47 protein-coding genes and 2 tRNA genes (2 of these 49 running past the window's edge) are annotated in these 57,671 nt (G+C 56.7%); 38 read left to right on the top strand and 11 right to left on the bottom strand.

The features are described from left to right. The 14 genes from ACH6CX_RS02495 to ACH6CX_RS02430 all read left to right on the top strand — a co-directional run. Positions 1 to 36, top strand: the 3' portion of a protein-coding gene (locus tag ACH6CX_RS02495; protein WP_396674626.1) for a phage major capsid protein. Its footprint begins 1,140 nt before the window's first position; only the last 36 of its 1,176 coding nucleotides appear in the window; its start codon lies beyond the left edge, outside the window; its stop codon occupies positions 34 to 36. Positions 37 to 126: 90 nt separating this feature from the next. Beyond that, positions 127 to 744, top strand: a complete 618-nt coding sequence (locus ACH6CX_RS02490; protein ID WP_396674624.1) for a hypothetical protein — start codon at positions 127 to 129, stop codon at positions 742 to 744. After that, positions 741 to 1,043 (top strand): head-tail connector protein, encoded by a 303-nt coding sequence (locus ACH6CX_RS02485; RefSeq protein ID WP_396674622.1) that lies wholly within the window; start codon positions 741 to 743, stop codon positions 1,041 to 1,043. The genes ACH6CX_RS02490 and ACH6CX_RS02485 overlap by 4 nt, the downstream gene beginning before the upstream one ends. Next, the gene (locus ACH6CX_RS02480; protein ID WP_396674620.1) at positions 1,028 to 1,375 is read left to right on the top strand and encodes a phage head closure protein; all 348 of its coding nucleotides are present in this window, start codon (positions 1,028 to 1,030) and stop codon (positions 1,373 to 1,375) included. Before ACH6CX_RS02485 ends, ACH6CX_RS02480 begins: the two co-directional genes overlap by 16 nt. Positions 1,376 to 1,401: 26 nt before the next feature. Beyond that, the gene (locus ACH6CX_RS02475) at positions 1,402 to 1,848 is read left to right on the top strand and encodes an HK97-gp10 family putative phage morphogenesis protein (RefSeq protein WP_396674618.1); all 447 of its coding nucleotides are present in this window, start codon (positions 1,402 to 1,404) and stop codon (positions 1,846 to 1,848) included. Continuing rightward, entirely contained in the window at positions 1,845 to 2,204 is a 360-nt protein-coding gene (locus ACH6CX_RS02470) for a hypothetical protein (protein ID WP_396674616.1), read from the top strand. The genes ACH6CX_RS02475 and ACH6CX_RS02470 overlap by 4 nt, the downstream gene beginning before the upstream one ends. 15 nt (positions 2,205 to 2,219) lie before the next feature. After that, a complete protein-coding gene (locus ACH6CX_RS02465; protein ID WP_396674614.1) occupies positions 2,220 to 2,426 on the top strand; it encodes a hypothetical protein in 207 nt (68 codons plus the stop codon). Positions 2,427 to 2,483: 57 nt separating this feature from the next. Further along, positions 2,484 to 2,897 carry a phage tail tube protein gene (locus tag ACH6CX_RS02460; protein ID WP_396674612.1) on the top strand — a complete coding sequence of 138 codons (414 nt, stop codon included), beginning with the start codon at positions 2,484 to 2,486 and terminating at the stop codon, positions 2,895 to 2,897. A 2-nt stretch (positions 2,898 to 2,899) separates the two neighbouring features. Then, positions 2,900 to 3,337, top strand: a complete 438-nt coding sequence (locus ACH6CX_RS02455; RefSeq protein WP_396674610.1) for a hypothetical protein — start codon at positions 2,900 to 2,902, stop codon at positions 3,335 to 3,337. Continuing rightward, positions 3,337 to 3,603: a phage tail assembly protein T gene (locus ACH6CX_RS02450; protein WP_396674608.1), complete on the top strand. Its 267-nt coding sequence runs from the start codon at positions 3,337 to 3,339 to the stop codon at positions 3,601 to 3,603. The genes ACH6CX_RS02455 and ACH6CX_RS02450 overlap by 1 nt, the downstream gene beginning before the upstream one ends. Positions 3,604 to 3,615: 12 nt before the next feature. After that, the gene (locus ACH6CX_RS02445) at positions 3,616 to 5,703 is read left to right on the top strand and encodes a phage tail length tape measure family protein (protein ID WP_396674606.1); all 2,088 of its coding nucleotides are present in this window, start codon (positions 3,616 to 3,618) and stop codon (positions 5,701 to 5,703) included. Between the two features lie 11 nt (positions 5,704 to 5,714). Next, positions 5,715 to 6,113, top strand: a complete 399-nt coding sequence (locus ACH6CX_RS02440) for a hypothetical protein (RefSeq protein WP_396674604.1) — start codon at positions 5,715 to 5,717, stop codon at positions 6,111 to 6,113. Then, complete coding sequence (locus ACH6CX_RS02435; protein ID WP_396674602.1) at positions 6,113 to 11,782, top strand: carbohydrate binding domain-containing protein; 5,670 nt, start codon at positions 6,113 to 6,115, stop codon at positions 11,780 to 11,782. The genes ACH6CX_RS02440 and ACH6CX_RS02435 overlap by 1 nt, the downstream gene beginning before the upstream one ends. 66 nt (positions 11,783 to 11,848) lie before the next feature. Continuing rightward, positions 11,849 to 12,220, top strand: coding sequence for a hypothetical protein (locus tag ACH6CX_RS02430; protein WP_396674600.1), 372 nt, complete (start codon positions 11,849 to 11,851; stop codon positions 12,218 to 12,220). A 3-nt stretch (positions 12,221 to 12,223) separates the two neighbouring features. Here ACH6CX_RS02430 and ACH6CX_RS02425 read toward each other — a convergent pair whose 3' ends face one another. The 3 genes from ACH6CX_RS02425 to ACH6CX_RS02415 form a co-directional block, all read right to left on the bottom strand. Then, positions 12,224 to 12,352, bottom strand: a complete 129-nt coding sequence (locus tag ACH6CX_RS02425) for a hypothetical protein (RefSeq protein WP_396674598.1) — start codon at positions 12,350 to 12,352, stop codon at positions 12,224 to 12,226. A gap of 81 nt (positions 12,353 to 12,433) precedes the next feature. Beyond that, positions 12,434 to 12,664, bottom strand: a complete 231-nt coding sequence (locus ACH6CX_RS02420; protein ID WP_396674596.1) for a helix-turn-helix transcriptional regulator — start codon at positions 12,662 to 12,664, stop codon at positions 12,434 to 12,436. Between the two features lie 41 nt (positions 12,665 to 12,705). Continuing rightward, positions 12,706 to 13,065: a helix-turn-helix domain-containing protein gene (locus tag ACH6CX_RS02415; RefSeq protein WP_396674594.1), complete on the bottom strand. Its 360-nt coding sequence runs from the start codon at positions 13,063 to 13,065 to the stop codon at positions 12,706 to 12,708. 200 nt (positions 13,066 to 13,265) lie between these two features. Between ACH6CX_RS02415 and ACH6CX_RS02410 the strand changes: the two genes are divergently transcribed. The 5 genes from ACH6CX_RS02410 to ACH6CX_RS02390 all read left to right on the top strand — a co-directional run bounded on the left by ACH6CX_RS02410 (position 13,266) and on the right by ACH6CX_RS02390 (position 17,877). Beyond that, on the top strand, positions 13,266 to 13,490 hold the full coding sequence (locus ACH6CX_RS02410; protein WP_396674592.1) for a hypothetical protein: 225 nt from the start codon (positions 13,266 to 13,268) through the stop codon (positions 13,488 to 13,490). A 743-nt stretch (positions 13,491 to 14,233) separates the two neighbouring features. Further along, positions 14,234 to 14,857, top strand: coding sequence for an adenylyl-sulfate kinase (gene cysC, locus ACH6CX_RS02405; RefSeq protein ID WP_232942826.1), 624 nt, complete (start codon positions 14,234 to 14,236; stop codon positions 14,855 to 14,857). 317 nt (positions 14,858 to 15,174) lie between these two features. Next, a complete protein-coding gene (locus ACH6CX_RS02400; RefSeq protein ID WP_396674589.1) occupies positions 15,175 to 17,547 on the top strand; it encodes a DUF6351 family protein in 2,373 nt (790 codons plus the stop codon). A 132-nt stretch (positions 17,548 to 17,679) separates the two neighbouring features. Continuing rightward, positions 17,680 to 17,755: transfer RNA gene (locus ACH6CX_RS02395), tRNA-Val, on the top strand. Between the two features lie 45 nt (positions 17,756 to 17,800). Then, a tRNA-Asp gene (locus ACH6CX_RS02390) sits at positions 17,801 to 17,877 on the top strand. Positions 17,878 to 18,545: 668 nt separating this feature from the next. Here the strand turns inward: ACH6CX_RS02390 and ACH6CX_RS02385 are convergent. Then, positions 18,546 to 19,526: a zinc-dependent alcohol dehydrogenase family protein gene (locus ACH6CX_RS02385; protein ID WP_237061673.1), complete on the bottom strand. Its 981-nt coding sequence runs from the start codon at positions 19,524 to 19,526 to the stop codon at positions 18,546 to 18,548. Positions 19,527 to 19,750: 224 nt separating this feature from the next. Here ACH6CX_RS02385 and ACH6CX_RS02380 point away from each other — a divergent pair, with 224 nt between their 5' ends. The 16 genes from ACH6CX_RS02380 (at position 19,751) to ACH6CX_RS02305 (ending at position 42,375) form a co-directional block, all read left to right on the top strand. Beyond that, positions 19,751 to 20,116, top strand: coding sequence for an MbcA/ParS/Xre antitoxin family protein (locus tag ACH6CX_RS02380; protein ID WP_232942823.1), 366 nt, complete (start codon positions 19,751 to 19,753; stop codon positions 20,114 to 20,116). Next, entirely contained in the window at positions 20,113 to 20,898 is a 786-nt protein-coding gene (locus ACH6CX_RS02375; protein ID WP_232942822.1) for an RES family NAD+ phosphorylase, read from the top strand. The genes ACH6CX_RS02380 and ACH6CX_RS02375 overlap by 4 nt, the downstream gene beginning before the upstream one ends. Positions 20,899 to 20,925: 27 nt before the next feature. After that, positions 20,926 to 21,903 carry a 1-aminocyclopropane-1-carboxylate deaminase/D-cysteine desulfhydrase gene (locus tag ACH6CX_RS02370; protein WP_396674586.1) on the top strand — a complete coding sequence of 326 codons (978 nt, stop codon included), beginning with the start codon at positions 20,926 to 20,928 and terminating at the stop codon, positions 21,901 to 21,903. Between the two features lie 212 nt (positions 21,904 to 22,115). Next, positions 22,116 to 22,991 carry an NAD(+) kinase gene (locus tag ACH6CX_RS02365; RefSeq protein WP_396674584.1) on the top strand — a complete coding sequence of 292 codons (876 nt, stop codon included), beginning with the start codon at positions 22,116 to 22,118 and terminating at the stop codon, positions 22,989 to 22,991. A gap of 214 nt (positions 22,992 to 23,205) precedes the next feature. Continuing rightward, the gene (locus ACH6CX_RS02360) at positions 23,206 to 24,039 is read left to right on the top strand and encodes a hypothetical protein (protein ID WP_237061666.1); all 834 of its coding nucleotides are present in this window, start codon (positions 23,206 to 23,208) and stop codon (positions 24,037 to 24,039) included. A 72-nt stretch (positions 24,040 to 24,111) separates the two neighbouring features. After that, entirely contained in the window at positions 24,112 to 25,749 is a 1,638-nt protein-coding gene (locus ACH6CX_RS02355) for a class I SAM-dependent methyltransferase (RefSeq protein WP_396674582.1), read from the top strand. Between the two features lie 410 nt (positions 25,750 to 26,159). Next, positions 26,160 to 29,708, top strand: coding sequence for a glycosyltransferase (locus ACH6CX_RS02350; protein WP_396674580.1), 3,549 nt, complete (start codon positions 26,160 to 26,162; stop codon positions 29,706 to 29,708). Positions 29,709 to 29,938: 230 nt separating this feature from the next. Then, a complete protein-coding gene (locus ACH6CX_RS02345) occupies positions 29,939 to 30,712 on the top strand; it encodes a hypothetical protein (RefSeq protein ID WP_396674579.1) in 774 nt (257 codons plus the stop codon). A 328-nt stretch (positions 30,713 to 31,040) separates the two neighbouring features. Further along, positions 31,041 to 32,465: a glycosyltransferase gene (locus ACH6CX_RS02340; RefSeq protein WP_396674577.1), complete on the top strand. Its 1,425-nt coding sequence runs from the start codon at positions 31,041 to 31,043 to the stop codon at positions 32,463 to 32,465. 328 nt (positions 32,466 to 32,793) lie between these two features. Then, positions 32,794 to 33,135 carry a MarR family EPS-associated transcriptional regulator gene (locus ACH6CX_RS02335; protein ID WP_237061654.1) on the top strand — a complete coding sequence of 114 codons (342 nt, stop codon included), beginning with the start codon at positions 32,794 to 32,796 and terminating at the stop codon, positions 33,133 to 33,135. 104 nt (positions 33,136 to 33,239) lie between these two features. Then, positions 33,240 to 36,455, top strand: a complete 3,216-nt coding sequence (locus ACH6CX_RS02330) for a glycosyltransferase (protein WP_396674575.1) — start codon at positions 33,240 to 33,242, stop codon at positions 36,453 to 36,455. 49 nt (positions 36,456 to 36,504) lie between these two features. Beyond that, complete coding sequence (locus ACH6CX_RS02325; protein ID WP_396674573.1) at positions 36,505 to 37,332, top strand: hypothetical protein; 828 nt, start codon at positions 36,505 to 36,507, stop codon at positions 37,330 to 37,332. A 607-nt stretch (positions 37,333 to 37,939) separates the two neighbouring features. Continuing rightward, positions 37,940 to 39,694 (top strand): hypothetical protein, encoded by a 1,755-nt coding sequence (locus ACH6CX_RS02320; RefSeq protein WP_237061651.1) that lies wholly within the window; start codon positions 37,940 to 37,942, stop codon positions 39,692 to 39,694. A gap of 61 nt (positions 39,695 to 39,755) precedes the next feature. Next, positions 39,756 to 40,622: a glycosyltransferase gene (locus tag ACH6CX_RS02315; protein WP_237061648.1), complete on the top strand. Its 867-nt coding sequence runs from the start codon at positions 39,756 to 39,758 to the stop codon at positions 40,620 to 40,622. A gap of 62 nt (positions 40,623 to 40,684) precedes the next feature. Continuing rightward, positions 40,685 to 41,452 carry a glycosyltransferase family 2 protein gene (locus ACH6CX_RS02310; protein WP_396674570.1) on the top strand — a complete coding sequence of 256 codons (768 nt, stop codon included), beginning with the start codon at positions 40,685 to 40,687 and terminating at the stop codon, positions 41,450 to 41,452. Then, positions 41,449 to 42,375, top strand: a complete 927-nt coding sequence (locus tag ACH6CX_RS02305) for an NAD-dependent epimerase/dehydratase family protein (RefSeq protein WP_237061645.1) — start codon at positions 41,449 to 41,451, stop codon at positions 42,373 to 42,375. The genes ACH6CX_RS02310 and ACH6CX_RS02305 overlap by 4 nt, the downstream gene beginning before the upstream one ends. Before the next feature lie 89 nt (positions 42,376 to 42,464). Here the strand turns inward: ACH6CX_RS02305 and ACH6CX_RS02300 are convergent, their stop codons facing one another. From ACH6CX_RS02300 to ACH6CX_RS02275, 6 genes are all read right to left on the bottom strand, one after another. Beyond that, entirely contained in the window at positions 42,465 to 44,126 is a 1,662-nt protein-coding gene (locus tag ACH6CX_RS02300) for a BatD family protein (RefSeq protein WP_396674568.1), read from the bottom strand. A 68-nt stretch (positions 44,127 to 44,194) separates the two neighbouring features. Further along, the gene (locus ACH6CX_RS02295; RefSeq protein ID WP_396674566.1) at positions 44,195 to 46,165 is read right to left on the bottom strand and encodes a VWA domain-containing protein; all 1,971 of its coding nucleotides are present in this window, start codon (positions 46,163 to 46,165) and stop codon (positions 44,195 to 44,197) included. Then, positions 46,162 to 47,208 (bottom strand): VWA domain-containing protein, encoded by a 1,047-nt coding sequence (locus tag ACH6CX_RS02290; RefSeq protein WP_232942795.1) that lies wholly within the window; start codon positions 47,206 to 47,208, stop codon positions 46,162 to 46,164. The genes ACH6CX_RS02295 and ACH6CX_RS02290 overlap by 4 nt, the downstream gene beginning before the upstream one ends. After that, the gene (locus ACH6CX_RS02285; RefSeq protein ID WP_396674563.1) at positions 47,201 to 47,767 is read right to left on the bottom strand and encodes a DUF4381 domain-containing protein; all 567 of its coding nucleotides are present in this window, start codon (positions 47,765 to 47,767) and stop codon (positions 47,201 to 47,203) included. Before ACH6CX_RS02285 ends, ACH6CX_RS02290 begins: the two co-directional genes overlap by 8 nt. Next, entirely contained in the window at positions 47,764 to 48,753 is a 990-nt protein-coding gene (locus tag ACH6CX_RS02280; RefSeq protein WP_396674561.1) for a DUF58 domain-containing protein, read from the bottom strand. The genes ACH6CX_RS02285 and ACH6CX_RS02280 overlap by 4 nt, the downstream gene beginning before the upstream one ends. Further along, positions 48,753 to 49,727 carry a MoxR family ATPase gene (locus ACH6CX_RS02275; protein ID WP_232942792.1) on the bottom strand — a complete coding sequence of 325 codons (975 nt, stop codon included), beginning with the start codon at positions 49,725 to 49,727 and terminating at the stop codon, positions 48,753 to 48,755. The genes ACH6CX_RS02280 and ACH6CX_RS02275 overlap by 1 nt, the downstream gene beginning before the upstream one ends. Before the next feature lie 310 nt (positions 49,728 to 50,037). On the opposite strand from ACH6CX_RS02275, the gene ACH6CX_RS02270 reads away from it, so the two are divergent. Then, positions 50,038 to 54,936 (top strand): NAD-glutamate dehydrogenase, encoded by a 4,899-nt coding sequence (locus ACH6CX_RS02270; RefSeq protein ID WP_233006756.1) that lies wholly within the window; start codon positions 50,038 to 50,040, stop codon positions 54,934 to 54,936. A gap of 36 nt (positions 54,937 to 54,972) precedes the next feature. Continuing rightward, on the top strand, positions 54,973 to 56,052 hold the full coding sequence (locus ACH6CX_RS02265; RefSeq protein ID WP_232942791.1) for a quinone-dependent dihydroorotate dehydrogenase: 1,080 nt from the start codon (positions 54,973 to 54,975) through the stop codon (positions 56,050 to 56,052). 100 nt (positions 56,053 to 56,152) lie between these two features. Here ACH6CX_RS02265 and rmf read toward each other — a convergent pair whose 3' ends face one another. Beyond that, a complete protein-coding gene (gene rmf, locus ACH6CX_RS02260) occupies positions 56,153 to 56,404 on the bottom strand; it encodes a ribosome modulation factor (RefSeq protein ID WP_232942790.1) in 252 nt (83 codons plus the stop codon). Positions 56,405 to 57,048: 644 nt separating this feature from the next. Here rmf and rlmKL point away from each other — a divergent pair. Then, positions 57,049 to 57,671, top strand: the start of a protein-coding gene (rlmKL, locus tag ACH6CX_RS02255) for a bifunctional 23S rRNA (guanine(2069)-N(7))-methyltransferase RlmK/23S rRNA (guanine(2445)-N(2))-methyltransferase RlmL (RefSeq protein WP_396674871.1). It continues 1,555 nt past the right edge of the window; the window shows 623 of its 2,178 coding nt (coding positions 1-623); its start codon is at positions 57,049 to 57,051; its stop codon lies off the right edge, out of view.

Here is a 57,671-nt window from a genome sequence, read left to right as displayed (position 1 = left end):
GCCGAGGCGGTCAAGACCCTGCAGCAGGCGGTATAAGCCTGACCCGCTGGCGGAGCCCGGCCCCGGGCCGGGTTCCGCTTCTGCCCCTTCCCGGGGCTGGATATCGCGTAACGCGGAGAAAACCCGATGTCACAGAAGAAATTCAAGCTGGTGCTGCTCACCAGCATGGTCACCACCAGCACCAGCCTGGCCGCCGGCGACGAGATCGAGGTGGGCAACGACGAGGCCTGGGCCCTGATCAACGGCGACCTGGCCGCGCTGAAAAATGCCAAGGGCAAGAACAAGCAGGAGCCGCCGGAAAAGCCTGCGCATATTGTCGAGGCCGAAGAGAAGGCCGCAGAGGAGGCCCGGGCGCAGCTGCAGATGGAACTGCCCACCGTGCATCCCGAGGGCAAGGAGCTGAACGCGGCGCTGGAAAAGAACGCCGCGCTGCGGGCCGCCAGCACCCAGCAGGTGGGGCAGATCGCCTCCCTGGGTGAAACCGTCTCGGAGCAGGCCGGCACCATCACGGCGCTCGAGGAAGAGGTGGACAACCTCCAGGAGGCGGTGGAAAGCCTCAAGAAGGAGCGCGGCGAACTGCAAGCGGAGGTGGCCCGTCTTGAAGAAGAGAAAGTCGCCCTGGAACAGCAGCTCGCGGAAGCCACTAAACCGGTCGAAAAGACGGCCGAGGCGGAAGCGGGCGCAGCCGCTACCGAAACCGCTGACCAGGCCGACACCGACGCCGCCGGGGGCGAGCCCCAGTGATCCTCGACCTGGCGCTGGTAAAGAAGCACCTGATCGTCGAGCACGGCGATGACGATGTGTACCTCACATCGCTGTGCGAGGCGGCCGAGCAGCAGTTCAACGACTACACCGGCCGGGTGCTTTACGCCGAGGGCGCAGACCTGAGTGCCGCGCCCGAGAACGCGCTCGAGGTCACCGAGGCCATCCAGCTGGGCGCCGCCGTACTGGTGGCCGCCCTGTACGAAAACCGCGAAGGCCTGCAGGCCCTGCCCACGCCGACGCGCATGCTGTGGAATCCCTACCGATGGTTAAGGGTATAAAGATCGGTCGCCTGCGCGATTGGGTCTCGTTCGAGCAGTTCGCCGAGGTTGACAACGAATTCGGTGAGCCGGTGCGCAGCTGGACCGAATATCTCGGCTGCCGCGCGCAGGTGCTGCCGGCCGGTGCCGACGAGCGTATCGCCGAGGGGCAGGAGCTCAGCCGCGCGCAGTACACCATCCGCATCCGCAGCTCCAGCGCCAGCCGTGCCATCACCAGCCGGATGCGCGCGGTGTACGACGGCCAGGTGCTGGATATCTCGCCGCCGCGCAAGCTGGGTGGGCGCGACCGGTACCTGGAACTCACCGCCGTGGCGCGGTCCAGCGAACAATAGGCCGCAAAGCACAAGAGGGCGGAGCAATGGCGGACAGCTTCAAGTTCAACATCGATGGCCTGGCCAAGATGAACAGCGCCCTGCTGGGCCTGGAGGCCAAGACCGGTGCCGCGGTGCTGCGCCGTGCCGGGCGCAAGGCCATGAAACCGGTGGAGGAGGCCATGCGCGCGGGCGCCCGGGCCGATACCGGGCAGCTGAAAGACAGCATCGGCATGCAGGCCTCCACTGCCAAGGGCCGCTCCAGCGGCCGCGTGGCGCGCATCACCGTGGGCCCGCTGAAGAAATCCAGCGGCCGTGGCGCCAACAAAAAAGAATTTAGCAAAACCAACCAGAAAGCCATCGCGCAGGAATACGGCAACGCCAGGCAGAGCGCCGACCCGTTCATCCGCCCGGCGCTGGAGAACCGCGCTGAAAGCGTGATCGGCGACCTGGTGCGGGAGTTCTCCACCGAGCTGACGAAAGTAAAGAAATGATCGAAACCAACCTCACCAGCTGGCTGCAGTCGCTGCCGGCGGCCACGGTGCGCCCGCTGCTGCTGCGCAAGGGCGACGCGCTGCCGGCACTGGTATACACGCCGGTGTCGTCGCGCCGGCCGCTGGGTATCGATGGCAGCGGCTATGCGCGATTCGCCCGCATTCAGGTGGATAGCTGGGGTGAAACCTACGAGGCGGCCAAGACGCTGGCCCAATCCGTTGAGGCCATCCATGGCTTTGCGGGCGATTTCTATGGCCAGGCAGTGGGCCTGGTGGAGGCGGAAAAGAACTTCGACGAACTCGACGAGGAGACGCGGCGGTACCGCGTCAGCTACGACATCACCATTTATTACTGATCCGGAGCGTGAGCCATGGGCAAGAAAGCCACCAACAACAGGAAGCAGGTCGAGATCATCGCACCGTGCATGGCCGCCGGGCGACCGGCGAAGGTAGGCACACGGCCGACGCTGGATATCGGCGAGGCCAACCAGTTGATCGGCACGCTCAAGGCGCGCCCGGTTACCGCGAGCGCTGACACGCGGCAGGCACTGGCCGAGGCCGGCGCGAGCGACGACTGAGCGCCGCGCAGGCCAAAGAGTTCAACCGTTAACTAGCAACCAACAGAGAGCACGATCATGGGACAAGGTTACAAGACCCAGTTTCACCGCAGCGACGACGGCCTGGCCTACACCCAGGTGGCCGGCATGCTGGAAATCGAGCCGAACGAGGTCTCCCGGGGTTCTTCCGACGTGACCCCGATTGACGGCACCAGCGGCTACATGGATTACGACCCGGCCGGCTTGCGCGATGCCGGCGAGGTGTCCATCACCCTGATCTGGAACGAGGGTGATACCGGCCAGCAGGCGCTGGCGGCCGACCTGGAGAGCGACGCCAACGCCTATTACAAGGTGATTTACCCCGAGGGCACCGAGGTCGAGTTCATCGGCCACATCACCGGCTGGGGCCAGTCGGTGCCGCGGGACGACAAAATCACCCGTACCGTGAAATTCAAGATTTCCGGCAAGCCCACCGTTACCCCGGGACCCTGAACATGAGCCTGTTTGATAAACCGCTGCTTAAGCAGGAGCCCGTCGAGTTTTCGGGCTTCCACTTCGAGCTGTACGAGCTCAGCGCCTACGACCGCTGCGAGTTCCTGGAAAAGACCACCGGCCACATCGCCGCGCCGAAAGAGGGCGAGGTGGCCGAGGTTGAGTTCGACAACCTGGGGCAGATGTGGGCGCTGCACCGCGAGGATGTGAGCAGCAAGCTGCTGCTGGTGGCCTACGCGCTGAAGCCCGGCCGCGAGGAATCCCTCGAGGACCTGCACCGGGAGCTGCGCGAGTGCGTGCCGCCGGAGCAAATAGACGAGCTGTACGTGCCGGCCGCCAAGCTGTCGGGCCTGTACGTGGAGCCCCCGGCCGGGAATGACAAAGAGAAAGGCAACGGCGACGGGGCCGAAGGCAGCGAGGGCGCCGAAAAAAAAGGCTAGTGCCGGGCTTTATCTTCGCCCGGCAGCTGGCCCGTGACTTCAACCGCCCCGACTACTTCAACATGCTGCGCTCCATGAGCAGTACCGAGCTCGACCACTGGTACGACTACCACCACGAACGGCCCCTGCGCGGCGACGCCCAGCAGCTGCAGCTGGCCCAGATCGCGGCGGGTACCTGTGGCGGCAAGCTGTCGGACTTTATCCCGGGTTATAGAAAATCCCAATCCGTACAGCAGCAGATTGCCATCTGGAAATCGATAGCCTGACCGAGAGACCCCATGGCCAAGAAAGCGACTATTGCCACGCTCGTTGCGAACCTGGAGATGAACTCCGCCAGCTTCCGCAAGGAGATGGACCAGGCCCGTGTGCGCACGCGCAAGTTCAGCAAGGACCTGCGCACCGGCAAGGCCGCCAACGACGGTTTTGCGCGCAGCATGCGCGGTGCCGCGCAGGGTGTGGTGGCCATCGACGGCCCCCTGGGTGGCGTGGCGGGTCGCCTGGGTGCGGTCAACGGCCTGGTGACCGGTGGCAGCCTGGCCTGGGCCGGTCTCGGTGTGGCCATCGCCGGGGTGACGGCGGTGATGTACAAGGGCATCCGCGCTGGCGAGGAGATGGAGCGCCAGCAACTCAAGATCGAGGGGCTGCTGCGGGCCACCAACAACGCCAGCGGGCGCACCGCCGCGCAGCTGGACCAGCAGGCGCGCTCCGTGGCCCGCAATACCCTGGCCAGCGTTTCCGGTATCCGTGACGCGCAGGCGGTGCTGGTGACCTTCAAGAGCGTGCAGGAGGAGAGCTTCGACCAGGCCATCCGCCTGTCGCAGGACCTGGCCGCAGTGATGGGTGGCAGTGCCAAGAGCGCTGCGCTGCAGCTGGGCAAGGCGCTGGAGGAACCCAGCACCGGGCTCACCGCGCTGCGCCGCGCCGGTGTCAGCTTCACCGAGGCCGAGAAAGAGCAGATCAAGGTGATGGAGGACGCCGGTCGGGTGGCCGACGCGCAGCGCATGATCCTGGCCAAGCTGTCGGCACAGGTGGGCGGTGCCGGTACCGCAGAGGCCGGTGGCCTGTCGGGGCAGGTGGATACGCTGCGCCAGAACTGGCAGGAATTCCTGGAGCAGATCAGCAAGACCGACGAGGCCTCCCAGGGCGTGGGCCTGCTGGCCAAGTTTGTCGAGAACCTGCGCCGCGGTGTGGCGCCCACCGACCTGGAGCAGCAGGAGCGCCAGTACCGGGAGCTGCACCAGCAGTATGTGTACCACCAGCAGCAACTGGCCGAGGCCGAAGCGGATGGTGTGCAGGTACAGATCCAGATCCAGCGCAAGAAGGTGCAGGAATACCGCACCCAGCTGCAGGCACTGCAGGACGCGCGCATCGATGCGCAGAAGAAAGAGCACCAGGAGGTGGTGAAGGCAGAAGAGGCCGCTGCGGCAGCCCGTGCGCAGGCCCAGCGTGATCGCGCCGCAGCCGAGCTCACGCGCCAGCAGGAAGCCGGGGCCGCGCAGCTGGTGCAGCTGGACCAGTTCCTGGCCGACAAGAAAGGCAAGCTCAAGCTCGAGCACGAGGAGCGGCTGCGGCAGATCGAGAACCTGCAGCTGTCCGAGCAGGAGTTGCGCCGGCGCGGTTACGACGCCATCGAATTCCTGAAGGACGAGTACAAGGCGCGGGAGCACGAACGCTACCAGGCCGAGGTGGAGGAGCACCAGCGCCGGCTCGAGGAGCGCAACCAGCGCCAGCTGGAGGCGGAGCGGCGGCTGCAGGAAGAGATGACCAGTGTGCAGGTGCGAAACGCCGAGATGCGGGCGCGCACGCAGGTGCAGATGGACCGCTTCATGCTGGCCAACGCCCAGGGCGTGTTCGCGCAGCTGAGTGATGCCGCGGCGCAATATGCCGGCAAGCAGTCCGCGCTGTACAAGGTCATGTTCCTGGCCCAGAAGGCTTTCGCCGTGGCGCAGACCGTGGTGAACACCGAGATGGCGGCCATTGCCGCGCTGGCCCCGCCGCCCATCGGCCTGGGGCCGGTGGCGGGCCTGCCCTACTCGAAGGTGATCCGTGCGCTGGGCTACACCTCTGCCGGCCTGATTGGCGCGACCGCGCTGGCCAGTGCCTTCGGTGGTGGCGGTGGCGGCGGTGGCAGTGTGCCCAGCGTGGGCGACAGCGGCCTGAGTGGCAGCACCCCGTCGCCGTCCATCGGTCCCGACGAAGAGCGGGAGTACCAGCAGCCCGGCACCGTGGTGAACCTCACCATTGCCGGTGACATCAATGGCGATAACGCCGAGCGGGTCGTGCAGGAAATGCAGCGGCTGATGGAAGAACAGGACGTGGTGCTGTTTTCCAACAACTCCCGCCAGGCGCAAGAGCTGGCCGGCTAACAGGATCCCCCATGCATATCGAATTCACCCCGACCCGCCTGGTGGCGGATGCCGGCGACGGCGTGCTGGCCGGCAAACTGAAGAGTTACCAGGGCGGCGAGCCGCAGCCCGAGGGCCGGCAGCATATGGCGCTGGGCGGCAACACCGAGACCACGCTGTTCCGGCTGGTGCGCGAGTACAAGTGCCAGACCGTACCCATGCGGCTCGACGGGCCGACCCTGAAAAAGTGGCACGCCTTTGCCGCCAGCGTGGCCGCGGGCGAGTTCTTCACCTTCGATGGGCTGGGCACTGCCGCCAGCCCCGACGATCCCCGCCAGGTGCAGCTGAAATTTGGTTCCTTCAAGCAGCCGCAACGCAAGGCCGGGCGGATATTCGTGTTCAGCTTCACCATTGTTGAGTTCGTCACCTGATGCGCCAGAATTCCGACACCTTCGACCGCTACAACCAGGCGCCGGCCAAGGAGCTGCGGCTGGTAATCGAGGTGGGCTTTGACCTGCCGCTGTACCTGTCGAGCCATGCCGACATCCCCAGCCTGCCGGCCAACGCCGTGCTGGGGTGCCTGCAGCAGACCAGCAGCACCAGCCAGCGGCTGATCCCCGACCAGGGCCGCGCCGAGATCGGTTCGCTCAGTTTTGCCGCCATCGACCACCGGGGCCAGCTGTCCTATGTGCTGCGCGACGAGCTGGAAAACGGCAGCGGCTTCAAGGGCAAGACCGTGCGACTGTACCGGGGCTACAGGGGCATGGACTGGGCCGAGTTCCGGCTGGAGCAGACCCAGGTGGCCGAGGAGTCCATCAGCTACGATACCGGCCTGTACCGGGTGCGCTGCCGCGACGTGCAGCGGGAGATGCGCAAGGACCTGTTTGTACCCCGCGTCACCCGCCTGCGCGCCGACTTCCCCAAGGGCGCCGCCACCCTGCCGGTGTTCGATACCGGCGCGTTCCAGCCCAACCCCCACACCGCCGCCTATGGCGACGCGCCCGGGCAGTCGGTCTATTACCTGCGCATCAAGTACCAGGACGGCTACGAGATCGTGCGCGCCACCGGCAAGGACGGCACCAATTTTACCGGCGTCACCCGGGGGCTGTTCGGCACCCTGGAGCGCGACCACACCGTGCCCACCGAGAACAATGCCGAGCGCGGCATCGAGGTGGAGGAATATATCTACCTGGAGGGCCCGGGCCCGGCGCTGGCCTACAGCCTGCTGACCGGCTTTATTCCCGGCACCAGCGACATACTGCCGGACAACTGGCACCTGGGGATCGACCCGGCACTGGTACAGCTGGACCAGTTCGAGAACGTGGGCGCCGACTGGTTCCAGCCCGGCGACTACAGCAAGGGCAAGATCCTGCGCTTTGACGGCCTGGAAAAGACCGACGGCAAGAAATTCATCGAGCAAGAGATCAACCTGCTGCTGGGCGCGTTTATGCCGGTCAATGCCGCCGGCCAGCTGGGCTTCCGGCGCATGGCCGGCGTGCTGGCCAGCGCCGGCACCGTGGGCACCATCACCAGCAACGACGTGGTGCGCGCCGAGCCGCTGGACTTTGACCTGGCCGGGGTGCGCAACGTGTTCGGCATCCAGTGGAGCTGGTACGAACAGCCGGGATTTGACCCCAGGTTCCTGCGCACCACCAATTTTGTCGACGCCGACAGCATCGCCCTGCACGACCCGGCCAAGCCGCTGAACCTGAAATTTCGCGGCCTGCACAACAGCCGCCACACCTATACCACCCTCAAGCACACGTTCGACGCCCTGCGCGACCGCTACGCCGGCCCGCCGCTTAGGCTGCCGCTGGACCTGGTGCCCAGCATGAACGACCTGGAGGTGGGGGACGTGCTGCGGGTGGCGCTGCCCAGCATCCGCGACCACTCGATTACCGGCGACAAGCCGCTGCACTGGAATTTCCAGACCGCCGGCGACAGTGAGGGCTGGGCCGTCAAGGATGGCACCCTGTCCGTGGGCGGCGGCGTGCTGGCGGTGACCCATACCGCGCAAGACCCGCATATCCGGCGGACCCTGTCTGCCGCCGAACAGTTCACCGGTGCGGACCTGCCCTATATCAGGATTCGACTGCGCCGCACCAGCGCCGAGCCCATCCCGCCGGGCCGCACTTTTTACTGGCGCGACGCCGCCACCAGCACCTACCACAGTGTGAATCTTGACAGCGAGGTGGGCGCGCTGAATGCGCTGCCGGTCAATGCCTGGCATGAAATTGTTGTGGACCTGAGCGGAGAGATCGACTGGACCGGCGAGATTATCGAGTTTTTGCGCCTGGACGTCGGCAGTAACTGGGTGGCCGACTGGTCTTTCGACGTGGACTACATCCGCCTGCTGCCCGACCTGAACCTGGATGAATACAGCCTGGACCGCGCCATGGAAGTGCAGCGGGTGCGTATCAACCAGGTTTCCGGGCGGGTGTCGGTGGACCTGTTCGGCAGCTACCAGCCGGCGGGCTATATCCCCGACCAGGACGCCAGCGTCAGCAGCAGCGCGGAACTGCCGGACGGCTGGTACAGCGGCGCCGGCACCGAGCTGACCGCCGCCGGCCTGAGTGTCGACGCCAGCGGCTTCCTGACCGCCGACGGCAGCCTGGCGGGGGCCGCCGCTTCGCGCACCGTGTTCTATTACCTGGGCGACCTGACCATCCCGGCCGGGCGCACCCTGACCATCAGCGACAACGTGGAGCTGCGGGTGATGGGCGTACTGCAGGTGGACGGCGCCATTATCGGCACGCCCACCAATACCGCCGGCGGCTTTATCGGCAGCAGCTACGGCGGCGACGGGCGCGTGGTCGGCGGCAATACCAGCTACGGCGGCAGCCGGGGCGAGCGGGTGATCGGGCGCAACGCGGTGCTTCCGCCGCTGGCCATCGACAACGACGCCGGCGCGCTCACCGGAATGCCGGCCGACCTGCGCGGGTCCGGCGGCGCCGACGGCGGCGCGTCCTACTACTACCTGCAGGGCGACGCTAGCTACGAGATCGCCGGGCTGGGCGGTGCCGGCGGAGACGGCGGCGCGGGGCTGGTGGTGGTGGCGCGGGGCATCGCCTTCGGCACGTCGGGCTATATCGACAGCAGCGGCGCCGACGGCAGTCCCGGCACCCAGGTGGCCCCGCACAACATCGGCGGCGGCAGCGGCGGCGGCGGCGCGCCCGGCGGCGTGGTGCTGCTGGTGGATGGCACCCAGAACCCGCTGCCGGTGCTGAACAGCGGCCGCATCCGCGCCTGCTACGGCGCCAGCCCCGCCAGCCCCGGCCTGGCCGGCAAGGACGGCGGCTGCCTGGGCCCGGCAGCGGCCCGGGTGGCATTCGTGCCCAAGAGCCGCAGCCCCTACCCGGACGCCGAGGACCCGGCGCTGGACCCCGAGCTGCAGCAGGCGCTGGACGACATCGCCGCCGCCGAGGCGGAGCTGCAGGACATCGGCGCCGACGGCAAGCTGCACAGCGCCGAGAAAAAGCAGGTAATCCGCGAATTCAGCATCCTGCAGCTGCAGGAACCGGGGGTGGTGGCCGACGCCACCGCGCTGGGCATCACCACCGAAAAAACCGCCTTCCAGAACACACTGGCGGCGCTGGGCGTGTACCTGGATGCGCTGGGGCCCAACCCGTGGGACCTGGTGGGCACCACCACCAGCGTGGACCGCAACCAGTGGAACACCCAGTGGCAGGACGTGTACGACGCGCTGCGCACGCTGCTCAACCGGATCAACAGCGAGAACACCAGCCGCGCCGACGCCGCGCAGGCGGCCGCCGACGACGCCGCCGCCGATGCCATCGACGCGCTGGCGGACCTGCAGGACATCAGCGCCGACGGCGTGCTGCACCCCAGCGAGAAGCTGCAGGCCATCCGCGAGCGCGCGCAGCTGTCCCAGGAGCGCGCCGGCATCGTGGCGCAGGCCAACGACTACGGCATCACCGCCGAGCGCGACGCCTACACCAGTGCCGACGACGCGCTAACCAGTTACCTGGGCGGCCTGGCGCCGGTCTGGGACGACGCCACCCAGGCCACCCCGATCAACCGCACCACCTGGGATGACACCTGGCAGGCGGTGTACGATGCGCGCCAGGCGCTGCTTGGCGAGATCGCCGAGCGCGCCGCGCAGGGCATCAAGCAGGCGGGCAAGGGCGTGAACCTGATGCCGGGCAAGTATGCCGGCATTGGTGTGCATATGGGCGGCAGCATTACCGACCACTTCAACGTGACCACCAGCCGCGGCAGCGCGGTGATCGACAAGGTGACCAGCTACCAGGGCGGCGCCAGCCTCAAGCTGGCCGCCACCAGCGCGGACCATTACGCCTGGTTTGCCCCCACCGGCACCAGCTACAACATCCCGCTGGAGGCCGGGCGCAGTTATATCGTGTCCGGCTATGTGCGCTGTGACCAAGCCAGCCGCACCGGCAATCTGACCGTTAAAACCAACGACCCCGCCGCCACCGCGCACATCACCGGCTTCACCACCGGCGGCACCACCAACGTGTGGGAACGGGTGTGGTTCGTGTTCACCGCCCCGGCCGGCACCACGCGCGGCATCCTGCGCGCCGACTGCAACGACGCCGGCGCGACTATGTGGTTTGACGCGCTGATGGTGGAGGAGCAGGTGGGCAAGGTGGCCACGCCCAGCGCCTGGTCGCTGCAGGGGCCGTCGAGCCCCGAGGACATCGACTACACCGGCGACCTGGACGCCACCCGCGGCGCCGACGGCAGCAACCTGCTGGTGGGCGTGGGCAGCAACCAGCTGGAGAACTCCAGCTTCCGCATGGGCACCGAGCACTGGTACTACACCCAGAGCGGCAGCATGACCGACCCGGTCAACAAAGGCATCCGGGGGCAAAGCGAAAGCTGGGGCTGGGCGCCGGGCACCATCTACATCAACCAGCAGGGCAGCGTGGACACCTGGTCCCGCTGGTATGTGGACGAGCAGACCCCGGTGCTGGGCGGGCAGTATTACGAATTTAGCGCCTACATCAGCGCCCACCGCTGCACCTGCTTTGTCATCATTAACTGGTACGACGCCAACGGCGCCTTTATCAGCCAGCACACGGGCAGCCCGGTTACCGCCCAGGGCTCCAGCCTCACCCCGGACGAGGCGCAGCGCAGCGTGTACATGGGGCAGGCGCCATCCAATGCGTACTACGTGCGGTTCGGCCTGAACAAGAACGGCACCAACGCCGGGGAGGCCAATTCCTGGCTGTTTGCCACCCGCTGCTTTATGGGCCGCGCCCACCCGGGGCAGACCGAGCCCAGCGCCTGGGCCGATGGCCACGTGGGCACCACCCGGGTGCTGGGCACCATCGACGAAAACCAGCGCATTATTGATCAGCGCAATATTCCCATGGTGATGAGCGAGGTGGCGGCGGTGAACACCAGCTCGGTGTTGACGGCGTCGGACGTGGGCAGCACCTGCACCATCGACATCGCCGCGCACACCGTGCAGTTTGGCGGCTACACGGTGAACTACAACGCCGGCAGCCTGACCGGCTGGGGCTTCAACAAGAAGGTTTTTGTCTACTGCGATGACGAGGGCTTTAATGGCGGTTCAGTGATCTACGGCGGCAGCCAGGTCCTGAGCAACACCAAGGCCAACAAGGCGCGGCGGCTGGTGGGCATCATCACCACGCCCAGCGACGGCGGCGGCAGCACCAGCGAACCCAACCCCGACCTGTGCGTCGACTATGACACGCTGCTGCCGGACGGCCGCTACCTGCGCCACCTGCAGCCCGGCGACCTGGTGGAGTGCATCGACGTGGCCACCGGCGCGCGCGGCCTCTATCCGCTGCTGGCGATGGGCCAGGGGGTGGCAGAGTGCTATGCGCTGCAGACCACTGAGGGCGCAGAAGTGTGGCAATCAAAGTCGACCCCGATGGATCTGCCCGACGGCACCCAGGCGCGCACGCCGGACATGCTGGGCCAGCCGGTGTACACCCTGCGCGACGGGGTGGCCACCCTGTCCACGGTGTCGAGCCTGCAGCCCCTGGGCCGGCGCCGGGTGCTGAAGCCTGACCTGGGCGACCGAATGTTCTTCGCCGGCGTCGGCGCCGCCCACACCATCGCCACCCACAACGGCTACTACAAGCCATAACCCCGCCGCGGCCAGGGAGAGGTCGGCCGCGGTGCACTTTTATTTCAGGGAAAGCAGGACGAGACAATGAGCAACATGATCGAGTATATCGCGGCGACGGTGAACAACGCCGGGCCGGACGAGTTCTTTTACCAGCTCACTAGCGGTATTTTCAGCGGCGACATCGTGCGCATCACCCAGACCGAGCTGGAAATTGACCTGGACGATGACGGCACGGCCGACCAGCTCAATTTCAAGCACGTGGGCACCTTCGTGGATGTGGACAACAACGAGCGCACCAACGCCGCCGGGGTGGCCTGGCGCACCAAGGCGGAGATTCATTCGCTAATGATTGATGCCATCGCCGCGGGCACGGTCGACAAGGAGGTCAGCAAGGGCAACTGGCGCGCGGACTGGGTGCAACAGACCGCGCAGCGCCGGGTGGCCATCGGCGAATAATCCCTAGTTGAACAGCGCGGCGCCGCGGCGCTGCTGCTGGCGGGCGCGGGCCAGCCCCTGCTGCCAGTCGCCCAGCTGCGCCGCCAGCTGGTCCAGGCCGCTGCCGCCGACGGACAAATGGCTGTGGGACAAGGCCGAGGCGCTGCGCGGCTGGCTGTTTGGCGGCCTGGTGCTGGCGCTGGCAGGGGCTAGTTGAGCGGGTCTTCCTGTGTCTCAGGTTTTAGCGAGGTCGTCGAAATCGAAAAGCTCTCGAACATGTACGCCCAGAGTCCGGGCGATGTCCTCGAGGAGGTCGAAGCGGGGTCCATGAATGCCACGCTCTATGTGGCTCACGGTCTCGGTGCTGACGTCCAGCAGGAAGGCCAGGTCCTCTTGGCTCATGCCCTTTCCGCGGCGGAGCTCCGCCAGTCGCTGACCGAATTGTCGTTTTAATTTCCTTTCCATGCCGCGAGCCTATGGCCCGGGGTCGGAAAGCAACACGTAGTTTAACTGCGTGATTTGTCCTTCTTGTAAAGTTGGAAGAGGCTCTGAACGGCTCTCTGTATGTGTAGTTGCCATTGAGTCGGCAGTTGGGAATACAGGCGGGCCACATGGGGGGAGAAGGGTACCTGGGCAAAGTGGTGCCGCTGTTCGGCGCCGTAGACTTCCGCCAGAGTGGTACCCACAACCTCGCACCACGCAGGAAGCAGCTCGCAGGGTATGGTCTGCTTGCCGGTCTCCATCTTGGAAATTTGGGATGGCGTCAGGCCGCCAAGGCGACGCCCCACCTCCGCACCGCTCAACTCTCGTGCTGTTCTTGCTCTACGCAGCCTTTCGGCAATCTCACCAGCCAGTAATTTGCTCACAAAACAGCCTGTAATCGAGTGTCATAATTTCTAATTTAGAAAGTGACTAAAAATTCGTGTTGCGAAAATCGAAAATATTTGGCGTTAGATCTAACAAAATAGTACGAGAGGGGTAAATTAAGGACTGTTGAGTGTTTAGTTCGCTCTTGGGGCAGTAGTCGATACAAATTACTAAGGGTTGGTGAAATTGGAGAACAATAATGCTAAACGTGCAGATACAGCAGATGCGCACTGTTCTGGATCTCCAGCGAGGACTGGATGTGGTATCGCAATGGGAGGACGAACGAGCACGGAACGCCGTGACCGCCGCCATCCGTGAAGAGATCAACGCGATTGCAGATGGTCTGGTTTATATCCGGCAGCAGCAGTGCGTTGTGCCCGATTGTGCTCAAACGCATCATCTTGGCGGGGTGGCGAATTTCTGAAGCGCGGGCGCTCTGCGCTCGTGAGCGGGCAAGTTCATTCTTTGTCTCGCCCGTTCTCTTTCTTCCATTTATTACGCTGCTGGTCGTGCCACCTTTGATTGCTGTCCATGCCCCGGAATAAAGCCAGGCGCGTGGTAATTTCCCTGCGCAGATTGGCTGTGGCCGGCACCGAGTAGGCCCTGGTGTAGTGTTGATAATTGAGTAGTTGTATCTCATATGCCGGAGTGCCGTCCTGGTAGCGCCAGCGCCTCAGGTACACAGGCTCCCCGTCGATCAATATATTCCTGCCTTTCATTGCTGCCCGCCACGCCGTTTCAGGGCGACTATTCTAGCTCGCCAGATACTGTTTATCCATACAGCTACGCGGTGTGGTAAAAATCTAAAGGGCTAGAGCCCAAGCGGGCTAAAGAGGAGGCGTGAGAAGTCCATATTACCACACCAGATCAGCTAACCCATTGATATTAAAGGGTTGTCTGCCTGCTTGTGGCTCCTGAGGTCGCGGGTTCGATCCCCGTCGGCCACCCCATATTTTGCCCCCTCCCGGAGGCGCGAGAAAGCCCCGCTTATAAGCGGGGCTTTTTTGTATATGCCGAAATCGATGGCGGTAACTTTTGCGCCAGCCGGCGGGATACAGGATAATGATCATATTGGAAGGGCCGCAGTGACTGGTGGTCCGCGAACTCGAATCTAATACCCTCGCGCGTTTGCGGGGGTTTTGTTTAACGGGAACAGGGGACATTTTGGTGACGGTATCTGCAGAGCCTAAAGCAACCAACGTACACTGGCATCATGGCGAGGTGAATCGTCAGGACCGCGCAAGCATTCTTGGCCACAAGGGTGTGACCCTGTGGTTCACCGGACTGTCCGGTTCCGGCAAGAGTACCGTGGCAGTGGCGCTGGAGAAGGCCCTGGCCGCCCGCGGTGTCCTGAGCTATCGCCTGGACGGGGACAACATCCGCCTCGGGATCAACTCCAACCTGGGCTTTTCGGCGGAAGATCGCGCCGAGAACATTCGCCGGGTGGGTGAGATTTCCCGCCTGTTCGCCGACAGCGGTGTGGTTGTGCTCAGCAGCTTCATCAGCCCCTATCGCCAGGATCGGGATATGGTGCGCCGTATCCACGAGGAAAATGACCTGGAGTACCTGGAGGTATTCGTTGATTGCCCGCTGGAGGAAGCGGAATCCCGCGACCCCAAAGGCCTGTACAAAAAGGCCCGGGCGGGTGAGATCAAGGGCTTTACCGGCATCGACGATCCCTACGAGGCGCCTGAGGCCCCGGAGCTGCACCTGCGCACGGCCGAGATGACCCTGGAGCAGGAAGTTGACGCCATCATCAAGAACCTGCAGGAGCGCGGGATCATCGTCTGAAGATGATCGCGCGCCGGGCTGGCCTCCCATAAAGGACCAGCCCGGTTAATTCTTCGAAATCCCAGCTATCCGCCCCCAGCTGTTCCCAGAATATCCTTTCCCATTTCCTGCGTAGCCAGCAATAACCCTGTTGCCGGTTTCCCAGCCATGGTTCCAAACCGGGTGTCGGCTCTCTCGTCGTAGGTAATTGTTGTTGCGCCCCCCGTTCGTCTCTCTCCGCACTGTCGTTGATGGGAACGCCATCTGTCCGGATGGTCGGGTTTTCCCTTCTTATACTCATGCTGTACCAAAAGGAAGTTCGCTGAGCGGAGGCGATTATGCAGGGACGGAGAGCAAGGATTCTCTCTGGGGTAGGGCTCGCGCTGCTGGTTGCAGTGGCGGCTGGCGGATGGTTTTTTATCGATCGCCTCCCGCATATTCCCGATACACCCCCGGCCCCGGTCGTGGGAGTGCCGGATGGCGCACTCGAGCATGCCCCCACACCGGCATATTCCGGACCGCACCCCCGCACGACAGAGCGACCGCCCGAGTACTTTCCCTTCCCGATCAGCATTGGCGAGATAGGACCCGTTGAGACGCTGTTTTCCGGGCCTTCGACCTATCCCTTCTACTGCGGCATAAACAACGTGACCAACCGCCAGCCTTTAGTGGATAACCATGACCGGGAGGGGGTTCCTGTATTTGCCCTGGACGAGGAGGGCAAGCGGACAGATGAAGTGATCGGCTACAGCAGGGACTGCAGTCACCCCACACAGGTTACCTATTATTATCGGAGCACGGAAGACGGCGATTTCCACCCGCTTGAGGCGGCGAACGGAGACATCGACCAGGTGACGGTCAACGGGCGCTCGGTCGATTTTGTCGTGCGGCTCGAGACCGGGACCATCAATCGTTTTTTCTATGCCATCGCCGCATTGAGGGGGGAGGGTGAAACTGCCGGCAAGCCCAACCCTGCCAACTGGAATCGACGGCTGATCTACCAGTTTCGTGGTGGCGTTGGGGTTGGCCGGCGCCAGGGGGATATCAGCAAGGGGGACATTGTCAGTCGCCGGGCCGACCAGTTGGCGCGCGGCTACGCCATTGTCTATTCGTCCGGTAACCAGACCAGTAATCACTACAACATCTGGCTCGCAGAGGATGTGGCCCGCCGTCTCAAGCAGCAGTTTGTCGCGCTATATGGAAAGCCGCTGTATACGGTCGGTGTTGGTGGTTCTGGTGGTGCGATCCAGCAGTATCTCTTTGCCCAGAACGCCCCGGGGCTGATCGATGCGGCGCTGCCGCTTTACTCCTACCCGGATATGGTCAGCCAGACAATTTACGTATTCGATTGCGAGCCACTGGAGTACTTTTTTGATGTGGTGGATGCGGAGAATCCCCGCTGGAGACAGGTCACGGAGCGTTCACTGGTGCAGGGGCTGCCGGCCAGCCGGGAGGTCACCAGTCGTTTCCACGTACTGGAGACAGCGGCCGCATTGTTCGATGGGAGATACCGCACCGGGCGGGATGGCACCACCGAGTGCACCCAGGGCTGGCGGGGGCTGGTGCCGCTGGTTAACAACCCCAATTTCGTGCACTTCATCAAGAGCTATGCGGATGATGTCGCGGAGCAAACACACTGGTCCCACTGGGAGGACCTGCGGGCATTCTATGGTGCCGATGAAACCGGTTATGCCAACAGCGCCTGGGACAACGAGGGCGTCCAGTACGGATTGGAGGCATTGCGGTCTGGTGACCTGTCGATGGACACCTTCCTGCGGATGAACGCCACGGTGGGTGGCTGGAAGGCCCCTGAAAACCAGGGCGGGGAGAAGCTGTGGTTCCTGAATGGGCGCGTGTTCCCGATGGAGCTCTCCGTCTGGAGCGAACACAACATGAACCTGGGTAGCCTGGATAATCCTGCGCCGCGATCCCGCGCCAGCACGGCGGCAATCGAGGGTATTTACCGGTCCGGCCATGTTTTCCTGGGTGATGTGGAAATCCCTATTATCGACCTGCGTCACTACCTGGATGACGACCTGGACATGCATCACAGTGTGGCCTCCTTTTCTGCGCGGGAGCGCATCCGGCGGGCCCGCGGCCATGCGGATAACCAGCTGATCTGGACCAGCCACAAGGACTATACGCCGCTGGATGAAGCCCTGGATACCATAGACCGGTGGATGCAGAACATCATCGACAGCCCGCAACTCGGGGTTGCCGCAAACCGCCCGGTGGATGCCAGCGACCAGTGTTTCGATAGCCAGGGCAATGTGATTGCGGCGGGGGAGGGTGTCTGGGACGGGGAATGGAACGGCCGCCCGGCAGGTGCCTGCATGCGGAAATACCCGATTCATAGCACTCCGCGCCAGATGGCTGGTGGCCCGATGACGGATGATGTATTCAAGTGTCGCCTTCAGCCCGTTGCGGCAGCGGTTGAGCGGGGGGTATACGGTGGGGCAACCGAATCCGTCGCCGAGCGGTTGCAGGACCTGGAGCGGGTGTTCCCATCCGGGGTGTGTGACTACAGTGCGCCAGACCTGGCCCGCCCCGAAGAACAGCTGATACCCGGCCGGACCCCGGTGTCGATCGCGGGCCACATGATCCTGCCGGACTACCGGCAGCCAATCCAGCGCTTTGCCGGGGACAAAGAAGACGCCCCGGACCCTGTCACCCCCGAGCCGGTGGCCCTGCCGGCCAGTAACAGCGATTGAGGCCGGCACTGGTATACCCCAAGTGCCGGAAATGAAAGGAAAAAGATGCAAATTGTGGCGCGGAATTTGTTGACAGGGCAGCCCAATCGGGTATGATTCGCGTCGCTCGAGAGGCACAGCCCGGAGCAATACGGGTGGTTAGCTCAGTTGGGAGAGCGACGGCCTTACAAGCCGTAGGTCACAGGTTCGACCCCTGTACCACCCACCATCTCTCTGGCAGCAGCTTGCAAAAATTGAGAGATGCGCCTACCGCGGACCGGTAGTTCAGTTGGTTAGAATGCCGGCCTGTCACGCCGGAGGTCGCGGGTTCGAGTCCCGTCCGGTCCGCCATATACGAAAAAGGCCCACACGAAAGTGTGGGCCTTTTTCGTATATGGCTGATCGTCGTGACAGAGCCCCCGTTCGACAAAATTGCCAGGAGCAATTTTGGACGCCGAAGGCGCCCGCAGGGCGAGGGCCATGGATGGCCCGAGTCAGTCCCGCAACTGGAGTTTCAGTTGGCAGGGGCGTTCTTCGAAAGTGTGGGCCTTTTTCGTATATGGCTGATCGTCGTGACAGAGCCCCCGTTCGACAAAATCGCCAGGAGCAATTTTGGGCGCCGAAGGCGCCCGCAGGGCGAGGGCCATGAATAGCCCGAGTCACTAAATTGCCTGGAGCAATTTTGGACGCCGAAAGGCGCCCGCAGGGCGAGGGCCATGGATGGCCCGAGTCAGTCCCGCCACAGTTGTTCCAGTTGGCACGGAAAGATCAACCCAGGCGAGGTTTTTTTGTGTATCGCTGATCGCCATGGCAAAACTGTCTGGAACAGTCTGGGACGCCGGGGCGGAGAGGCGACGCCCGCCTCAGATGCAAGTCCGTGACCTTCTATCCCGTCGTTCCGGCGCAGGCCGGAACCCAGCTGCTACTGCCAAGGATGCCGACCTCCCTGGGTTGACGAGTACCTTTATCTAGAGTCAGCTGCCCCGCGAGCGAAGACAAGCGGGCCAGCATCCCTCTCGTCACGCGGTTACCAGCACCTTACCTTCTCGCCCACCTTGCGCCGCCATCGCAACAGCATCCTTGATATCTTTCACGCTGAATGTGCTGTCGATTGGCGCTTTCAGTTTTCCGCCAATAATCAGCTTTGTCAGTTCGCCGTAGACCCTCTGCTGGTCCTGGGTAGATGCCTCCTCGAACCACCGGGCCAGCCAGAAACCGCGCATGGAAACCCCCTTGAAGATCAGCGCGGTGGGGGAGATCTTGCACGGTTTGCCGCTCATCATGCCGTAATTGACCAGGGTTCCACCTTCAGCCAGGCAATCGGCGATACGGCCAGTGGCGGTATCGCCCACGGCATCGATCCCCAGTTTGATATCCGCCCCGCCAGTCGCTTCCTTGACCCGGGCAGGCAGGTCGTCACCGTCTACCAGCACCACATCGGCGCCCTGTGCCTTGAGAGGCTCCACCAGGGATTCCCGGCGGACAATGTTGACCGTCTTGAACCCGCGGATATGCGCCAGCTGGATCAGGTAGTTTCCCACACCGGAGTTGGCTGCGTTCTGGATTACCCAGTCACCTGGCTGCAAATCCACGAACTCGCTGAGCATCAGTGAGGCCGTCGGCGGATTGATGGAAATCATCGACAGCTGCAGCGGGTCTGCCTCATTGGGGAGGGGAAGCAACTTGTCTGCCGGAACCGTGAAATGGGTGCGCCAGGTACCGATGCCTACCGGGAGCAGTACTGTCTGCCCGATTTCTGGCGCGCTGACGCCTGGCCCGTGTTCGACCACCCGGGCGACCCCCTCGTTGCCGCCGACAGCGGGGAGGGGCGGCAGCATGCCGTAATCACCGGTGAGGGTCAGGACGTCGGAAGGGTTGATGGGAGAAGCCAGGAGCTCCAGGAGCACCTCGCCTTCCTTCAGTTCGGGTGTTTCACATTCGACTGCTTCGATGACTTCCTGCGGTACCGGGCCGCGGGACTGGTATTCTGCTTTGAGCATCTGTTGCTCCTCCTGTTTCGGGTCTCTGGCTTCCGTTAGAACCATGGACCGCAATTTAGTCGATCTGTTTTTGCCGTGACCACTTTTAATCATTGATGGCGCCTTATCACGCAGCTTGATAAGCGTCAGGTCAGGGCGGTGCCGTGGATCCTTGCCAGGGTTGCCAAATGGCCGAAAAGCGGATAAATTTGGTCATATGTCCAGACCAAAACGGAGGGGTGGATATGGCGTCAATGCCTTCCCTGGAGCCGCAGCCGGCAGAAGACGAGGTATTGCTGGAGGCCCTGCTGAATACCGCATCCTACCTGGGCCTGCGCAAGCGCGAGCTGGCCGACATCATCCATATGGATGAGCGTACCCTGAGGCGAAAATCCGGCCTGGCCCCGGACAGTGCCCCGGGCCAGCTGGCCCTGTTGCTGGTGCGGGCCTATCGAGCGGCCTTTGTATTAATGGGCGGCGCGGAAGGGGCCCGGCACTGGTTCGATACCCCCAACAAGTCACTCAATGGCACCCCGCGGGAAATGGTTGTCCAGATTGAGGGCCTGGTGCGGGTGGTCAATTACCTCGATGCCATGCGGGGCAAGGTATGAGCGACGGGCTGGGCCAGCTGATCGACAACAGCCGCCAGCGACTGATGGGCAGGCTTTTCCGGATGGTGGAGTCACAGGAGGATGTCGCTACCCGCAGCCTGGTGGACAGCCTGCAGAAGCAGGAGGCCCTGGAAAACCTGCTCGAGCGCAGTAAGCCCAAGCGCCTGCCCGGCACAGAACAACTCCATTACCTGCTGGCCACGCCTTTCCGCTATCCACCACTGCCCTGGGGATCCCGTTTCGGCAGCACTGCGGAGAACGGCATTTTTTATGGCAGCAAGACCATTCCCACCGTACTGGCGGAATCCGCCTATTATCGCCAGCTGTTCTTCAATGACATGGAAATCCCGCCAGCGGTGCCGATCACCAGTTACCATAGTATTTTCTCCGCCCGCTATGCCGCCGATCCCGGGGTGCGCCTGCAGGCACCGGACTGGGAGTCGCACTGGGACAGGATTGCCGACCCGGTGAATTACAGCTTCTGCCAGCAACTGGGGGCGCGTATGCGGGCATCGGGAATTGTCGGCATTGAAGCTCCCTCCGCCCGGGCCCGCCAGGCTGGCATCTCGCCATTTCCGCCCACTGACAGTGAGGGCGTCAATGTGGCGCTGTTCTCCCCGGAGGTCCTGCTGCGGCGGGCGCCGATGCAAGAGGCGGAGGTTACGGCGGAAACCGGTGCTGATGGGGTCGCCTTCCTACTCAAGCTGGGTGACGGCACCGTTACCCATCGCTTTCCCGCCACTGCTTTCCGGGTCGGCGGCCGCCTGCCACAGCCGGCCTGACCCGCGCCCGCCAGGCCTGGTGCGTTCTTGCTCCAGGCCGGCAAAGGAACTTTCTCTCGAGGCCCAGCCATGCTCCCGCGTTACCTGACCCGCTTTGACCCGGACTATATCCGCGGCGTCGCTCGCCAGATTCCATACCAGCGGCTGCAAGGGGGACTCTTCCCGGGTATAGAGGTGTGGATGCGGCGTGACGACCTGCTGGATCCCCTGGTTTCGGGTAACAAGGCCTACAAGCTGCTCTACAACATACAGCGGATGCGGGATCAGGGGCTGGATACCATCATTACTTGCGGTGGCGCCTGGTCAAATCATATACATGCGACCGCGGCAGCAGGGCAGCGCTTCGGCTTCAAGACCCTGGGAATTATCCGTGGGCACCGTCCAGCCCGATTCAGCGCAACGCTTCGGGATGCCGAGCGGTTTGGTATGGAGCTCTATTTCGTTTCCCGGGCTCATTACAAAAAGCGAGCTGCTGGCGATTTCTTGGCCAGCCTGGATCTCCAGACCCGCCGGGGACACTTCATCCCCGAAGGTGGAGCGAATATGGAAGGGCTGATGGGCCTCCGCATGTTGGGTGAGGTGATCAACGAGAGCTCTCCCGTAGATTTTGACCAGGTGTGGCTAGCGTGTGGGACGGGGGTGTCACTCGCGGGGCTGCAGGCAGGCCTCGGTACGGCAAAAGTAGTGGGCATTCCTGTACTCAAGGCTGAAAGTGGCATTCGGAAAGAGGTGTCCACCTGGCTGGCAGACGCCCGCTGCCGTCGGACCCCGGAGGTGCTTAACGGATACCACTGTGGCGGATATGCCCGACAGACTGACGAACTAACGGATTTCCAGCAGCACTTTGAAAGAGTAACCAGAATCCCGCTGGAACCTGTTTATACGGCCAAGCTGGCCTATGCGCTGAGCAAAGAAATTGACGCCGGTAACCTCGCTCCGCACTGTCGCATACTGCTGCTCCATACCGGCGGCCTGCAAGGTCGCCGGGGGCTTTGCATTGGCTAAAAAATGAGCGGCTATATGGTTTGTCGTTCTGGAAAATCCCGGCTCTCGCGCCCACCTGACTGCCGGGACTTGGTTCGACTCACACCCAAAGCTCAGGCATAATCGCCTATCGCTTTTCGGGGCGGAGTGGACGCCCTTTGATTAGAAAACAAACAGTTAACCTGGGAAAGAACCAAATCGCTGGGCCCGTCTCCGGGCACCATGGGGGAGCGGTGTCGGAATTCAAGAATATCGGGCTAATCGGCCGGACAGAGAGCGATAGTGCGGTTCTCTCGCTCAAGCGCCTGATGGCGTTCCTGCAGCGGGAGGGCTACGCAGTGGTACTCGAGCAGGAGACCGCCAAGGCGGTAGCTGCTAAAGGCACCCGCATTTCCTCCAAGGATAAACTTGGTGAACTCTGCGATCTTGTGATCGTTGTAGGTGGTGATGGTAGCCTACTCGCAGCCGCCCGTGCATTGGCCAAATTCAGTGTTCCCCTCCTGGGAATAAACCGTGGTCGCCTGGGTTTCCTAACAGACATCACCCCCGATGAAATCGAATCCAAGGTTGGCGAAGTCCTGTCTGGCAAATACATGGCGGAAAGCCGTTTCCTGCTGGATATGTCAGTGACACGCGATGGCAAGCCAGTGGGCAAGGGTTCTGCACTCAACGATGTGGTGATCCACCCGGGCGAATTTATCCGGATGATCGAATTTGACCTCTTTATCGATGGTCAATTTGTATACACCCAACGATCTGATGGCCTGATCATCTCCACACCGACAGGATCAACAGCCTACGCCCTCTCGGGGGGTGGCCCCATCATGCATCCGAAACTTGATGCCATCGTGCTTGTCCCATTGAACCCGCACACGCTGAGCAGCCGTCCCATCGTGGTTGAGGGGAGCAGTGAGTTCAAAATCATCGTGGGAGAACACAATGTGGCAAGGCCGCATGTGACTTGTGATGGGCACGATCAGGTGATTACCCAGCCAGGGGATGTGGTGCGGATACATAAGAAGCCCCACCGACTGACATTAATACATCCGATTGATCACAATTTTTATGAAACATGCCGCTCAAAATTGAATTGGCAATCAGGAGCTTAATGTGGTGTGCGTCAAACAAATTGGGTCAAATGAATCTAAAAAGTTAGAAACAGAAGTTTTCGGCGGCGAAATTCTTATCGGCTTATGAAACAACAGAATTTTAAAAAAAAGGTGATGCCGTGTATTGCTGGCTTAGATGCAAGTCAGATATCAAAATCGGTGAAAATCACTTCAATAACAACGATATACATTAAAGACCTGGGAGTTCGTTAGAATGGCTTTGATTGTAGGCGCTATGCCTGGGACCAATTGGAAGCGGATCGCCCCACTGCTGGAAAGCTTGGGCTGGAGTAGGGTGGAGCCACTGGAAGCTGAAGAATGGTATAAGTGCGGCAAGCATAGTCCTGCTGAAGCTACTTCAGATAAATATCTATTGTTGCATTCGCGTCCAGAGATCATTGTTGCGAATGCGATGAGTCTTGAGAGAGACCCGATGGAGACCCTTGAACAATGGAAAGCCTCAGCAAATTGTTTAATTGATTTTTATCTGAACAATCGGGAACGCTCTTTGCTGCTGGAAGTTGAGGCAATTCTTCAGAACCCAAAGCGTTTTATGACAAGTGTGATTAAGCACTTTCAGCTCACCCCGGAAAGTCCCGAAAAGAGAATCATCCCTGATACATTGGAAGCCCCCCCAATGTACCAACTGCTAGCCAACCAATTACTGGCTCAAACTGATGAGCTGTCACGAATGATTCCTGAACTTCAGGCTTGCACTTTGCCATTGTCGGAAAATTCCTATGTTGTTCCAGATGTGGATATCTTTAGTCTGTGCGAGGAGCATAGAGCTCGTCGACCACTTGAGAAAGAGAATAGTCTTTTACTGGAACAACTACACCGAGTTCAGGAGCATTTAGAGAATTATTTTCTGAGCAACAAAAGCTTAACCGCCAAGCTTGAAAGTGCTCTGGCTGAAAATAAAAAGCTGAGAAGCGAGAGTAAGCGTGCGAAGGATAAGGTAGAGCAGATAAGGTATAGCACGTCATGGAGAATTATGGGCCCGGCCAGGGTAATAAAGAGAACTCTTTCTGGAAGTAAAAAACCCTAGCCAGCATTGGGTGATATAGTCTTACCCCTATTTTCTGCCATTTAGATGATAAGTATAAGTGAAGCATTTACTATGCAAGAAGTTCCAGTCGGGATAGACAAAATAATTCACATTGGTGCAGGCAGCGGGGAGGAGCTACATTGCTATCTGGCATCGGATGCTCATGATATTCTCTTGGTGGAGCCTAATCCCTCGATGGCAGAATACCTGCGGATACGGACGCAGGTTGACTCTCGTGTAAGAGTTTTAGAGTATGCCGTGACTGATGAAAATAAACTGAATAAGCTGGCTACTTATAACTTTTCTGCTGTTAATAGTATTTACCCTGCAGTTGATATATCCCATGTTCTTCCTGGACTACGGTTGCAAGAATTATTTCCCGTTGAAAACAAATCAGTTTCCGATTTCCTCGTGGACTTAGATCTTGGAGGAAAAGGCAACCTTCTAGTGATTCAGGCGCCTGGTGCTGAAAGTGCGATTATCTCTGGTCTTATGGAGAATCGGGTCCTAGACCATTTTTCGGAAATCCGTCTCACCTTTAACCGGAGTGTGACGTATGAAAATTCATGTAATGCTGGAGAACTTCTGGAACTACTCCGCGGCCAATGCTTTGACAGTCAAAGAATTACTGATGTAAAGCCTTACTTGACGCAATGGAGGTTGAGGCTCAATCGAACTGCGCAAGAAGTCAAGTCGCTGAAGAGTGACAATCACTTACTGGAAAAGAGCATAGAAGAGGTAAAGTCTGTCAATAAACGGTTGGTAAAGGAAAACCGAGAGATTCAGATCCGTCTCAACCTTTTAGTTGAGGAGCTGAAGAAATTCGGAGATCAATCCGAGCCAACCAATAGCCTGGAATCATTAGACACTGAGATTTTGATCCGCCTCGCCGAGCGGGCTCATCAGGAAAGTCGCTATGATGATGCAATTCGGCATTGGCAATCCTTGGCTGGTGTGATGCAGGAGTCCATGCCGCAAGTATATTATGATCGCCTTGATGAAGCTTATAGATTACAGGATAGCTTTCCCCTTGCTTCTGAAGAGAAGGAACGATTGTCTGGTCAAGGCGATAAGCACCAGCTGTTAACACAAATTCATCAACAGCTCAAGCCAAGCTTGTATGTTGAAGTTGGAGTACAGACTGGAAAGAGCTTGCTCTTGGCCGAGTGTAAAGCTATTGGCATCGATCCAATGCCCCGCCCAAACATTCCTCTTCAAGACAATCATCATTTGCTTCGAATGAGCAGTGATGACTTTTTTAGGCTCCATGCAGGTCAGTATTTAACGCAGTCACCAGATTTGGTGTTTATTGATGGAATGCACTTATTTGAATATGTTCTAAGAGACTTTATCAATGTGGAGCGCTACGCGGCGGCAAATACCGTCGTGGTAATAGATGACATATTCCCAGGTCATGCCGCTCAAGCAGAGCGAGAGAGGCAAACGAGAGGGTGGACCGGTGATGTCTGGAAGCTGCCTGCGCTGTTGGAAAAATACCGTCCCGATTTAACCATCCGGAAGGTAGATGTATTCCCCACAGGCTTACTTGTGGTAACGGGGTTTAACAATATACCGGTTGATAATGACCTTTTATTAGAAAAATCTGAACGAGAGGATTTTTCAGAGGAGTTACTTAAAAGTTTCATTAAGCGAGAAGGAGCGATGTCGCCTCAAAGTCTGCTAGATTCTCTGGTTGAAGAGATTGGCTAAAGACTAATGAAATTCTGTCTTAACGAAATATGCCCGGCAAGAATAGACCCAAAATGCTATTTGACAGGCTACTTGAATCTGGAGTTATCAAGCTCAATAGATATCGGCCTTACTGACTACCAAATTTTCGGGACAAGTTTTGAAAGGGTTTACTGGGTAGTTTTAAGAGTAAGCAGAATAAAGAATTCGCCGTTATTGGGCATACATTGTCGATTTCCTGTAACGCCAACCGCGTTGGTCAGAATTTTTTCTAGTGCCTCTCGATGATAGTTCAATGAATAAAGGCTACACCCTGCAAATAGTGACAGGCAGTCCCTCGGCACCCAGTGCGCGATATCAGGCAAGATAGCTTTAAATTAAAAGTTCGAATATTTGACATAAATATAAAGTAAGTACGGAGTTGGATTGATATGTCCAAGAGTGCAGAATTAAAAGAAACGGCGTTATCTAAGGGGAATAGTGCGTTTCGTGAAGGGGACATAGATCTTGCAATTGCTATGTATAAAAAGGCGTTAGCAGCTGCGCCTGAGCTAGCTGATCAAATAACGTTTAATCTTGAATATGCGAGGAGTGTCAGGGATCATCAAGAATTTGATGTTTCTACAGCTCCCAAGCTGAATGATGTAAAGCGTATATCTAAAGAGTTATCTCCGTCAGATAAGGTGTTGCTTGACCGGGTTAGGGAATATAACGCTGCCAAAGCGAACCGTAAGGCAAAAGTTACTGTTTATACTTCAATAACGGGTGGCTACGATGATGTCATCTTGCCCGAATTGATTGTTGATGATTGGGATTATGTTATTTTCACTGATCTGGAGATTTTCGGCGAAACTATCTTTGAGGTTCGGCCGCTACCAGTAGATGATTTAGACCCGGTAAGGATTGCCAGGTATATAAAGCTAAATCCACACAAGGTGCTTCCCGATAGGGAATACACACTCTGGATTGATGGAAATGTGCTTTTAAAATCCGGTGATTTTTCTGAGTATATCAATGAGTTAATCAAAGAGGAAGTCGGAATAACGTTCAGGAAACACCCGGAACGCACTTGCATTTATCAGGAAATTGAGAAATGCAAGGAGCTTAAGAAAGACGATTTTGGTCTGATGAGTAACCAGCTTGAAAAATATCGAGCGGAGTCATTCCCGGAAGATTACGGTCTGTTTGAAACGAATGTAGTCCTTCGAAAAAACGATCCAACTGTTAACAAGTTTAATGAAGCCTGGTGGAGCGAGTTAGATTGTGGCAGTCGGCGAGACCAGTTGTCAGTTATGTATGCTATACAAAAGCACTCTATAGACTATCGACTGTTCGAGGAGAAGAACGATATTCGGGAGCAAGCGAATCCCTGGTATTACATTTTTTCTCATAATACAGGAAAAGTGGATAGTGGGTATAAGCAGCCAGGATTTTATCGTTCTGTGTATTCGGGTAGTAGCTCTGTAGAAAATCAGGCTTTATCAAAAGAGCCAATAAAGAAGGAGTACTCACGCTACAAGCCTCCGTATAAAGTTAAAAAAGCCGCTTGTCTACTAAAAGAGCTCGGTTTTTCAAACGAAGGATATGAAGAGCTCACCTTTCTTGCAGAGAATGACAAGTCCCACGAGATTCGTGAGCATGCTCTTTGGCAAATAGTCTTGCATCGCCTGGATAATCCGCAAAAATTTAAGGCTTCTGAAACTCAAAATCTCATCATTACGCTACGACGCGACTGCAAGAACCCGATTATCCTTAAGTACTTGGAGTTTCTTCTCTTTGATTCGTTTAGCGAGAGCGGATCAGGCGATGAAATTTCCGCCAAAAGTCAAGATTCACTGCATGTCGATTACCTAGTGTCCGAGATGAATAGTGCGGGAACGGAAAATGGGAAGATTGAACTTATAAACCAGGTTTTTTCCAAATACAATTTGTCGCCGGTTCGCTATGTGAAATTCGGCCAGGAAGCCTTGTACGATTCAATTTTTCCTGCAAGTCCTATTAATAGGTTTAGGTATATAGAATCACAACTAAAGGTCTCCGTTATTGTTCCCGCTTATAATGCTGAACACCAGATAAAAACTACCCTTTTTTCAATGCTTTCTCAGACGTGGTACAACATTGAAATTATAGTTGTCGATGATAACAGTTCAGACAACACCGTGCAGGTAGTTGAGGAGTTGGCGCGTTTTGATGATCGGATAAGGCTGTTAAAGAATAGTTGTAATTCAGGGCCCTATGTATCGCGTAATTCAGCGCTAAAGATTGCGAATGGTAATTTCGTGACAGTGGTTGACTCTGATGATTGGAGCCATCCACAGAAAATTCAGTTACAAGTCGAGTCCCTGATAGAAAATCCCAATCTGGTAGCAAATGTTGCCTGCTGGATTCGGACGACAGAAAACTTAGACGCAATTCGCAGGGGAAATCCGTTTTATAAGCATCTCAATATCTCATCTCTGATGTTCCGAAAAAATGAGGTGCTGCCATTTCTTGGAGGCTGGGATGCAGTTAAGTTTGGAGCGGATGGCGAGTTTTACAAACGGCTTATAAGGATGTTCGGAAGAGACAGAGTTCAAGAGTTGGACGCTGTGACTTCTTTGGGGAGAGTAGAAGAACGCTCTCTTACAAACAGCTCTAAGTTCGGGTATAACGGATTTCCGTTTGGTGCACGAAGAGAGTACTTGGAAAGCTATGAGTTTTTCCATCGACATAGTGAGGATTCAGAGCTTAATTACGGTCTAGGAGGTCAGGTAAGGTATCCAGTGCCTTTGCCTATGCGACCGGGAATATCTTCATACGAATCCAAAGTCGATCTTTGCTTGATCGACGACTTTAGAAATATCAATTCAGCAGACAACGCTATTGATTTTATTGAGAGCTGTCGTGATAAGGGCCTTACATTTTGCTTGGTACAAATCAATTCACCTGAATTTGACCCTAGAGCTAAAGTTCATGATCGCCTTCGAAGTTTCCTGGTCAAGCATAGTTTAACACTTACGGTTTATGGTGAAGCCATCCTGGCTAAGGAAGTGATCGTTCACAGTGTCAAGTCTCTTCTTCATCAACAGAGATATGTACCCAATATCACTGCTGGCATAGCAAAGTTAGTTTTTCGGCAAAGGGATTTTCGCGCTCATTTCCTATCTGATCTTGAGGAGATAAAGGAGAAAGCTTCATCTTTTATCAGATCTACCTATTCTCCAATACTCTTTGATAGTGACGCTGAAGCTGCTGCCTCCAGGTATGAAGTCAATCAACTTTTTGGGAGCGCTCTATATTCTGAGAATCTCATCGTTACATCGTCGAGCAAACTTGATAACTTTTCGTACAATGGCTCAAAGAAAGTTTGTGTTGTGATGCCATGTATTGATTTGGAGCTTGGAAAGAAAGCTGCAGAAATAATGCTTTCCAGGGCCGGCATTGATTGCTCTGTAGTTATAGTAATGGATGACATTCGCAAAGGTTTTATAGCTACCTTAAATCAAGCTGCCAGAAAAATTGATTCCCGCTTTATTTGCTACGTTGCGCAAGACGCTTTTCCGGGCCGGAACTGGCTAAATGAGGCATATGCTGCACTTGAGAATTCCGGCAAGGGGGTGCTCGGTTTTAACGACGGTAAATGGAAAGGTCGTATCGCAGCTTTTGGTATGGTTCGAAAGCGCTGGGTTAGAAAGTTTTATGATGATGAAATACTTGCTTCAAGCTACCGTTCGCATAAAGCTGATAATGAAATAACAGTTTTGGCCAAACTTGATAATAACTACGTGTACTGTTCAGACAGCGTGTTGCTCGAAGTGGATTATCGGAAAGATGCGGGCGGCTCTAACTTATATGATGACCAGATTTTTGCTGAGAGATTCAATTCATACTTCGGTGGTCGGTTCGAAGCTGATAAGGTCGAAGCCCTAAGAAAGGAATATAAAGTAAAGCCAGAGATTAAAACTAAAAGCACCAAGAAATGGGGCTTTTTGCCTCTTTAATTTTTGCTTGCCCAGATAACTTTATTTTGATCATAGAATAATATGAAAAATTTGGAGGAACATAAAATAGATCCTGTGAGGAAGGAATAAAAAAGTAAAATCCTTGTGTTTACAGTGACCTTGAGCTTCTACGCACTAAGCAGAGGCCTTTCTTTAATTTAGAGCCTCTGCTAACTTAGTTTGTTTAAGTCTCGTTCCGACTATAGTTTTTTTGAGGAATTGGTGAGTTTATGTTGAGTAGCGGCGATAATGTGCTTGTCTACACCTGTGCAGATAAAGCTTATGAGGACTTTGCGCCAATTTATATTGCGGCGATGCTTGAGCATTCCGAGGACGTTATTTGCGAGGTTGGGGTCGAAGATGTTGATTCCTTTCGTTCTAGCTATTCTCTTTCTCTAAGAATGCTTGAAGATAAATTTGGGACGGACCGGTTCTTAATTTCCGAGGTTCCGATGTTTAAGGACAGTTGTGGTATTGTTCCTAATACGGTGAGATTTCTTACGAAGCCATCGCTGAGGGCTCGTTATATCTATATCGGTGACATTGATATATTCTGTTTAGATAAAGATTTTTATAATCAGCACCTTTCTTTTATGAGTAAAACGCGCTTGCCGTACTCAAACTCGGTTAGACCCGGTACCGAAAGGCTAACTGGGTTACACTTTTCTGAATATGATTCTTACTACCCCATTCCGGACTATTCTGACCTCAATGTTAGCTGGATGAATGATGAGAAGGTTTTGTTTCAGTTGGTAAAAAGGCGAGGGTTGGTAATTCAGGACTTCGAGTGGTTTAGACCTATTCATGGAATTCATGTTAGCCCTAATCGGAGTCCCAAGCCGTCTATAAATGCCGCTGGAAAAAAGGTGCCTGGTTGGGGGATAGAGGGTTATGCCGAGCAGTATAGGTTATGGTCTTCAACCTCATTTTTCTCGGAGTTTAGGCAAGCACTTAGCGAGCGCGTGAAAATGTCACTCTCGAAGATTGATGCCGTGGTATATTAATGTGTTTTTTCTTCTTTCGGTGTGGTGGGCACTTTGAACTTAAACGGCAGTTGCCCTTCAGAAAATAGGAAGGTTATCCCGTAACAGGGGGCTGTTTTTAATTAAACACTGTTTTTAAGGCTCTTGAGCTGTGAATTTTATTCTGTGGACGGGGTCGCGCTAACTTTCATGAGTCGCTATCCGGAGCCGGCCTAAGGTATCTTTTATATGTATGAAGGTAGGTTGACTTGTCTAAATCGTCGGCACCACGCATTGGACGACTCAAGTGTTTAATTGAAGATGTTACTGTTGATCAATAAATAATAAGTTCTGCTTGCTAAAGGGTTATATGTCGAAAAAATTTCAGGGCCTATCGCTACGTGAGCTGGCATACCAGTCATTGCAGTCGGAGCTTCCAGAAAAAGCAGTCGCGCTCTATTTTTTGGATTCTCTTAGGGGTTGTAACCCTGCAGACTGTTCAGAGTTCTGGCTGAGCCTGGCTCGAAAGCGATGGCTGCGCTCTCGTCGTGGACAGCGTAAGAAGGTCGGCGTATGTTGCTGGAGCCTCTCTCACAATCCCGCTGGCCGTGCAATGGCTCTGGCTGAAGCCTACGCCCCACATGCAGACGTGGAGATTCTTGGCTGCATGATGCCAGGTTATGGTGACGAACTTTGGCCACCTATACGTTCGTCTTCGTTTAGTTGCAGCTACATTATTGTAGAATCCGATGCAGAGTTTGCCAGACAGGCATTAGAGCTTGTGATTCAGCATCCTTATGATGTTGTCCACCTGTCGAAGCCCAGAATTCACAATGTGATTTTTGGATGGCTATACCAGTTGGTATGGGGGGCTCGTGTCATTATGGATGTTGACGATGAGGAACTCGCATTTGTCGAGGCAGATGCGCCACTCAATCCTCGGGAATTTATACGAAACCATGGCGCCCTCCCGGAACTTAAAGATTTACGTCAAAAGCTGTGGACTCAATTGGCTGTCGGAATGGTTGATCAATTTGATGCTATTACTGTTTCCAACGGAGCCTTACAGAAGCGCTATGGTGGACAGATAATTCCCCATGTTCGTCCTGAGAGCCGCTTTCGTCCTTCCCTTCTTCGCAGCAAAGCGAGTCGTCGAGAGTTTGGTATTTCCGAAGATACCAAGGTTGTACTTTTTTTTGGTACACCTAGAAAGCATAAAGGCGTTGCAGAAACGGCCCGTGTTCTGGCCTCTCTACAGAGATCAGACATTTGTTATGTTGTTGCCGGAGGCGAGCCAGATGTAGAGTTGAAAAGGGAGCTAGCTAATATTTCTGGGCTTGAAATAATCTTGATTGGTGAGCAACCATATGAGCGAGCACCAGACATTATCGCCTTAGGAGATGTCTGTATACTACTTCAAGATGAGACAGCACAGGTCTCCCAGTTCCAGTTGCCGGCTAAATTAATTGATGCTTTAGCCATGGGCTTGACTGTTTTTGCGCAGAAAACACCTCCCCTGGAAGGTTTGGTCAATCAGGGTGCGATTATCCCTGTTACCCGAGAAAATATCGCTACTAAGCTTCAGGCGCACTTTAATGACCCTGATCCATGCCAGTATTTACGAGCACGAGGGGCTTTTGTTTCTGGCCTGACGGTTGAGGCTGTTACTCCAGTTGTAGACGGTATACTTAAAGATGATTCACCCCGCCGAGCTGAGCATTTATCTTGGCAAGGGCAGTTAGAGCAGATTCTGAAAAAGAGGAAGTTGCCTCTAGGAGTTCCGGTTCCCAGGTAGGCGCAGTAATCTGGCTTAGTTGCCTTTTAGCACAATGCTTAATATTGATGCGTCAATACGCTGTGCTCATTGATGAAGGTCACTGTCTCTCTCTGAGCTACTAGCTCGCGCTCAAAATATAGCCAATATGATTGAAACCTGCGCAGTGCCAACTTTTTTTCCGCTCACCAATTTGTCTCCATTCTTGCGTTGAGTGCCGGACAGGATTCGAGTATCATTCCGTTCAGCCGTTGAACGGTCATGAATTGGTATGCATGTTTAAGCCACATGAAAGCGACTTCAGTCCTCGGATTGTCGAAGTTTTAACGCTAGGAATAGGGTACTTTTGATGCCTAGTGACGAATACAGCTATAGAGTGTTGAAGCTACTCTCACAAAACCCTCACCTCAGTCAGCGAGAACTCGCCAAGGAGCTAGGTATCAGCCTTGGGAAGGTTAACTATTGCCTCAAGGCTTTGATTGAAGTGGGACTCATTAAAGCTAAAAACTTTAAAAGCAGTCGAAACAAGCAAGCTTATGCTTACCTGCTGACCCCGAAGGGCATCGAGGAAAAAGCTAGAATCACTCTTAGGTTCCTGAATTCCAAGGTTGCAGAGTTTCAAGCACTGCAAGCGGAGATCGAGGATTTACAACGCGAAGTTGATGGAACGGTTGAATCACTTTCGAAATGAAAGCTGAAGCTGCGATAGGCGTTGCCTGTTACATCATTCTTGCCAGGTCCTAGTACAATTTCGAGCCTGAAAGTGATGGTGCTCATTGATTTTTGGAGTAAATAATGGCCGGAAGAGCTACGTTTATACGCAAGGCATTTAAAGAAATGAAAATAATCGCCTATCGTGCTGCAAGGTATATTTATCGTAAGCTCAAAAATGAGTGCGGGATCGATGCGCTGAATCTTAAACTGCCTTTCTCAGGTAGAACCCTGAAAGGATTAATATACCCAGGAATTCGACTGAATACTGTCCGGGAGTCCGCAACACGCCCTCCAATATATAAAATACCTAAACGCAAACCAGGCCAGTACATTCTTTTTGTGAGAACTATAGGGAACGACATTCAGGGCTTGCATGATGAGAACCAGAGCCTGGGTAATCTGGAATATATTCTTAAAAATGAAGGTGAGTTGCCTGGAGTCGACAAGCTATTCATTATCAACCGAGTCGTATCAAGGCACAAGCTGGAAAAGATAGTAAGGCTATTGCGTTACTATAAAATGCCCTATCTCGAATTGGCCTTTGAGGCCGACCGATTCAAAGAGATTCCGCTAGTTGAGCAGCCTACCCCTGGTGAGGGGGAAAATTGTATTAGGGCACTCCCTGATCTTCGTGAGTTAGTCCATAAGGTGGCAATTCGTTCCCACCGTAGCGCATACCTTCTTAACAATCTAGGCGCCAAAAACTTTGCTCTTAATTGTGGAGCAAAGAATGGCTATAAGTGGGTTCTTCCGTGGGATGGCAATTGCATTTTGTCAAATGAAGAGTTTCTGAAGATAAAAAAAGCTATAGACTCTGCCGGCAAAAAAGCTAAATATTTTCTGGCTTCTATGGAGCGTTGCCCTCAAGAGCCCTCGATGCTTCGACCCTCCCCAGCGGACAACGTGGCAAGTGGCCGGCAATTAATTCTAAGAGCTTCGTCCAAGAATTCAATTGACCTTAGCCAGTTCTTCTCGGGGGGGCGCAAACCGCAAGGATTATCCTCCGAGATGCCCTCTGGACTACGTGATGCCTGGATTTATGAACAAGCTTGCGGTGCGAGCGATTTTTTGAACGACCGCGGGATGTCGGACTCACCCGAAAATGGTGCAGCCTTAGTCAGTCTCGGTGAGGCTATCGCTAAGTGCTCGCCTGCTGGTCTAGGGATGGATAGCAGGCCAAGTTCCATTATTGACTTCATTGATGAGATATACGACTACAGCACAAGGAAGTTGGCAGGTAAGAGTCAGGTTGATTATCTGTATTATCGCCAGGTTAAGGCAGATCAATCGAAGTGCCCTGAAAACTGCGTCGAGTTAAGCGCTGTCTTTGACAAGGTCTATTTGGTTAGTTTGGAGCATGACCTGGAAAAGAGGATTAAAGTCGGCTTCCAGCTTAGATCTCTAGGCATTGACTATGATTGGTATCCGGCAGTAAATGGTTATGAAGGGCGACCGTTGCAGGACTTTCAGGAGTATATGAAGAGGCCGCTGGGCAAGATGGCTCATTTTTCGGATTGCAGTGACTACGAAAAGAGGCGTGGATCAAAGATGATCGAGTCTCCCGGCGCGCTAGGATATATATACACGTATATATCTATAATGAATGATGCAAAGTCGCGGGGTTTTAAGAATATTCTTATAGTAGAGGATGACATAATTCTTTGTTATGACTTTAAGCAAAGATTTCATCGATTCATCACTTCCGTATCTGATGATTGGAGAATTTTGCTGCTGGGAGCCTCTCAATATGACTGGGGTGGAGTCGATGTTTCTGAGTCTCTAAAAAGGGGCTTTTACAGACCTGAGTTACATAAAACCAAGGGGTCTTTTGCGATTGGGGTCAATGAATCGATCTTCGATGAGTTAATCGAAAACCTCAGTTATTTGGATGCACCATTTGATAACTTCCCGATTGGCTACCTCTATGAAAAATACCAAAGTTCATGCTTTGTCGCCTATCCCTATCTCGTGATGCCTGATGTGGGTGATAGCGCAATCCGGGGTGCTCGTTCACAGTATACGCATTCTAATCGCGTCGGTTGGTGGGTCTCCGACTTCAAATATCCTGCACAGAAACCATGTGTTGGAGTTGTACTGAAGTCAAGTGACAACTTGCGGTTACTCGATTTTAAGGCTGACCCTGGTTTACCTTATCTTGTTAATTTTTATTTCGTTAATGAGAACGGGATATCTCCTCTTCACAACAGAGCGATGTTGCCAAGTGAGTACCATGTAGAGAATGTAAATGATCAGTTATATGCATCTACATCTTTGACGCTCGACGTTTTGTTTGAGGCGGAAAAAGAAACTCCTCTTAGCGAGAAGGATATTCATGATGCGGTTCTAGACACCCTTTCCGGTGGATCGACTAGTGGTCCCCTCAAGGAGGTTAACCTATCAGTAGAGGAGCGGGTGGCAGGTCGAGTTTCAGTCGTAATTCCAACCTATAAGCGATCTGAACATCTTCAGAGGGCAGTTGAGAGCGTCTTGGAGCAAGACTATCACGATACTGAGCTGATCGTTGTTGATGACAACGGTGTAGATTCCAGTTTCTCGCGCGAGACGAGTCAAGTCATTAAAGACTGCGGCAAACGCTATCCTAAGAGGCGTATCAGGATGGTCCAGCATGTTAAAAATGCTAACGGGGCTGCCGCTCGAAATTCGGGAATCTTCGCTAGTACTGGAGAGTATATTTGTTTTCTTGATGATGACGACATTTATCTGCCCGGAAGGATATCCAAGAGTGTCCAAGAGCTGATAGGGTCAAGCGAGTCAATCGGGGCTGTCTACTGTGGTTTCCTTGGCTGGAATTCGCCCAGATTGGACTTGGGTAGATTCAAGGATGGAGATTTGACGAGGGAAATTTTCATGCTTGACTATTTTAGGCACTATTTGCATACCAATACTGCAACATACAAGGCAAGCGCGATCTTGGCAGTGAACGGTTTTGATGAGTCTTATCGACGGCATCAGGATCTCGAATTCAATTTGCGTTTCTTCGAGCAGTTCCAAATTGGCGTAGTAAGAGAGGCTCTGGTCAGGTTGGCTCCTGAAAAGTCCGCAGTGGACAATAAGCTCTATGGAGCTGACATGTTGAACTTGAAGAGGAAGTTTCTGACTGACTTTGAGTATCTAATTGCTAAGTTCAGCGAGGAAGAGCAAAGGCGAATTTACGATGTCCATTGCCGAGAAGTCTCTCGTTACACAGGGGAACTTGCTAGTAATATGGATATCTACGAATTTATTAGCGGTGGTAATGTGAGTGATAATGTACGCTTAAGTTTGGCTGCTGATTAATTGATTGTTAAATTTTGTTTTTAAGCACAAGTTGGTTGGATAGCGATTAATGAGAAGTTTAGGAATTGTCTCACCAAATTTCGGTGGTAGCACAGTGTTTGGTCACTTACTAGGCGGATACGAGGGGCTTTCCCATGTGGGCGAGATACACAAGGTGTACTCTGGAAGAGAAGGTGAATGCAGAGAGTGTGGTTCTTCATGCCCGCTATTCACCGCCGAAAATATTGCCAAAATTCAAAATGTAAAGCGTCCAATATACAATAAATGTGCGGACATCCTTGGTTTGGATGTGCTCGTAACTGGCGATAAAAATCCCTATTTTTATGATAAGACTACGGGTCTCCCAGATGCGTTGGTTGTTCTGCTTAAGGATCCAATGGCTCATACTTATAGCTTTTACACCCGCTCATTGAAGCAAAGCTTTCACTCCTATAGCAACGAGTTTAGGTGGCTAAAGTTCAGAGAATCTGCGCTCACATACTATACAACCCTGGTTGACAGAGTGGCCTGGGCGGCTGAAGTAAGCCAGCGGCACGGCATACCTGTCAAGGTGGTTTCACTTGAAGAGTTTATCGACTTAGATGACGAGGGTAAATCGGGGTTGGCCCAGTCATGGTTAAATGGGCGAAAATACGATTCTTCACGTTTAAAGGCAGGATCACATTACATTGCCGGAAACCACAAGATCAGCAATGGGGGCAATGCAAGAGGGATTAAGTTTTTTAAGGGCATGTTTAAGAGGGATGATCGCTACAGCTCCGAGTTTGGGCAGGCTCACTTCGATGAGCTCAATTACTCCCTGAATGAATTTTCTGAGTTGCGGGGGTATGTGTCTCGTCTTGATGTTTTAACTCCTGTGAGCTGGCTGGGTGTATAGCTCTATCATCTGTGAGTTACGACGAACTCTATGAAGATCCCAGCTATTGTCCTTTTTTGACCGCAAAGCTAGTGGACCGTTTAGACGTTTAGCGCGTAGATGACAGGGGCTTTTGTCTTGAGCACGGTGGTCTGGAGTAGAGCTTACATATCGCGACAAGAAAGTAGCTATGCGTCTTGCACGCATTGAGTTGCTGGGGATCGCAAAGGAATCATGTCGATTAATAAGTGGATAGTACAATTCTACCCCCTGGCTTCAGGCAATTGCGGGGTCTCTAAGGGCATTTATGTACCCATACTTCGCAGTTGAAAAATATTTGGGTGAAAGATATCACTACTCTCAGTACGGGTCGGTAACCGTTCTCTTACCGGCCCGGCATGGCTTGCATAAAGCTGTTGAAGTTCTACAGGGTAAACTTTGGGAGCGGCTGTAAGTTGATTTATCTTAGCTCTGATGTGAGCAGTGATGTACGTAGCGTAGGAGTAGTATTGCTGGCTCCCCCCTCTAAGATCCACACGTCGCTATTGGGTCGCTGTGTAGCCGATGTGAGAACGAGCTGTCCTCCATCGAGAATATTTTTTGGAGTATTTCCTAAGGAAATTAAGGTATGACTTCTGGCGTGCGTAGCTCTCTGCGCTGGTGCCTCTCACTCGCTTCCAAGTTTAAAAGGGTGGTATTCTGGCGCACTTCTCTTATTGTTGTTCTTACCCTCGTGTCGCAGATTGCAATGATACTTGCCTTCTTTTTGCCATTGAAGGTTGTAATTTTGCTCGGCTCTACCGGCATACCTCGGTATTTCCCAGAGTTCCTTGAAGCCCTTGGTCGTGACGTTTTGATACTTGGGATCAGTTTGTCTGCAGTCATATTTTATGTTGTGCATTTAGCTTCTGAGCGGCTGATTAATGTTGTGACTGAAGGAGCATCAAGCCAAGTCCTGTCTCATAACAAAAAAGTCGTACTATTTCAAAATCAAGACACTATAGCCAGGAACGCCTACAAACGTGTTTCCCGTGTTTTTGCTGGTGGCGTATTCATTGTTCTTTCGCTGACCGCGATTGCCATATTTTATCTGGATATGGCGGCCGTATTGATATGCTATGTTATCGCTTGGGCGGTTGGTGTTAACTCTTTCGCCAAGTTAAGCTCTTCCTTTCAAAGTCATTTGAGTGACAACCCTCAGGGTGTAACAGGGTTGTTTGCGGGAGTAGGTTTTTTTGTCGCCTTTGCATACTTGGTTATTGACTTTACCTTTATGACGCCCCCATCAGTTATTGTTGCAATCTTATCAGTTCTCCTGTGTCGGCAGCTTTTTGGTCGATTCTCTGCCGTTATAAATGATGTGCATCGTCTCTCTTCTCAACGCCTAAAGATTGATGCTCTGTTCTTTCACAAGAAAGTTCTGCTGCCTAACCGAGATGCTAAAGCTAAGGGTATCTGGTCGCTTCTGAATCGAGATACTGTAGTCGAATGGGTTAATTCCATCATTTCTGGCCTTGTTGAGGCTTGGAAGGGGTGTGATGGGGTTTTTTGGCATGCATCAAGCTCTCCAGGAATCGCAGTATTGCTTGTGAAGGGTACCGAGGGCTTGGACAATTACCTAGTAAAGTTCTATGACAAAAAAAATAATAACCTGGCGATGCATGAATCAACCCTTTTGAGCGAGTTCCCACAAGGTCTACCAGCGCCTGAGCTCGTTGGGGTTGACGGTATTAATGATTTTACCTGTCAGGTTTACAGGCTACCGTGCTCTGAATTACCTGCGAAGCCGAAGGATATACGGTCAGCGACATATGCGCTACGAACCAGTATTTTGAAGGTAGAGCCCCCGCTAGTGCTTTCGGACCGCTACCAACGGTCCAAAGCGTTACTTTGGCAGCGTCTGCACGAATCTGATATTAAAAAGATCTCTATTGCGGTCTCCTCTGAAAATGAGAAAGAGCAAGTAAATCGCCTAATAAACCATTTGCCGGAAATTAAAACTAAATTACGGTTGTTGCCACTTACTTTTTTTAATCCAGATATGCGTCCTGTTAATGTTGGTGAGTTACATCAAGCTAACTCAGAAGTTCTAGTTAACTGGGGTCGTTGGTCACTTGAGCCTATTGGCGTTGGTTTTGGCGTGGGCCAGAAAGAGATAAAGCAGGTTGGTGATGCGCTTCGTGAGGCGGCTTCTGTTCGGCGTTGTCTTGAAGGTGTTGATGTAAGAGTCGTTGAACTGGCCGCATTCTTGTCTGTTCTTGAGGCAAGATGCGCAAAGCATCAGTTTAATGAGGCTCTTGAGATTGTCGCTCCTATATTGGAGCGATGCGACTCATTGTCTATGGGTTTTTCATCGAGGGAAGCTCATTCAGAGGCGTTGTGAGGAGGTAAGTGCCTCCCCCTTGACTTTATCAGTTTTGGAACTAGCTGCTGGAACTTCTTCTATGTGTGTTGAGATATCTATCATTATTCCGATTTTTGAGCAGTGGAAGTTTGTACCTGAACTCCTCAATTGTCTTTACTCGCAGTCGTATCCGATGGATAAGGTTGAGGTTGTGCTAGTTGATAATGGCTCCCGGGGGATTCACGTTCCTGCTGACCTGCCAGATGGCGTAAGGATCCTCCACTGTGAAACTCCTGGTGCCTACGCTGCGAGAAATTTCGGTGTTCAGCATTCGCGTGGGGAATGGCTGGTTTTTACCGATGCAGATTGCTTGCCTTCCAGGAATTGGCTTAGTGAGATTGCGAAAGCAGGAGTTTTTGGGCGGTGTGGTAACGAGTTCGTTGCCGGCAGGGTTGATTCAATTGATAAGGAGTCTCCTTCCGTATACGAAATTTATGACATGGTGAGAGGTATTCCCCAGGCACACTATGTTAGCAGGGGGTATGCCGCAACTGCGAACCTCGCAGCTTCTAGGGCCATGATAAATCGGGTTGGTGGGTTTAACGAGCAACTTTACTCCGGAGGTGATGCAGATTTTTGTCGCCGTGCCGGTAAAAGTGGTTTTAAGATCGTATATGTCGATTCTGCGGTTGTGAGGCATAGGACTAGGACAAGCTGGAAAGAGATTGCGACTAAGGCGCGAAGGGTTAAGGGAGGTCAGCTTACGCGTCGAACGCTGCAGCACAAGTTATGGGTGTATTTTCGCACTATAGTGTCTCCTGGAATAACAGCAATTCGCCTCTTAAGAAACCGCCAATTTCCTTTCAAATATCGGGTAATTGCAAGTTTTGTATATTTGCGGGTCTGGGGCGTTGAGCTTATAGAGTTGATTCGTGTTGCTTTAGGCAGAGAGCCAGAGCGCCGGTAGTTGTTTTTTATTTCATGGGTTTAATTGATTTATGTGTGACTGGGGTGGGGTGGAAATCCTAGATGCCAAAAAAATTCGATAACAGCATCAGTGTTATAATGCCTGCCTTCAATGTGGCTCCCTTTATTCAGGAATCAATTGAGTCAGTCCTCCAGCAGAGTCATTCAGAGCTTGAGCTCATCATTGTTAATGATAGTTCTACAGATCGAACATGTGACGTTGTAGAAAGTTTTTGTGCTGTTGATCCGAGAGTGAGGGTGCTTAACAGCAGGAAGAACCTCGGTGGGGCCGGTGCTCGAAACTTGGGGCTTGAGGCTGCACGATTTCGTTATGTGGCCTTTATTGATGGTGATGATCTTTGGCACTGTGAAAAGCTAAAGCGTCAATTGTCTGCTTTAAAGAGTAGGGGTGCTCAGCTTACTTACACCGCAGTCCAGAAGGTCGATTCCACAGGGTGTCCATTTGGGGCAATGCAGGCCGTCGAGCTCGAGGTTAATTACAATACCCTCCTTGCTAACCCACTTATAGTGTGCTCAAGCGTGCTGATTGACTACGATGCTCTGGGTAGGCCATTAATGCCAGATATTAGAAAGCGTCAAGACTTTGCTTTTTGGCTCAAGTTGCTCCGGGAGGGAGCGCTTGCGCATGGAATTAATGAACCCTTAACCTACTACAGAGTTAGAGCAGGATCTCTCTCCTCTAATAAATTGAGTGCCGCCCGTTATACATGGCGTGTCTATAGGGATTTTGAGTTACTTCCTTTGAGTGAGGCTATCCCAAGTTTCGTTTCTTATGCTTTGCGCGCCTTTTTAAAAAGGTTGAACCGATGACTGGCAATCGATTTCTGGTGACGGGTGCAACGGGAATGGTGGGCAGCGCACTGGTCTCTCGTTTAAGGACTTCTGGAAAATCTGTGATAGCTGTGGGTGGAACGGCAAAGACAGATGCTGAGGCGGATTATTATTGGGGATTGGGTGATCGAATGGGGGGGGCGCTGGCTGATGTACACACGGTGATTCATCTGGCAGCCCGGGTGCATGTTAGAGGCCGGGGTTTCTCGGATAGGGTTGGTTTCAATCGGGATAATGCCGAGAGTACATTGGAGTTGGCAAAAGAGGCTCACTCCCAAGGAGTTAAAAGATTTGTTTTTGCAAGCTCAATTGGGGTTCTAGGGGCAAGCTCTTCATCTGCTGTTGATGAGTCTCGTGCTCTTTCCCCCCATAATGCCTATACCCTTTCCAAGGGGTTGGCCGAGGAGAAGCTTGAAGCATTTGCCCGCAGTGCTGGTATGCAGCTGATTATATTGCGTTTCCCTGCTGTTATTGGTCCTGGCGTAAAGGGGAATGTTGAGAGCCTGATTCGTGCGATCAAGCTGCGAGTCCCGTTGCCTTTTTCTAAAATTAATAACCAGCGTCAGTTTATAACCCTCAAAAACTTAGTTGATGGGATAGCACTAGCATCCCACCATGGTGAGGCCGCAGGCGAAACCTTTCATTTAGCGAATCCTGAGCGCGTATCGACTTTGGAGCTATGTGAGATTATCGCCCATGAGCTTGGAGTTGGTCTCCGTAGTTGGCCTGTGCCTGCAAGACTTCTGAGGGCAGGGTTTTTGGCTGTTGGCCGTAAGTCCCTCGCTGACGCTCTAACAGCGGATATGCTTGTGGATACTTCAAAAGTCTCGAATATGCTGGGTTGGCGAGCGGAGCAAAGCTTGCAGTTGGGGTTGCGTGAGGTAGTTACCCGCAGCATTTAGCTTAGCATGACGAATGATAGGCTAAGTTGAACGGATAAAAATTTCGGGTATCTACTAGCGCGGAGGGGTGAGGCCGCGGCCAGAATGATTTATGTGAATAATTCAGGTAGGGCGCCAGCACGCTTGTTATTCATTCTTTTTCTTTCTCGCTTAAGTAGTCTTCGCACTAATATACCTACCTGCTGACGATTCAATGGCCGTGGCGGTTGCACGTAGAGAGCGTTATCCAGTAGCGCGTGTAGCTTGTCTAATTCGTCGAAGTCGAGAATTCCCCGTGCCTCCTGAAAGCTCTTGCCTCTAAGATCGGGCCAGCGGGCCTGGAGCCAGTTTTTTAGCCCATCCTGTAGTTGTGCCGGATCTCCATTTTCGGCAGCCGCCAGTAGTTGCTCGGCTTGCCTTCGGGCATCCGGTGTTATCTTTTTGGGCTTAACAGGTGCGGGGGCCACCAAATGCCGCCGGAACCACCAGAAGTAGAAAATCCACAACAGATGCGAGGCCACGGCGGCAATAGCCAGGGTGCGCCAGAAGTTCTCGGCGGGCAGCTGGCTGGTGCGCGCCGGGCCGGGCAGGGCGGTTGGGCTGCCGTTACTGCCCATAGCCGCGGGTGTACCGCTGACGGTAAACCGGAACGCGGGCAGCTGGGTCACGCGCTGGCGCCCGGACTTGGTGTCCCACCAGCTGAGGGTCACCGGGGGAAGGCGGTACTCGCCGGGCTTGGTGGCGACGATGGCGGTGGTCTCGATGCGGCTGCCGCTGATGCCGTTGGCGCCGGCCTGGTCATCCTGTTGGGGCTGGTCGGGATAGGTCTTGAGCCCATCCACATTGATCTTGGGCAGCGGCGGCAGCTGTGCGGCGCGCAGCCCTTCTGCGCGGATGGTGATGATCCGGGTGATGGGCTCGCCCACCTTGAAACTGTCGGGATCCTGGCTCCAGCTCTGGACAATGCCCAGGCTGGCGGCCGGGAGCCAGTGCTCGCCGCTATAGCTGTCCGGCTTTGGCAGTACCTCGATCTCCTTTGCCTCGGAGCGCAGGCGCAGCCGCTGGGTATTGCGATTGAACAGGGAGAAGGGGTCGCGCCGGCCGGCGACCGCGACGTAGGTGAGGGCGGGGATACGCAATTTGCCCGAGCTCTCCGGGAAGATGGCGTAGGTCAGTTCGTAGACGGCGTGCCCGACACCATTGATGCGTCGCTCATAGCGCTGCTCATCCACTTTCTCGATATGGGCGCCGGGAATCTGTAGCGGCTCAGTGGAGATGTCGTGCAGGCCAATGACAGTATACAGGCGCACTTTCACCAGCAGCTGTTCCTGGACGTAGAGCTGCTCCTTGTCCAGTTCCACTTCCAGGAATGCCTTGCGGTCCTCACTGTCCGGGGCCGAGCCGGCCTCGGTGACGGTAATGGGGATGGCATCTGATACCTGGCCGTGGAGGTGAAGGGAGGGGACGAACAGCCGGCCCTCGCGCTTGGGGGCGAGGGTGAGCATCCATTCCACATAACTCTCGGCGCGTCCGTTGATTACACGGTACTGGTTGGACTGCTGCCGCGAGAGAATATCGAAATCCTGCTCCAGCAGCTCGAAGTCCGGCTGGCCACCACTCTCCTTGCCCGAATAGCGCAGGCGCAGGTTCAAAGTCTCGTCCACACCGATGGTATTGCGGTCGACGGTGGCGGTGAGCTCGCTGTCCGCGACGGCGGTGTTGGCCAGGAGCAGTAGCATGGTTGCGATGAGCAGCAGGGTGACTCTGAACATGCAGTTAAAGGGTTCTCCTGGTTTTTCGCGGCCATGGGCCGCTCCTACGGCGAATTGGGAAGGTGAGGCTACCATCTTTCTGTGGCTCCGTTCTCCGGCGGCTTCCAGTCGCCAGTGCGGTACTCGCGCCGGCGTTGCAGGCTCTCATACTTGAATTTCTCCCGCATCAGTCCGGCGGGATCGTCGGGAATCTGTCGGAGCCACTGGTCCAGGGCCTGCTGCGTTTCCGGGTCGAGCGCGTTTTCGGCGGTTGGCTGTTTCTGCTGCGAATCGCTTTCCTGGTCGGTTTCTTCGCCCTGGCCGCCCTGGGATTGTTGTTGCTGGCTTTGCTGCTGTTCTTCGTCGCTACCGGATTGCGAGTCTTTGCCGGCCTGTTGCTCCTGTTCCCGGGGAGACTGGCCGGATTGGGAGCCGGACTGCTGCTCGCCGTCCTGTTGTCCCTGCTGGTCCTGTTGCTGCTGGCCCTGCTGCTGTTGCTGCTGGTCCCCGGACTGCTGCTGTTGTTGCTGGCCCTGCTGGGATTGCTGTTGCTGCTCCTGCTGCTTTTTCTGCTGTTCGCGGAGCTTGCGGGCGATCTCGCGGTTGTGTTCGGCGTCCGGGAATGCCGGTTGCCGCTCGAGAGCCTCGTCGTAGGCGGCGATGGCCTCGTCGAAGCGTCCCTGGCGGGTAAGGCTGTTGCCCAGGTTGTACAGGCTTTCGGGATCGCTGCCGCCGCGGGAAAACTGCTTGGCGGCAGCGGGGAAGTCCCCGGCGCGGTACTTCGCTGTGCCGCGCCACTGGGGGTCCTCGAACATCTCGGCTGCCTGTCCCGGGTTGCCCTGTTCCAGCAGGCGACGGGCCTGCTGGTCCTCGCGCAGCCACAGGTCCTGCCACAGCCCGCCTGATCGCGATGCTCCGGCCCGGGCGGAATCGGGCCGGGTCCCGCCTGGTTGGGGTATATCGGCCTGGCTGTCAGCCTGGGCCTGGCGCGATCCATCCGCAGTGGCCGGCTCGGGTAGCGCCAGGGTCATTGGCAATGTCAGTGCCAGTGGCAGGGTGCAGGCCAGGGCCCCGCGCCGGAAAAGCAGGGCGGCAAGGGGGAGCAGTAGCAGCACCAGCCAGGGTCCCTCCTCACGCCACTGGTCGAATTCGCGTTCGGTGAGGGCGGCTTGCTCGGGCGTTTCTCCCCGGGCCATCAGGTGCGTGATGTCCCGGTCGTCTACGGCAATTTCTGCGAAGCGGCCGCCGCCCTTGCGGGTGAGCTTGCGCAGCTGGCCCTCATCGTAGCCGGCAATCACGATGGCGCCGTTAGCGTCGGTGATAAACCCACCGCCGTTACCCCGCGGGATCGGGCTGCCCTCGCCACTGCCCACGGCGAGTACGGAAAAATCGATGGCCGAACTGTCGATCATCTGTGCCAGGGGGCCCAGCGCCGCGTCGTCAATACCATCTGTCACGGCGAGGATACGGCCGCGACCGTTGGCGCCATCCTGTAGCAGGCGGATCGCCGCTTCCACAGCCATTTCAATATTGCTTCCCGGTACGGGGATGATTTTCGGTGACAGCGCCGGTACCAGGTTGGCGATGGTGGCGGTGTCTTCCGTCAATGGCGTGACAACGTGGGCCTCGCCGCCATAGGCGACCAGGGCCGTCAGCCCGTCCTCCCGCTGCTTGAGGATGTCCAGCACTTTCAGCCGTGCCCGGGTAAGGCGGTCCGGTGTCAGGTCGGTGGCCATCATCGACGGGGACAGGTCCAGCAGTATCACCAGGGCATCCTGGTTGCTGAATACGGGGGTCGGCAGCTTGCGCCAGGTGGGCCCGGCGAGTGCGATGATCATGCCCGCCAGTAGCAGGAAGATCAGCGAAAAAAGCAGCGGGCGGCGTGACCCGCCCCGCAGTAACAGGTGGGGGAGCAGGTCGGCATCTACCAGCTTCTGCAGCTGGCCGCTGTTGAACACCGTTCGCGCCAGGCCCCAGCACGCGAGTGCGGCCGGCAGCAGTAGCAGTAACAGGTACGGCCGCAGGAAATGAAACTGTTGCAGGTCGGCCAGCAGGTTCATGTCATTTCCTCCCCGCGCTGGCGCTGTCTTGCCCCAACTCGTCCGGCGAGGAATGTGATGCCCGAGCGGCCCAGGGGCACCAGTGCCCAGAGCAGTGCCAGCAACAGGGCTGCTGCCAGGGGCCAGATAAACAGTGAGCGCAGCGGACGGTAGGAGGCGGCCTCCTGCTCCACAGGCTCCAGGCGATCCAGCTCTTCGTAAATGCGCGCCAGTTCCGCCGGGTCCCGGGCGCGGAAATATTGCCCGCCGGTACGGTCGGCAATAGCCTGCAGGGTTTCGCTGTCCAGGTCCCGGGACGGGTTGATGCGCCGCGACCCGAAACGGCTGCCCAGCAGCCCGGGACGTACCATTTCCTCTGCGCCCACGCCCACGGTGTATACCGTAACGCCGGCCTGCTGGGCGAGTTCAGCGGCCTTGAGGGGGGCGACTTCGCCGGCGGTGTTGGCGCCGTCAGTCAGCAGGATCAGGACCCGCTGCTCGGCGGGGCGCTGGGTGAGGCGTTTAACCGCCAGGCCGATGGCGTCGCCGATTGCGGTGCCCTGGCCGGCAAAGCCGATCTGCGCCTCCTGCAGCAGGGTACCCACGGTTTCCCGGTCATAGGTGAGTGGCGCTTGCAGGTAGGCGCGGGTGCCGAACAGCACCAGGCCCAGGCGGTCGCCCTGGCGCCGTTCGACAAAGTCACCCACAACCCGCTTGACGGCATCGATACGCATTGCCGGTCGCCCATTGAGCAGCATGTCCGGGGTTTCCATACTGCCGGAAATGTCCACCGCCAGCAGCAGGTCGCGGGCACTGCTGGTCTGCGTAATCGGCTCGCCATACCACTGCGGGCGGGCGGCTGCCGCGACCAGCAGCAGCCACAGGAGCCACAGCAACAGCAGGTTGGCCATTTTCCCCGGGGTGCCGCTGCCGCGCTGGGAGAGCTCGGCATAGAAGGGCACCTTGAGGGCGCTGTCCAGCGGCCGGGAGCGGGGCAGCAGCTGCCGGGTCAGCAGCGGCAGGGGCAGTAGCAGGAAGGCCCAGGGCAGAGCGAACTCAAACACTTTGGGCCTCCGTTATGTTTGTGCTCCGGGCATCATCAATACGGGTTTTGTGCGACCTGGCCCAGTCGATGGCGAACTGCTGCAGGGCGCTGTTGGCATCCGCGTCGAATGCGTCGCGTCGGTAAAGCTGTTCCAGTAGCGCTTGCTGTGCCATGGGCGGGCAGGGCCTGCCGCCACTCTGTTCCAGGAAAGAGAGCCATTGCCTGCCGGTCAGGGTGCCGGCGCGGCGGCGGCCGTAGCTGGCGACGGCCACCCGCTTGAGGATCTCATTGAGCTCTTCGGTTGCCCGGGGGCTTTCAATATCGACTTCCTGCAGCAGGCGAACCGCCTCCTGCCGGTAGCGTCCACGGCGCACCCGGTCCCGTGCATGCTGTATCCACAGTGCGGCCAGGATCACCGCTGCCACCACCAGGGCGGCCAGCAACCACCAGCCCGGCGCAGGCGGCCACCAGGCCAGTGGTGCCGGCTCGTGAATATCCCGCAGCTGTGCCAGCAGTTCCTGTTGCTCTGGCGAAAGGGGCGGCTGGGCCGGTGTCTGCTGGGCGATGGGGATCCTCATGGGACCACCACCTTATCGGCTGTGGAGCCGCGCGCGGAGGTATCCGGCTGGCGGGTGCCGAAGTAACTGAGCAGGGCAGGCACCAGCGGTTCGCTGGTGTCGAAGTCGAGCAGCGGCAACCGGTGCCGCCGGCACAGTTGCTCCACGGCCTCCCGCGCTCCCGCCTGGCGCTCGGCGAAGTGCTCCCGCAGTGGCCGGTTATTGCCATTGAGGAAGGTGCGCTGGCGACCGTCCGAGATGGTGAGCGACTCCCGGGGCAGGTTGAGCTCAAGGGGGTCCGTGATGCGGAGCACCTGCAGGTCGGCGTGGCGGGTCAGCAGGTACAGGGCTTGGGCGCAGCTGTCATCGAGGTCGTGGCAATCGGATATCAGGAACAGTGCGGTACCCGGGCGGCTGATACGCCGTGCCTCTTCCAGCAGGACCGTGAGCGGTTGGCTGCCGGGGGCGGGTACCGGGTTGCGCAATTCCCCGGCGAGTTCGACCATCGCGTGGATCATTGCCAGCACCGCGTGGTGGCTGCGGCGCGGGCGCACGGTATCGATACCATCGTCGGTAAACAGTATGGCGCCGATGCGATCGCTGTGGTGCAGGCCGGCCCAGCCCAGGGCCGCGGCGATACCACTCGCCACCACCGACTTGAACGCGCGGCGGCTGCCGAAGAACATCGGCGATCGCAGGTCCACCAGGATGACCACCGGGCGCTCGCGCTCTTCCTGGTAAAGCTTGGTGTGGGTCTCGCCGGTGCGGGCGGTTACGCGCCAGTCGATCGAGCGCACATCGTCGCCGGCCTGGTAGTTGCGTACTTCCTCGAAATTCATCCCGCGGCCGCGATAACGGGTCAGCAGCCCGCCGGCCTGGTCGCTGCGGGCCAGGCGGGGCTGGAACATCTGCAGCTGGCGCGCGATGTAACGTAGCTTCACCAGTGGCGTCACTTCGGGATAGGCGCCCCGGGGGCTGAGTTCGATATGGGAAACCGCTTTTGGCATCAGATTGCCGGCACCAGTTGCAGCAGCCGCTGGATCACCTGGTCCGCGGTTATGCCGGCAGCCTCGGCCTCAAAGCTCAGTAACAGGCGATGGCGCAGGATATCGGGCGCGACTTCCATCACATCGTCCGGGGTGACGAAGTCGCGGCCGGCGAGCCAGGCGCGCGCGCGGGAGCAGCGGTCCAGGGCAATCGTGGCCCGGGGGCTGGCACCGAAATCTAGCCAGCTGGCGAGCTCGCTGTCATACTTCGCCGGCTCGCGGGTGGCGATGACGAGCTGGACAATATAGGTCTCGACGGCCTCCACCATCTGCAATTCGAGCACCTGGTTGCGGGCGCGGAAAACCTCTTCCTGGCTGACCACGGCGGTAGGGCGATTTTCGCCAATACTGGCCTCGGATCTGGCCAGTCGCAATATTTTTGCTTCCGCGCCAGCATCGGGATAGGCAAGATTCACCTGCATTAGGAACCTGTCCAATTGTGCCTCAGGCAGCGGATAGGTACCCTCTTGTTCGATAGGGTTTTGTGTGGCCATCACCAGGAACAGCTGGGGCAGCGGATACGTTTTGCGGCCGACACTGATCTGGCGCTCGGCCATGGCCTCGAGCAGGGCGGACTGGACTTTCGCCGGCGCGCGGTTGATCTCATCCGCCAGCACCAGGTTGTGGAACACTGGCCCTGGTTGAAAATGGAACTCTCCGGTTTCCGGTCGGTAGATATCGGTGCCGGTAATATCCGCCGGCAGCAGGTCCGGCGTAAATTGGACGCGATGAAAATCTCCCTCAATAGCATCGCCGAGCGTCTTGATTGCCTTGGTTTTCGCCAGGCCCGGCGCACCTTCCACCAGCAGGTGGCCATCCGCCAGCAGGGCGATGAGTATGCGGTTGACCAGTGTTTCCTGGCCGATGATCTGCTGTTCCAGCCATTCGCCCAGGGCCCTAACGCGATCCCTGATATCTTGCGTCGTCGATTCCATAATGTCTCTTCTGTCGAGGATGGTCCTGCTCCCTTTCCCGCGGGCGGCTATCTATCATCTTTTATATATAGTCGCCCGCGACCGGAGACGTGATTCCGTTGATTCTAGCGGCACACAGCGGAGAGGCAACCGCCGGTTGCATTAGGCTGCCGGTCTGCTCAAAAGTTCGCCGCCCAGCCAGGCGCATACCAGCTGGCGGGCGGCCAAGGCGATGATGATGCGCGGCCACAAGCTGCGAAGACTATAAGGATAAGTCGGCCAACCATTCCTGCCGGCGCCACTGAGTGAACTTTGGAGGTTTTGTGTGAATATGGCCACGGTGATCACCGATAGCCGCGAGGAGCTGGTTGAACAGGTCAGCGTATTAATCCGCGAGAAGCTGGGTGACAAGGCGGAACCGGTGGTGGCATTTGCCGAGCAGTTCCTGCACCAGTACCCGCTCGAGGACCTTGCCGGCCGGCGTATGGCCGATGTCTACGGTTGTATTTACACCTGGTGGGACTTTATCCAGCAGCGGACCCCGGGCAAGCCGAAGGTGCGGGTTTTCAATCCCCGCCTCGAGGATGACGGCTGGGAATGCTCCCACACGGTGGTGGGCGTCCTGCAGCGGGATATGCCGTTCCTGGTGGACTCCGTCCGTATCGAAATCAACCGCCGCGATACGGTTATCCACTCTATCAAGAGTACGGTGCTGCATCTGGAGCGCACCGCCAAGGGCAAGCTGAAGAAACTGCTGCCCCGCCTCAAGCCCGATGACGACGTGCCCGTCGGCGCCACTTCCGAGGCGCTGGTCTACGTGGAAATCAACCTGGACACCTCCGCCGGCCGCCACGCCGACCTGTCATCGGCCCTGGAAGACGTGCTGGGTGATGTCGAGCTGGTTGTTGATGACTATGTGCCGATGCTGGATACCTGCAGCGCCATGGAGGACCAGCTGCATAACGGCGTGGCCGAGGACGACGCCAACCTGCAGGAGGCCTGTGCGTTCCTGCAGTGGATGCGCGATGGCAACTTCACCTTCCTCGGTTACCGCGAGTACGAATTTACCCAGCAGGGGGATCGCAAGGTCCTGTGTGAGGTCGAGAACCGCCGGCTGGGGATTTTCAAGAAGCTAGAAGAGTCAGCAGAACCCACCCCGGAAGCTGCCTTTAACGAAGGCAAGCAGCGTTTTTACCAGGGGCCCAACTACCTGACGTTCGCCAAGTCCTCGGTGAAATCACGGGTTCATCGCGCCGCCTATTCCGATTATGTGACCATCAAGCGCTACGATGCCGAAGGTGAAGTGATTGGCGAGTCCGCGATCATGGGGCTCTATACTTCGCCGGTTTATACCGAGAGCCCGGTCAAGATCCCGATTATTCGCCGCAAGATCGCCTCGATCATGGAATCCAGCGGTCTTTCCCCGCACAGCCACGACGGCAAGGCGCTGCGCCGCATACTGGATACCTTTCCGCGGGATGAGTTGTTCCAGAGCAGTACACAGGGATTGTTCGATACGGTGATGGGCGTGCTGAGCATGAACGAGCGAGCCCACATCCGGCTGTTCATGCGTCGCGATCCTTTTGGCAAGTTTGTTACCGCAACCGTTTATGTACCGCGGGAACAATTCAACAGTGATGTCCGCGAGGAGATCTGCGCGCATATCGCCAAGGCGATCGATGCCCGTGAATCCGAATTTACCACTTATTTTTCTGAATCCATTCTTGCAAGGGTGCATTTCGTATTCCGGGTCGACCCGGCCGAGACCCTGGAGATTGACGAGGCGCGACTGGAGGCGCAGATCGTGGATATAACCCGTTCCTGGGAAGACGTTTTCCATAAGTCCCTGGTTGAGAGTCACGGCGAGGAAGAGGGCAACCGACTCTACGGTGTCTACGGTCGCGCCTTCCCGGCCGGCTACCGCGAGGACTTCGAGCCTCGTATCGCGGTGCAGGATATCTCCTCAATGGCGGAGCTGAACCCCCACAACCGCGTCGCGATGAGCTTTTACCAGCCGGTGGGCGCTGCCCCGGGCAGCCTGCGTTTCAAAGTGTTCAACTGGGGCGGCAACCTGCCACTTTCGGATGTAATTCCGGTGCTCGAGCACCTGGGCCTGCGGGTGATGGGCGAGTTCCCCTATACCATCCGGCCGAAAGGCGTCAGCGATGTATGGATGCACGAGTTCCACCTGGAGTTCGGCCTGCCGACCCGCATCGATGCCCAGGCATCCCGCAATCTGTTCCAGGATGCCTTCGCGGCCATCTGGAATGGTGTTGCCGAGAGTGACGGGTTCAACCGGCTGGTGCTGGCGGCGCGCCTGAACTGGCGCGAGGTCACCATGCTGCGTGCCTACGCCCGTTACCTGAAGCAGACCAAGTTCAGCGGCAGCCAGCCCTATATCGCGGCCACACTCGCCAATCATGTGGAGATTACCCGTAACCTGGTAGCCCTGTTCCGGGCCATGTTCGATCCGCGGGTGGGCAGCAGCAACAAGCAGGACCAGACGCGGGTAGAGCGCCTGGTCAAGAAGATCCACGATGGCCTCGACAAGGTGGACAACCTGAACGAGGACCAGGTACTGCGTCGCTACCTGGACCTGATCCTTGCCACCCTGCGCACCAACTTCTTCCAGCCGGCCGAGGACGACAAACCCAAGGATTACATCTCCATCAAGTTCAGCCCGCGCAATATCCCGGGCCTGCCGGAGCCGCGGCCGGAGTTCGAGATTTTCGTCTACTCGCCCCAGGTCGAGGGTGTCCACCTGCGGGGCGGCAAAGTGGCCCGCGGCGGGCTGCGCTGGTCCGACCGGCTGGAGGATTTCCGTACCGAGGTCCTGGGCCTGGTGAAAGCCCAGAATGTGAAGAATGCGGTGATTGTGCCCAGTGGCGCCAAGGGCGGCTTTGTGGTGCGCCGCCCACCGTCGGATGGTGGTCGCGAAGCCATGCTCGAGGCGGGAATCAATTGCTACAAGACATTTATTCGCGGCCTGCTGGATATTACCGACAACCTCAAGGAGGGCGAGGTGCTGCCCCCCGAGCAGGTGGTACGCCGGGATGCGGACGACCCCTACCTGGTTGTGGCGGCGGACAAGGGCACCGCGAGCTTCTCCGATATCGCCAACGGCATTGCCGCGGAATACGACTTCTGGCTGGGTGATGCATTCGCATCCGGAGGCAGCCAGGGCTATGACCACAAGAAGATGGGGATCACCGCCCGCGGCGCCTGGGTCTCAGTACAGCGCCATTTCCGCGAGATGGGCGTGAATGTCCAGGAAGAGGACTTCTCGGTAATCGGCATTGGCGATATGGGGGGGGATGTCTTTGGCAATGGCATGCTGCTGTCCGAACACATCTGCCTGAAAGGCGCGTTCAACCACCTGCATATTTTCGTTGACCCCAACCCGGATGCCGCCACCAGCTTTGCCGAACGCAAGCGGCTGTTTGATATGCCCCGGTCCAGCTGGACGGATTACGATACTTCGCTGATCTCAAAGGGCGGCGGTATTTTTGACCGGAGTGCAAAGTCGATCGCGATTACACCGGAAATGAAAGAGGCCTTTGCGATCGAGGCGGACAAGCTCAACCCGAACGAGCTGATCAACGCGATGCTGAAGGCCCCGGTGGACCTGATCTGGAACGGTGGCATTGGCACCTACGTCAAGGGCTCGACGGAATCACACCCGCAGGTGGGCGACAAGGCCAACGACAACCTGCGCGTGGACGGCCATGAACTCCGTGCACGCGTGTTTGGCGAGGGCGGGAACCTGGGCATGACCCAGCGTGGCCGGATTGAGTTCGCCCTGAAAGGTGGCCGTTGTAATACCGACTTCATCGACAATGCCGGCGGCGTGGACTGTTCGGACCACGAGGTGAATATCAAGATTCTCCTCGACAAGGTGGTGGCCAATGGCGATCTCACCGGCAAGCAGCGCAACCAGATGCTGGAGGAAATGACCGAGTCGGTGTCGGAGCTGGTGCTGCACAACAACTACGAGCAGACCCAGGCCCTCAGTGTTGCCGAGCGGCAGGTGCCGGAGCGCCTCGACGAGTATCGCCGCACCATCAACGCCCTGGAGAGTGAGGGCCGCCTGCGCCGCGCACTGGAGTTTATCCCGGACAACGAGCAGATCAACGAGCGCCAGAACAAGGGGCAGTACCTGACGCGTCCCGAGCTGTCGGTACTGATCTCCTACGTCAAGGTGAAGCTCAAGGAAGAGCTGCTGGAGGCGGCGATCATCGAGAACCCGCGGGTGCTGGAAGCCGTGGAATCGGCGTTCCCCGAGGAGCTGGTGGCGCGCTACCGGGAGATGGTTTACGACCATCCCCTGCGCCGCCAGATAGTGGCGACCCAGGTGGCCAATGAGATGGTCAACAATATGGGGATCACTTTCTACCACCGCATCAGTGGTGCAACCGGAGCGGATATCGATAGCATCGCCGCCGCTTACATCAGTGCCCGTGACGTCTACCTCATGGACGACTTCCAGGAGGCTATCGCGGCGCTGGATTACCAGGTGTCGGCAGACCTGCAGCTGGAATTGCTGAACTCGATGATCGGCCGCGTGCGCCGTGCCGCGCGCTGGTTTATCCGCAATCGCCGCAGTGACCTGGATGCTACTGATGGGCAGATGCCGTACCGGGATTCGGTACAGCGGGTGATCAAGGCCCTGCCGGAGGTCCTGAGCGGCCGTCCCAGGCAGTTGTGGGAGGAGAAGTACGAGGAACTGCTGGCTGGCGGTATCCCGGAGGGTGTCGCACTGCTTGCGGCTTCCCCCACCTACCTGTACTCCGCCCTGGGTATCTCCGAGTCGGCGCGGGTCAGCAACCGCCCGGTGGAAGAGGTGGCGCGGATCTACTTCCAGCTGGCCGACGCACTGGACCTGCCCTGGTTCGGCGGCCAGATCATCGACCTCCCGGTGGAGAGCTTCTGGCATGCACAGGCGCGCGAGACCAGCATGGATGACTTGGACAACCAGCTGAGCAGCCTGGCGGTGAACATCCTGCGCCTGGCGGCGGAGAGCGATCTCGATGTGGATGGCGCGATGGACCGCTGGAAGGCTATCATGGCGCCCGCAATCCAGCGCTGGAATGGCATCCTGGCCGAGCTGCGGGCAGCACCGAGCACGGATTTCGCGATGTTCACGGTGGCCCTGCGGGAGTTGATGTACCTGGCCAATGCCACCGCCGACCAGGAAAGCCTTACGGATCCGGACGAGATCCCGGCTGGATAAGTGATACACGGTAAGACATTCAGGTAACGAGAGAGCATGTATTCGTATCTACGCAAGGCCCTGTTCGCCCTCGATCCGGAGCGGGCGCACCATATTTCCATGGATGGTATCGGGGCCGCGGAGCGGCTGGGACTACTGTCACTGTTTGCTGACCCGCCGGCCGACGACCCGGTGGAGGTCATGGGGCTGACCCTGCCCAATCCGGTAGGCCTGGCTGCAGGCCTCGACAAGAATGCGCAGGCATTCAATGGGCTGGGCGCCCTGGGTTTTGGCTTCGTCGAGGTCGGCACAGTGACACCGCGGCCACAGCCCGGCAACCCCTCGCCACGGATCTTCCGCCTGGAAGAGGCCGAGGCGATCATCAACCGGATGGGGTTCAATAACGAGGGCGTGGATTACCTGGTGGAGCGCGTGCGTCGCCGTCGCTACGGCGGGGTGCTGGGCATCAATGTAGGCAAGAACTTCGATACCCCGGTTGAGCGGGCAGCGGACGACTACTGCCACTGCATGGAGAAAGTCTATCCGTACGCGGACTACATCACCGCCAATGTCTCATCCCCCAACACCAAGGGGCTGCGGGACCTGCAGTTCGGGGAAAGCCTCAATAGCCTGCTGGATGCGCTGAAGACCAAGCAGGCGCAGCTGGCACAGGATGGCGATCGCTATGTCCCCCTGGCAGTGAAAATTGCCCCCGACATGGAGGAGGAGGCGATTGCCGAAGTGGCCGCCGCACTGCGCAAGTACGAGATCGATGGGGTGATAGCCACAAACACGACTGTCGACAAGTCAGCCGTCAGTGATTTACCCCATGGCCAGGAAGAGGGCGGCCTGAGTGGTCGGCCGCTGGCGGAACGGTCGACCAATGTAATCCGGATCCTGTCCGGCGAGCTACAGGGAGCCCTGCCGATTATTGGTGTCGGCGGTATCTTTGATGGCGAGAGTGCGGTGGAGAAGGTCCGCGCGGGTGCCACCGCGGTACAGATCTACACGGGCTTCATTTATCGCGGGCCGGCGGTCATTCGCGAGGCGGTCGAGGCGATTGCGCTGCTGCGTCGCCAGGGTGGTATCGATGAAAAGCGTGCCGCCCAGCCCCAGGCGGAAGGTGAGAATCGCTAGGACCCTGGAGTCGGGTTCCCTGGTGGGCGTCGGGGGATGGTATAAATCGGGCCGGAACGCGCCCGGAGGCTGATCCCAGCCACCGGGCGCCTGCCTTTATTCAGACGGTGCTCCACCCGTTGGGATGGTGGATATTGGTACTTACGGTGCGGTAGGTTTCTAGTTTCTGGGCCTTCGTGGAGTCCCCAAATCCGTTCCAGTAATCCTGGCGGCCGTCGCGCCATCCATTTACCCATTCCTGGTGAAGGTATCCGCTCATGTAGGGACAGCTGTCCATGGGTCTTCTCTGGGTGGCGGCAAGGTATCCCTTGCAAAAGGCTCTGCTGGACTGGTTACGTTTTTGGCGTTTCATCGTATACAGCACCTCTCGGTCAGTTTGGGCTGGTTGTTACGGACCTTCTGGCCCGCAGATGGTCTTTGCGTACTTTTTATGGTCCTTTATCCCTAAGCTTAGTGAAAGTTATGGCCGGGTTGCCGCCTGGTGGTTAGTTCTGTATTGCTGTTTCTAGATTACTGTGGCCACCGGGGAATCCAAGCATTCTCCCCGGGTTGGAAGCGCGGGACGCAAACAGGCGACTGTCATTGGAAAGTGTTGCCTGTAAGCCTGTCGGGTAAGACAGCATCAAGTATATTTTTAAGCATTCATGGCCCCCGGAAATAGTATGTACGGGACCGTTTATTGGTGACCGGTCAGCCTGAGGCGTTGAATTTCACATTCTGGCTTTGTGCTGTGGAACAGCCGCTGGGCGCAATAAGTGGGTCGCAGGAGCCGGTCTCTGGAACAGTTTGCCGGGAGCTGCACAGGTTCCCGCCCTGACTCTGGCGATTGCCGGTAATTGTGTTCCGGCGTTTGTTTTATCTGGATTTCCAGTAGAGCAGAATGTTGCCTTTGTGTGAATGATCGCTTGGGTCTCAAAAACCTGATTGATAGAAGAAACCGCTATAGCCGTTTCTGAACAGCAAATAGAGCGTGGAAGAGAAGTTTTGCCAAAAGATATGATCCCCCTGACTGCAACCTGCCCCCGTGGTCTCGAAGGCCTGCTTGCGAGTGAACTGCAGGCCCTGGGCGCGGTGGAGTTGCGGGAGCAGCCGGCTGCGGTGCATTTTGCCGGTGACCTGGAGCTGGCATACCGGTGTTGCCTCTGGAGCCGACTGGCGAACCGGGTGTTGCTGCGTCTCGACCGGACCACAGTGCGCACTGCCGATGACCTGTACCGTGCAGTGGCGGCACTGCCCTGGGAGGAGCATATCAATCCCAGCGGCAAGCTCTGGCTGCAGTTCTCCGGTACCAACCGCGAAATTCGCAACAGCCAGTTCGGCGCGCAGAAGGCCAAGGATGCCGTGGTTGACCGGCTTCGGCAGAAGACCGGGGAGCGGCCGTTGGTAGACCGGAACCAACCGGACCTGACAGTTGCACTGCGCCTGCAGCGGGATTCACTCGATATTGCCCTCGACCTGAGTGGGGATAGTCTCCACAGGCGCGGCTACCGCACACATATCGGCGCCGCGCCGCTCAAGGAAAACCTGGCGGCGGCCCTGCTGCTGCGCAGTGGCTGGCCGGATATTGCGGCAAACGGCGGGGCTTTGCTCGACCCCATGTGTGGCTCGGGCACGATTTT

Origin of the sequence: Microbulbifer sp. JSM ZJ756, from assembly GCF_044383805.1 — a bacterium.
In the GTDB taxonomy this organism is placed as follows: Bacteria; Pseudomonadota; Gammaproteobacteria; order Pseudomonadales; family Cellvibrionaceae; genus Microbulbifer; species Microbulbifer zhoushanensis.
This window is presented reverse-complemented; position numbering and strand designations above follow the sequence as displayed.

Coding starts and splice junctions, on each gene's coding strand:
- ACH6CX_RS02490 (WP_396674624.1), top strand. CDS start 127: ATGTCACAGAAGAAATTCAAGCTGGTGCTGCTCACCAGCATGGTCACC.
- ACH6CX_RS02480 (WP_396674620.1), top strand. CDS start 1,028: ATGGTTAAGGGTATAAAGATCGGTCGCCTGCGCGATTGGGTCTCGTTC.
- ACH6CX_RS02475 (WP_396674618.1), top strand. CDS start 1,402: ATGGCGGACAGCTTCAAGTTCAACATCGATGGCCTGGCCAAGATGAAC.
- ACH6CX_RS02470 (WP_396674616.1), top strand. CDS start 1,845: ATGATCGAAACCAACCTCACCAGCTGGCTGCAGTCGCTGCCGGCGGCC.
- ACH6CX_RS02465 (WP_396674614.1), top strand. CDS start 2,220: ATGGGCAAGAAAGCCACCAACAACAGGAAGCAGGTCGAGATCATCGCA.
- ACH6CX_RS02460 (WP_396674612.1), top strand. CDS start 2,484: ATGGGACAAGGTTACAAGACCCAGTTTCACCGCAGCGACGACGGCCTG.
- ACH6CX_RS02455 (WP_396674610.1), top strand. CDS start 2,900: ATGAGCCTGTTTGATAAACCGCTGCTTAAGCAGGAGCCCGTCGAGTTT.
- ACH6CX_RS02445 (WP_396674606.1), top strand. CDS start 3,616: ATGGCCAAGAAAGCGACTATTGCCACGCTCGTTGCGAACCTGGAGATG.
- ACH6CX_RS02440 (WP_396674604.1), top strand. CDS start 5,715: ATGCATATCGAATTCACCCCGACCCGCCTGGTGGCGGATGCCGGCGAC.
- ACH6CX_RS02435 (WP_396674602.1), top strand. CDS start 6,113: ATGCGCCAGAATTCCGACACCTTCGACCGCTACAACCAGGCGCCGGCC.
- ACH6CX_RS02430 (WP_396674600.1), top strand. CDS start 11,849: ATGAGCAACATGATCGAGTATATCGCGGCGACGGTGAACAACGCCGGG.
- ACH6CX_RS02420 (WP_396674596.1), bottom strand. CDS start 12,664: ATGGAAAGGAAATTAAAACGACAATTCGGTCAGCGACTGGCGGAGCTC.
- ACH6CX_RS02410 (WP_396674592.1), top strand. CDS start 13,266: ATGCTAAACGTGCAGATACAGCAGATGCGCACTGTTCTGGATCTCCAG.
- ACH6CX_RS02400 (WP_396674589.1), top strand. CDS start 15,175: ATGCAGGGACGGAGAGCAAGGATTCTCTCTGGGGTAGGGCTCGCGCTG.
- ACH6CX_RS02385 (WP_237061673.1), bottom strand. CDS start 19,526: ATGCTCAAAGCAGAATACCAGTCCCGCGGCCCGGTACCGCAGGAAGTC.
- ACH6CX_RS02380 (WP_232942823.1), top strand. CDS start 19,751: ATGGCGTCAATGCCTTCCCTGGAGCCGCAGCCGGCAGAAGACGAGGTA.
- ACH6CX_RS02375 (WP_232942822.1), top strand. CDS start 20,113: ATGAGCGACGGGCTGGGCCAGCTGATCGACAACAGCCGCCAGCGACTG.
- ACH6CX_RS02360 (WP_237061666.1), top strand. CDS start 23,206: ATGGCTTTGATTGTAGGCGCTATGCCTGGGACCAATTGGAAGCGGATC.
- ACH6CX_RS02355 (WP_396674582.1), top strand. CDS start 24,112: ATGCAAGAAGTTCCAGTCGGGATAGACAAAATAATTCACATTGGTGCA.
- ACH6CX_RS02350 (WP_396674580.1), top strand. CDS start 26,160: ATGTCCAAGAGTGCAGAATTAAAAGAAACGGCGTTATCTAAGGGGAAT.
- ACH6CX_RS02345 (WP_396674579.1), top strand. CDS start 29,939: ATGTTGAGTAGCGGCGATAATGTGCTTGTCTACACCTGTGCAGATAAA.
- ACH6CX_RS02340 (WP_396674577.1), top strand. CDS start 31,041: ATGTCGAAAAAATTTCAGGGCCTATCGCTACGTGAGCTGGCATACCAG.
- ACH6CX_RS02335 (WP_237061654.1), top strand. CDS start 32,794: ATGCCTAGTGACGAATACAGCTATAGAGTGTTGAAGCTACTCTCACAA.
- ACH6CX_RS02330 (WP_396674575.1), top strand. CDS start 33,240: ATGGCCGGAAGAGCTACGTTTATACGCAAGGCATTTAAAGAAATGAAA.
- ACH6CX_RS02325 (WP_396674573.1), top strand. CDS start 36,505: ATGAGAAGTTTAGGAATTGTCTCACCAAATTTCGGTGGTAGCACAGTG.
- ACH6CX_RS02320 (WP_237061651.1), top strand. CDS start 37,940: ATGACTTCTGGCGTGCGTAGCTCTCTGCGCTGGTGCCTCTCACTCGCT.
- ACH6CX_RS02315 (WP_237061648.1), top strand. CDS start 39,756: ATGTGTGTTGAGATATCTATCATTATTCCGATTTTTGAGCAGTGGAAG.
- ACH6CX_RS02310 (WP_396674570.1), top strand. CDS start 40,685: ATGCCAAAAAAATTCGATAACAGCATCAGTGTTATAATGCCTGCCTTC.
- ACH6CX_RS02305 (WP_237061645.1), top strand. CDS start 41,449: ATGACTGGCAATCGATTTCTGGTGACGGGTGCAACGGGAATGGTGGGC.
- ACH6CX_RS02300 (WP_396674568.1), bottom strand. CDS start 44,126: ATGTTCAGAGTCACCCTGCTGCTCATCGCAACCATGCTACTGCTCCTG.
- ACH6CX_RS02295 (WP_396674566.1), bottom strand. CDS start 46,165: ATGAACCTGCTGGCCGACCTGCAACAGTTTCATTTCCTGCGGCCGTAC.
- ACH6CX_RS02285 (WP_396674563.1), bottom strand. CDS start 47,767: ATGAGGATCCCCATCGCCCAGCAGACACCGGCCCAGCCGCCCCTTTCG.
- ACH6CX_RS02280 (WP_396674561.1), bottom strand. CDS start 48,753: ATGCCAAAAGCGGTTTCCCATATCGAACTCAGCCCCCGGGGCGCCTAT.
- ACH6CX_RS02275 (WP_232942792.1), bottom strand. CDS start 49,727: ATGGAATCGACGACGCAAGATATCAGGGATCGCGTTAGGGCCCTGGGC.
- ACH6CX_RS02270 (WP_233006756.1), top strand. CDS start 50,038: ATGGCCACGGTGATCACCGATAGCCGCGAGGAGCTGGTTGAACAGGTC.
- ACH6CX_RS02265 (WP_232942791.1), top strand. CDS start 54,973: ATGTATTCGTATCTACGCAAGGCCCTGTTCGCCCTCGATCCGGAGCGG.
- rmf (WP_232942790.1), bottom strand. CDS start 56,404: ATGAAACGCCAAAAACGTAACCAGTCCAGCAGAGCCTTTTGCAAGGGA.